The following is a 57,039-nucleotide window of genomic DNA, read 5'->3' as shown; positions in this document are numbered from 1 at the left end:
CGCCCGCTGTTCCGTCCGGGAACACAGTGAACTACGGGTGGGGGGTATGGGGCAACGCGGCACTGAACACCGTTGTCATGTGCCCTGACCTGCAGAAACGATTCCCAGGTCAGGGCGTCGGCGATCCCTCCCGGTCCCGCCCGCGGATCACCCGCCGTGGTGCCGCAGCCACCCCTGCCACGCCGACTCGACCATCTCGCGCACCCCGCGCCGGGCCGTCCAGCCCAGCTCCGCGGTGGCCCGCGCGGCCGAGGCGACCGCGCGGGGCGCGTCCCCCGGGCGGCGGGCCTCGACCAGCGGTGGACGGCGGTCGCCGCTCACCTCGCCGATGACCGTGATCAGTTCACGTACGGAGACGCCCTCGCCGCGACCGATGTTGACCGTCAGGTCGCCGTGCGGGGCGTCCTCGGTCAGCCGCCGGGCCGCCGCCAGATGGGCCTCGGCGAGATCGGCGACATGGATGTAGTCCCGGACGCAGGTGCCGTCCGGAGTCGGATAGTCGTCACCGAAGATCCGCGGGGCCTCGTCACGGGTGAGCCGGTCGAAGACCATGGGGACGATGTTGAAGACACCGGTGTCCGCCAGCTCCGGCGCGGCCGCCCCCGCCACGTTGAAGTAGCGCAGGCACACGGTCGAGATCCCGTACGCCTGCCCCGCCGCCCGCACCAGCCACTCCCCGGCGAGCTTGGTCTCGCCGTACGGGTTCACCGGCGCGCACGGGGTGTCCTCCGTGATCAGGTCCACGTCGGGGTTGCCGTACACGGCGGCCGACGAGGAGAACACGAAGCGCCGCACGCCGGCCTCGGCGACCGCCTCCAGAAGGGTGGTGAGCCCGCCCACGTTCTCCCGGTAGTAGTGCGTCGGCCGGGCCACGGACTCGGCGACCTGCTTGCGCGCCGCGAGGTGCACCACCCCCGTCACCCCGTGCTCGGCGCACACCCGCTTCAGCAACTCGCCGTCCAGCGACGAGCCCTGCAGGAGCGGCAGGCCCGCGGGAAGCCGTGCGGGCACCCCGGACGAGAGGTCGTCAAGGACCACGACGCGTTCGCCGGCGTCGGTCATGGCCCGCGCCACATGTGCCCCGATGTACCCGGCACCGCCGGTGATCAGCCAAGTCATGGTCGCCCACCCTACGTCGAGCTCTTCGGGCCTTGCGCAATGTCCTGAATGTCTGGTCTGGGGGCGCAAGTTTGTGGGCGGGGCCCGTGATCACCGATGATGATCGCGGCACAGGCCGGTGGAGACGTGGTTGATCTGCCCGTGAACGGGCGGTGAACGCGGGCTTCCGGGTATCCGATAGCCTCTGCCGACACACCGCCCGGCAGGCAGCGTCACACCACGCCGAGGGGCGCCCCCACCACGTACACGTCCGGCGCCCCCGCGTCGGTACTCAGGGAGTGAGTTCGGTTGCCGACCGCCATCCTCACCGGTCAGCCGGTCCCCGGATCGTCGATCGAGGGTGATCTGCGGTCGCTCGGCTTCGACGTCCGGATCGCCGCCGACACCGCCGAGGCCGAGGACCTCCTCGCCCAGGTGCCGGGCGACCAGCGGGTCGCGGTGGTCGACGCCCGCTTCATGGGCCACGTCCACGCGCTGCGCCTCGGCCTCACCGACCCCCGCTTCCCGCTCGCCGCGGTGCCGGGCGCGGTGACCGCCCAGCCGGCCGGGCGCCAGGCCCTCACCCGCGCCGTGGCCCGCGAGAACTCCGCGGGCGGCGGCACGGCCCTCGCGGTCGACAACCTCGCCGACCGTGTCGTCACCGGCCTCGCCACCGAGGGCACCGAGGTGCACCGCCCCGAACTCGGCAGCCTGGTCGCCGAGGTACCGGCCGACCCGCAGGCCCGCAACGAGGCACGGCAGGCCGTCGCCGCCGTCGACGACGAGGCCGTACGCCTGAAGTCGGCCGTGAAGGCCCGGGACGGCTTCTTCACCACCTACTGCATCAGCCCGTACTCCCGCTACCTCGCCCGCTGGTGCGCCCGCCGGGGCCTGACGCCGAACCAGGTCACCACCGCCTCCCTGATCACCGCGCTGATCGCGGCGGGCTGCGCGGCCACCGGGACCCGGGGCGGCTTCGTCGCCGCCGGCCTCCTGCTGATCTTCTCCTTCGTCCTGGACTGCACCGACGGACAGCTCGCCCGCTACTCCCTGCAGTACTCGACGCTCGGCGCCTGGCTGGACGCCACCTTCGACCGGGCCAAGGAGTACGCCTACTACGCGGGCCTCGCCCTCGGAGCCGCTCGCGGCGGCGGCAGTGATGACGTATGGGCCCTCGCGCTCGGCGCTATGGTCCTGCAGACCTGCCGGCACGTCGTGGACTTCTCCTTCAACGAGGCCAACCACGACGCCACCGCCAACACCAGCCCCACCGCCGCCCTCTCCGACAAGTTGGACAGCGTCGGCTGGACGGTGTGGATACGGCGGATGATCGTGCTGCCGATCGGCGAGCGCTGGGCGATGATCGCCGTCCTCACGGCGGTCACGACCCCGCGGATCACCTTCTACGTCCTGCTCGTCGGCTGCGCGTTCGCGGCGACCTACACCACGGCCGGCCGCGTGCTGCGGTCGCTGACGCGGAAGGCGCAGCGGACCGACCGGGCGGCGCAGGCGCTGGCTGACCTCGCGGACAGCGGACCGCTGGCCGAGCTGTTCGGGCGCTTCCTGCCGAGCAGGTTCCCTGCGCCGGCGCCTTTCGTCGCCGCCGTCGCTGCCGTCCTCCTCGTGCTGGCGGCCTGGATCGACGGGCCGGGCTGGTCGGTCGTCCTGTGCGCGGGCGTGTACGTCCTGCTGTCCGCCGACGCGGTCTCGCACCCCCTCAAGGGCGCCCTCGACTGGCTGATCCCCCCGTTCTTCCGCGCCGCCGAATACGGCACCGTCCTGATCCTGGCGGCGCGAGCGGACGTGAACGGCGCCCTTCCTGCGGCTTTCGGGCTGGTGGCGGCCGTCGCCTACCATCACTACGACACGGTGTACCGCATCCGCGGCAACGCCGGAGCGCCCCCGGCCTGGCTGGTGCGCGCCATCGGGGGGCACGAGGGCCGGACGCTGCTGGTCTGCGTTCTGGCCGCGCTGCTCACCGCCTCGCAGTTCAAGGTCGCGCTCACGGCTCTCGCCGTGGCGGTCGCCCTGGTGGTGCTCGTCGAGAGCATCCGCTTCTGGGCGTCCGCGGGCGCGCCCGCCGTACACGATGAAGGAGAACCCGCATGATCGGCCTCGTGCTGGCGGCCGGCGCCGGACGGCGTCTGCGCCCCTACACCGACAGCCTTCCCAAGGCTCTGGTGCCGGTGGGGCCCGCGGGTATAGAGGGCGAACCGACGGTTCTCGATCTCACCCTCGGCAACTTCGCCGAGATCGGACTGACCGAGGTCGGGATCATCGTCGGCTACCGCAAGGAAGCGGTCTACGACCGCAAGGCGGCCCTTGAGGCGAAGTACGGCCTCAAGCTCACCCTCATCGACAACGACAAGGCCGAGGAGTGGAACAACGCCTACTCCCTGTGGTGCGGACGTGACGCCCTCAAGGACGGCGTGATCCTCGCCAACGGCGACACCGTCCACCCGGTCTCCGTCGAGAGGACGCTGCTCGCCGCCCGCGGCGACGGCAAGAAGATCATCCTCGCCCTCGACACCGTGAAGTCCCTCGCGGACGAGGAGATGAAGGTCGTCGTCGACCCCGCCAGGGGAATGACGAAGATCACCAAGCTGATGGACCCCGCCGAGGCCACCGGTGAGTACATCGGCGTCACCCTCATCGAGGGCGACGCCGCCCCGGAGCTGGCCGACGCGCTGAAGACGGTCTGGGAGACCGACCCCCAGCAGTTCTACGAGCACGGCTACCAGGAGCTCGTGAACCGCGGGTTCCGTATCGACGTGGCGCCGATCGGCGACGTCAAGTGGGTGGAGATCGACAACCACGACGATCTCGCCCGCGGACGGGAGATCGCGTGCCAGTACTGACCCGACTCATTCCCTCCCCGCTCGTCGTCGACATCCGCCCGGGTGCCCTCGACGACCTGGGCTGCGTCCTGGCCGACGAGCGCATCTCGCACTCCGGCAGGCTCGCCGTCGCCGTCAGCGCCGGTTCCGGCGCCAAGCTGCGCGAGCGCATCTCCCCCTCCCTGCCCGGCGCCACCTGGTACGAGGTGGGCGGCGGCACCCTCGACGACGCGGTCCGGCTGGCCAGTGACATAAAGGCCGGCCACTACGACGCCGTCGTGGGTCTCGGCGGCGGGAAGATCATCGACTGCGCCAAGTTCGCCGCGGCACGCGTCGGCCTCCCCCTGGTCGCCGTACCGACGAACCTCGCGCACGACGGCCTGTGCTCCCCGGTCGCCACCCTCGACAACGACGCGGGCCGTGGCTCCTACGGCGTCCCGAACCCGATCGCCGTCGTCATCGACCTCGACGTCATCCGCGCGGCCCCGGTGCGCTTCGTCCGCGCGGGCATCGGCGACGCGATCTCCAACATCTCGGCCATCGCCGACTGGGAGCTCGCCAACCGCGTCAAGGGCGAGAAGATCGACGGCCTCGCCGCCGCCATCGCCCGGCAGGCGGGCGAAGCGGTGCTCCGGCACCCGGGAGGCATCGGCGACCTCGACTTCCTCCAGGTGCTCGCCGAGGCACTCGTCCTCAGCGGTATCGCCATGTCGGTGTCGGGCGACTCCCGTCCGTCCTCCGGCGCCTGCCACGAGATCAACCACGCCTTCGACCTGCTCTTCCCCAAGCGGGCTGCCGCCCACGGAGAGCAGTGCGGACTCGGCGCGGCCTTCGCGATGTACCTGCGCGGAGCCCACGAGGAGTCGGCCTACATGGCCGAGGTACTGCGCAGGCACGGGCTGCCGGTGCTCCCGGAGGAGATCGGCTTCACGGTGGCCGAGTTCGTCCGGGCCGTGGAGTTCGCCCCGGAGACCAGGCCCGGCCGCTACACCATCCTCGAACACCTCGACCTCAAGACCGAACAGATCAAGGACATCTACGCCGACTATGTCAAGGCCATCGGTAGCTGAACTCCGTCCGGTCGTCCATCCCGCAGGGGTGAAGGACCGGCGCAGCGGTGAGCACTGGATGGGGCGCCTCTACATGCGTGAGGTGTCCCTGCGGGTCGACCGCTATCTGGTCAACACCAGGGTCACACCCAACCAGCTCACGTACCTGATGACCGTCTTCGGTGTCCTCGCGGCCCCGGCACTCCTGGTGCCGGGGATCCCGGGGGCCGTCCTCGGCGTGCTGTGCGTCCAGCTGTACCTGCTGCTGGACTGCGTCGACGGCGAGATCGCCCGCTGGCGGCAGCAGTTCTCCCTCGGCGGGGTCTACCTCGACCGGGTCGGCGCCTATCTGACCGACGCCGCCGTCCTCGTCGGCTTCGGACTGCGCGCCGCCGACCTGTGGGGCACCGGACGCATCGACTGGCTGTGGGCCTTCCTCGGCACCCTGGCCGCCCTCGGCGCGATCCTGATCAAGGCCGAGACCGACCTGGTGGGCGTCGCCCGTCACCAGACCGGCAAGGCCCCGGTCCAGGAGGCCGCCTCCGAGATGCGCTCCTCCGGCATGGCGCTGGCCCGCCGGGCGGCAGCCGCCTTCAAGTTCCACCGGCTGGTCCTCGGCATCGAGGCGTCCCTGCTGATCCTGGTGCTGGCGATCGTGGACCAGGCCCGCGGCGACCTGTTCTTCTCGCGGCTCGGTGTCGCCGTCCTGGCCGGCATCGCACTGCTCCAGACCCTGCTGCACCTGGTGTCCATCCTCGCCTCCAGCAGGCTGAAGTGAGCGGCATGAAGGCCGGCGCGGTCATCATCACCATGGGCAACCGCCCCGACGAACTGCGCGCCCTGCTCGACTCGGTCGCCAAGCAGGACGGCGACCGCGTCGAGGTGGTCGTCGTCGGCAACGGCTCGCCCGTCCCGGACGTCCCCGAAGGCGTCCGCACCATCGAACTGCCGGAGAACCTCGGCATCCCCGGCGGCCGCAACGTCGGCATCGAGGCCTTCGGCCCCGGCGGCCGGGACGTCGACCTCCTCCTCTTCCTCGACGACGACGGGCTCCTCGCCGGCCACGACACCGCCGAGCTGTGCCGGGCGGCCTTCGAGGCCGACCCCGAACTCGGCATCATCAGCTTCCGCATCGCCGACCCCGAGACCGGGATCACCCAGCGCCGCCACGTGCCCCGGCTGCGCGCCGCCGACCCGATGCGCTCCTCCCGGGTCACCACCTTCCTCGGCGGCGCCAACGCCGTCCGCACGAAGGTCCTCGCTGAAGTCGGCGGCCTCCCGGACGAGTTCTTCTACGCACACGAGGAAACCGACCTGGCATGGCGGGCCCTCGACGCGGGCTGGATGATCGACTACCGGTCCGACATGGTGCTGTACCACCCCACGACCGCGCCCTCGCGGCACGCGGTCTACCACCGCATGGTCGCCCGCAACCGGGTCTGGCTCGCCCGCCGCAACCTGCCCCGGCCCCTGATCCCGGTCTATCTCGGCGTCTGGCTGCTGCTCACCCTGCTGCGCCGCCCCTCACGTCCCGCGCTGAAGGCGTGGTTCGGCGGATTCCGGGAAGGCTGGACCACGTCCTGCGGCCCGCGCCGGCCCATGAAGTGGCGTACCGTGTGGCGGCTGACTCGACTGGGCCGGCCCCCCGTCATCTGACAAGCTCGTTCCTGAGAGCCCCGGGGCCCCACCCGGGCTCCGGGCTCATGCCCCGCCCGCACAGGCTGCGCACCCGAAGACGAAGGTTTCCCTTGGTGAGTGAGACAACGCACGACGGCACGGTCGCGGTGAGCGCGCCCGCACCGCCCGACAAGGGTCTGACGGCGGCACGGCTCGCCGATAAGTACGGGCTGACCGTGAGCGGTGCCCGGCCCTCCCTCGTCGAGTACGTCCGCCAGCTCTGGGACCGGCGTCACTTCATCCTCGCCTTCTCGCGGGCGAAGCTGACCGCCCAGTACAGCCAGGCCAAACTCGGCCAGCTGTGGCAGGTCGTCACGCCACTGCTGAACGCGGCCGTGTACTTCTTCATCTTCGGCGTCATCCTGGAGGCCGACCGCGGCATGTCCCGCGAGGTGTACATCCCGTTCCTGGTCACGGGCGTCTTCGTGTTCACCTTCACGCAGAGCTCGGTGATGGCGGGGGTCCGCGCGATCTCCGGCAACCTCGGCCTGGTCCGCGCCCTGCACTTCCCGCGCGCCTCGCTGCCGATCTCCTTCGCGCTCCAGCAGCTCCAGCAACTGCTGGCCTCGATGATCGTGCTGTTCGCGGTGACGGCGGCCTTCGGCAGCTACCCCGACCTGTCCTGGGCGCTGATCGTCCCGATCCTGCTCCTGCAGTTCCTCTTCAACACCGGTCTCGCCCTGATCATGGCCCGGGCCGGCTCGAAGACCCCGGACCTGGCCCAGCTCATGCCGTTCGTGATGCGGACGTGGATGTACGCGTCCGGCGTGATGTTCTCCATCCCGATCATGCTGGAGGACAAGCCGGCCTGGATGGCGAACGTCCTGCAGTGGAACCCGGCCGCCCTCTACATGGACCTGATGCGCTTCGCGCTCATCGACGGCTACGGCTACGAGAACCTGCCCGAGCACGTCTGGGCGGCGGCGGGCGGCTGGGCCGCGCTCGTCGCCCTCGGCGGGTTCGTGTACTTCTGGAAGGCGGAGGAGAGGTACGGCCGTGGCTGAGGACATCAACGACCAGCGGATCCCCACCGTCATCGCGGACGAGCTGCACATCGTCTACCGCGTCAACGGCGCCAAGACCGGCAAGGGCAGCGCCACCTCCGCCCTCAGCCGCATCCTCCGGCGGGGCGACGAGCGCGGCGTACGCAAGGTGCACGCCGTGCGGGGCGTCTCCTTCACCGCCTACCGCGGCGAGGCCGTCGGCCTGATCGGCTCCAACGGCTCCGGCAAGTCGACCCTGCTGCGTGCCATCGCCGGCCTCCTTCCCGCCGAGAAGGGCAAGGTCTTCACCGACGGCCAGCCCTCGCTGCTCGGCGTCAACGCGGCCCTGATGAACGACCTCACCGGCGAGCGGAACGTCATACTGGGCGGGCTCGCCATGGGAATGACCCGGGAGCAGATCAAGGAGCGCTACCAGGAGATCGTCGACTTCTCCGGTATCAACGAGAAGGGCGACTTCATCACCCTCCCGATGCGCACCTACTCCTCCGGCATGGCGGCCCGGCTGCGGTTCTCCATCGCGGCTGCCAAGGACCACGACGTCCTGATGATCGACGAGGCGCTGGCCACCGGCGACCGCAAGTTCCAGAAGCGCTCCGAGGAGCGCATCAGGGAGCTGCGCAAGGAGGCCGGCACGGTGTTCCTCGTCAGTCACAACAACAAGTCGATCCGTGACACCTGCAACCGTGTCCTGTGGCTGGAACGCGGCGAGCTGCGGATGGACGGACCGACCGACGAGGTGCTCAAGGAGTACGAGAAGTTCACGGGCAAGTAGCCCACCCGGATCCGGGCGAAAGAGACCGGCCCGCTTCCCAGAGCCCCGCCGGAACTGCTCCGGCGGGGCTCCGCGTCTGCAAAGGAAACGTCAACTTCGGCCCACATTAGGAATCTTGGGGCCAATCGGTGTGTTGTTGTGATGCGCAGGACACCCCGACGATCCGTGGCGCGTTGTACAACGTAAGCTGTAGCGGTCCCGAATCGCGGCAAGTGGGGCGATAATGCGCGACATCCTCTACCGGGGCGGCTGCGTGGGCGGCCGGGCGGCGTGTCCGAAATAGTGCGTATTGGGTCCGCGGTGTAGAACGGGAGATGTGACGGCAATGGCTACGGAAACTCCCCAGCTCCACGCAGGACGTGCCGTCCCCGCCCCAGGTGGTCGGCGGTGACGGGAACCGGTACGACGCGCCCCGACGAGACGGAGCGCGGCACGCTCGACAAGGCCGCGGCGGAGAACTTCCCCGTGGCTCCGTTCTTCCTGCCCCGCGACTGGCGCGAGGACCTCATGGCCGTCTACGGCTTCGCCCGTCTCGTCGACGACATCGGTGACGGCGACCTGGCCCCCGGCGGCGCCGACGCCCGTCTGCTCGGAGTGCCGGCCGCGCGGGCCGAGGACCGCCTGGTGATGCTGGACGCCTTCGAGGCCGACCTCCACCGGGTCTTCGACTCCACCCCGCGCCACCCCCTGCTGCGCCGCCTCCAGCCGACCGTCCGGCGCCGTGCGCTGACCCCCGCGCCCTTCCTCGGGCTGGTCGCCGCCAACCGCCAGGACCAGCTGGTCACGCGCTACGAGACGTACGACGACCTGCTCGCCTACTGCGAGCTGTCCGCCAACCCCGTCGGCCGCCTCGTCCTCGCGGTCACCGGCACCTCGACCCCCGAGCGGATCCGTCACTCCGACGCGATCTGTACGGCCCTGCAGATCGTCGAGCACCTCCAGGACGTCGCCGAGGATCTCGGCCGCGACCGCATCTACCTGCCCGCCGCGGACATGAAGCGCTTTCATGTCCAGGAGGCGGATCTCGCCATGGAATCCGGGGGCGCATCGGTGCGTGCGCTGGTTGCGTACGAAGCGCAACGCGCCCGCGATCTGCTGAATGAAGGCGCCCCTCTGGTGGGTAGCGTCCACGGCAGGTTGAGGCTGCTGCTCGCGGGGTTCGTGGCGGGGGGAAGGGCGGCGATCGGCGCGATCGCCGCCGCCCAGTACGACGTACTTCCCGGCCCGCCCAAGCCCGGCAAGGTCCGGTTGCTGCGTGAGGTGGGCGTGACTCTGCGAGGAAAGGGGTGATCCGGACCGTGGAGTCGGAACCGGACGTGTCCGCACCGGTACTCGCCGCCTACAGCTACTGCGAAGCCGTCACCGGGCAGCAGGCCCGTAACTTCGCGTACGGCATCAGGCTGCTGCCGACGCCCAAGCGCCGCGCGATGTCGGCGCTCTACGCCTTCTCCCGGCGCGTCGACGACATCGGCGACGGTGCGCTGGCCGACGACATCAAGGGCGCGAGGCTCGACGACACCCGGGCGATGCTGTCCCGGGTGCGCGACGGCTCGGTCGACGAGGACGACATCGACCCGGTCGCCGTCGCCCTCAGCCATGCCGCCGAGGCCTTCCCGATCCCGCTCGACGGCCTCGACGAGCTGATCGACGGCGTCCTGATGGACGTGCGCGGTGAGACCTACGAGACCTGGGACGACCTCAAGGTCTACTGCCGCTGTGTGGCGGGCGCCATCGGGCGGTTGTCGCTCGGCGTGTTCGGTCCCGAAGCGGGGGCGCGCGGCGCCGAGCGCGCGCCGGAGTACGCCGACACGCTCGGGCTGGCGCTCCAGCTCACCAACATCCTCCGGGACGTCCGTGAGGACGCCGAGGGCGGGCGCACCTATCTGCCCGCCGACGACCTCGCCAAGTTCGGCTGCTCGGCCGGCTTCAAGGGACCCAAACCACCCGAGGGGGCCGATTTCGCGGGCCTCGTGCACTTCGAAGTGCGTCGGGCCCGCGCCCTTTTCGCCGAGGGCTACCGGCTGCTCCCCATGCTCGACCGGCGCAGCGGCGCCTGTGTCGCCGCCATGGCCGGCATCTACCGCCGCCTCCTGGACCGCATCGAGCGCGACCCCGAGGCCGTGCTGCGCGGCCGGGTCTCGCTGCCCGGGCGGGAGAAGGCGTACGTCGCCGTGCGCGGCCTGTCCGGCCTCGATGCCCGGCACGTGACGCGGCGGACCGTCAGGAGGCGCACCTGATGGACAATTCGGTCCAAGGTGATGTCACCGGAGAAAATTGGCACGCAACCCTCCGCTCGGGGACGGCGTCCCTGACTGCAACGGCCTGCCGCGCCCGGTTCACCGCGCACGGCGGGCGCTCGGGGGAGGGTTCACGATGACGGACGGCACACAGTCCGAGGGGTCACTGACGGACGCGTCGGGACGGCCGGCGCGGGACGCCGTGGTGATCGGCGCGGGGCTCGCCGGCATCACCGCCGCGCTCGCGCTCGCCGACGCCGGGGTCCGTGTGACGCTGCTCGAAGGCCGGCCACGCCTGGGCGGGCTCGCCTTCTCCTTCCAGCGCGACGGACTGACCATCGACAACGGACAGCATGTCTATCTGCGCTGCTGCACCGCCTACCGCTGGTTCCTCGACCGCATCGAGGGAGCGGCGCTGGCGCCCCTGCAGGATCGTCTCGACGTGCCCGTTCTCGACGTCGACCGGCCCGAGGGACGGCGGCTGGGCAGACTGCGGCGCGACGCGCTGCCGGTACCCCTGCATCTGGGGCGCAGCCTCGCCACGTACCCGCATCTCTCGCTCGCCGAACGGGCCAGAGTGGGACAGGCCGCGCTGGCGCTCAAGGGGCTCGACCTCGCCGATCCGCGGCTGGACGCGCAGGACTTCGGCAGCTGGCTGACCGCGCACGGGCAGTCGGCGCGTGCCGTCGAGGCACTGTGGGACCTGGTCGGGGTCGCCACCCTCAACGCGGTCGCGGGCGACTCCTCGCTCGCTCTCGCCGCGATGGTGTTCAAGACCGGTCTGCTGTCCGAACCGGGCGCGGCCGACATCGGATGGGCGCGCGTCCCGCTGGGTGAACTGCATGACCGGCTGGCTCGCAAGGCGCTCGACTCCGCGGGCGTGCGTACCGAAGTCCGTACACGCGTCACCTCCCTCTCTACTGACGAGAACGGGCGTTGGAGCGTTCAGGTTCCCGGCGAGACGCTCGGCGCGGACGCGGTGGTCCTGGCCGTACCGCAGCGCGAGGCCCACGATCTGCTGCCCGCGGGCGCCCTCGACGCCCCGGAGCGACTGCTGGAGATCGGCACCGCGCCGATCCTCAACGTGCATGTCGTCTACGACCGGCAGGTGCTCTCCCGGCCGTTCTTCGCGGCCCTCGGCACCCCGGTGCAGTGGGTGTTCGACCGGACCGAGGCCTCCGGGCTGAAGAGCGGCCAGTACCTGGCGCTGTCACAGTCGGCGGCCCGGGACGAGATCGACGAACCCGTCGCCGCGCTGCGCGAGCGCTATCTGCCCGAGCTGGAACGGCTGCTGCCCCGCGCGCGCGGCGCCGAGGTGAAGGACTTCTTCGTGACCAGGGAGCGCACGGCTACGTTCGCTCCCGCCCCCGGCGTCGGACGGCTGCGGCCCGGCGCCCGCACCAAGGCCCCCGGCCTCTGTCTGGCCGGAGCGTGGACCGCCACCGGGTGGCCCGCGACCATGGAGAGTGCGGTCCGCAGCGGTGTGAGCGCGGCGGACGCCGTGCTCGACGCCCTGGGCCGGCCCCGTCCCCGCCACCTCTTCGAGTTCGAGGAGGCGGCCTGATGCTCGATCAGCAGGGCACGGCAGGTCCCCGCACCTTCGGTACCGCAACAAGAGGAGAGACTGTGCCCACTGTGCCCCCGGCCGAGACGGCTGCCGACGCGGTGGACGTGACCGCGCTCCTGGAGCGCGGCCGGACCCTTGCCACACCGGTACTGCGGGCGGCCGTCGACCGCCTGGCATCTCCTATGGACACGGTTTCCGCCTACCACTTCGGCTGGATCGACGCTCAGGGCAACCCCGCGGACGGAGACGGCGGCAAGGCCGTCCGCCCCGCCCTCGCGGTGCTCTCCGCCGAGGTGACCGGCGCCGAGCCCGAGACCGGCATCCCCGGCGCCGTCGCCGTGGAACTGGTCCACAACTTCTCGCTGCTGCACGACGACCTGATGGACGGCGACGAACAGCGCCGGCACCGCGACACCGTCTGGAAGGTGCACGGCCCCGCGCAGGCCATCCTGGTCGGCGACGCCCTGTTCGCCCTGGCCAACGAGGTGCTGCTGGAACTCGGCACCGTCGAGGCGGGCCGGGCCACCCGCCGTCTGACCACCGCCACCCGCGCCCTGATCGACGGCCAGGCCCAGGACATCTCCTACGAGCACCGCGACCGCGTCAGCGTCGAGGAGTGCCTGGAGATGGAGGGCAACAAGACCGGCGCCCTGCTCGCCTGCGCCAGCTCCATCGGCGCCGTGCTCGGCGGAGCGGACGACCGCACCGCCGACACCCTGGAGACGTACGGCTACCACCTCGGCCTCGCCTTCCAGGCCGTCGACGACCTGCTCGGCATCTGGGGCGACCCGGTCTCCACCGGCAAGCAGACCTGGAGCGACCTGCGCCAGCGCAAGAAGTCCCTCCCGGTCGTGGCCGCGCTCGCGGCCGGCGGCTCCGCCTCCGAGCGGCTCGGCGAGCTGCTCGCCGCCGACGCCAAGAGCACCGACTTCGAGAACTTCTCGGAGGCCGAGTTCGCCGTCCGCGCCGCCCTCATCGAGAAGGCGGGCGGCCGGGAGTGGACCGCCGAGGAAGCACGTCGTCAGCACACCATCGCCATCGAGGCCCTCGACGCCGTGGACATGCCCGACCGGGTTCGGGCGCAGTTCACGGCACTCGCCGACTTCGTCGTCGTACGAAAGAGATGATCACTATCGGTCGAATAGCCCTCGCGTAGTCGCCGGCCGGTGGCGCGGGAACGACGAGCACCGGCCGACGGCGGACCCACAGCAGACGCACCGATTGCACACTGCACGAAGGGGAAGCCATGACAGCGACGACCGACGGAAGCACCGGGGCCCTGCCGCCCCGCGCTGCCTCGGCCAGCGAAACCGACATCCACACTCCCGTCGCGGCCGGGGTGCTCGACAACGCCGTACGGGCCCTGCGACGCGCCACCGACTTCCTGTTGGCGCGGCAGGACGCCCAGGGCTGGTGGAAGGGCGACCTGGAGACCAACGTCACCATGGACGCCGAGGATCTGCTGCTCCGTCAGTTCCTGGGCATCCGCGACGAGTCCACCACCCGCGCCGCGGCCCTGTTCATCCGCGGCGAGCAGCGCGAGGACGGCACCTGGGCCTCGTTCTACGGCGGCCCCGGCGAACTCTCCACCACCATCGAGGCGTACGTCGCGCTCCGGCTGGCCGGAGACCTGCCGGACGCACCGCACATGGCGAGAGCCTCGGCCTGGGTGCGGGCGCAGGGCGGGATCGCCGCCGCCCGGGTCTTCACCCGGATCTGGCTGGCCCTGTTCGGCTGGTGGAAGTGGGAGGACCTGCCCGAACTCCCGCCCGAACTGATCTTCTTCCCCAAGTGGTTCCCGCTCAACATCTACGACTTCGGGTGCTGGGCGCGGCAGACCATCGTGCCGCTCACCGTCGTCTCGGCGAAGCGTCCGGTGCGTCCGGCGCCGTTCGCGCTCGACGAACTGCACATCGACGCGAACGACCCCAACCCGGCCAAGCCGCTGGCCCCGGCCACGAGTTGGGACGGTCTCTTCCAACGGCTCGACATGGTCGTGCGCGGCTACCGCTCGGTCGCCGTGCGCAGGCTGCGCACGGCCGCGCTGAACACCGCGGGCCGCTGGATCGTCGAGCGGCAGGAGAACGACGGCTGCTGGGGCGGTATCCAGCCGCCGGCGGTGTACTCGGTGATCGCGCTGTACCTGCTCGGCTACGACCTCCAGCACCCCGTGATGCGCGCGGGCCTGGAGTCGCTGGATCGTTACGCCATCTGGCGCGAGGACGGGTCCCGGATGATCGAGGCCTGCCAGTCGCCGGTGTGGGACACCTGCCTCGCGACGATCGCGCTCGTGGACGCCGGTGTGCCCGCCGACCATCCGCAGCTCGTCAAGGCGGCCGACTGGATGCTCGGCGAGGAGATCGTCCGGCCCGGCGACTGGGCGGTCAAGCGGCCCCAACTCCCCCCGGGAGGATGGGCGTTCGAGTTCCACAACGACAACTACCCCGACATCGACGACACCGCCGAGGTGGTCCTCGCGCTGCGCCGGGTCAAGCACCACGACCCGGAGCGGATGGACCGGGCGATCGGACGCGGGGTCCGCTGGAACCTCGGGATGCAGTCGAAGAACGGCGGGTGGGGCGCCTTCGACGTCGACAACACCAGCCGCTTCCCCAACCGGATGCCGTTCTGCGACTTCGGCGAGGTCATCGACCCGCCGTCCGCCGACGTCACCGCGCACGTCGTCGAGATGCTGGCCGTCGAGGGCCTCTCGCACGACCCGCGGACCCGGCGCGGCATCCAGTGGCTGCTCGCCGAACAGGAGCCGAACGGCTCGTGGTTCGGCCGCTGGGGTGTCAACTACGTCTACGGCACCGGCTCCGTCGTACCCGCCCTGACCGCCGCCGGGATCCCCGCCTCGCACCCGGCGATCCGCCGCGCGGTGACCTGGCTGGAGTCCGTGCAGAACGACGACGGCGGCTGGGGCGAGGACCTGCGGTCGTACCACGACGGCGAGAAGTGGAGCGGACGCGGCGCCTCCACCGCCTCGCAGACGGCGTGGGCGCTGATGGCCCTGCTGGCCGCGGGGGAGCAGGACTCCAAGGCGGTCGAGCGCGGCATCGAGTGGCTCGCGAGCACCCAGCACGAGGACGGCTCCTGGGACGAGCCCTACTTCACCGGCACCGGCTTCCCCTGGGACTTCTCGATCAACTACCACCTCTACCGGCAGGTGTTCCCGCTCACCGCCCTCGGCCGGTACGTCCACGGAGAGCCGTTCTCCGGGGTCAAGGGGGGCTGATCGATGGACAGTGAGGTCGCGGCGGTACCGCTGCTCGTCGCCTGCGCGCTCGGCATCGAGCACCTCGCGCTGCGCAGTGGCGACCGCGGCGGCGCCGGCGGGCCGGTCACCCTGCTGCGCACGGGCATGGGGCCGGAGGCGGCCGAGCGCCGCGTCACCCGGGCGCTCGCCGACCCGGAGCTCGACGAGGCCGCCGTACTGGCCACCGGGTTCTGCGCGGGGCTCGCCCCCGGCATGCACCCCGGTGACCTGGTGGTCGCCGAGGAGACCCGGGACCCGCGCGGCACGGTGCCGTGCGTCGGGACCGACCTGCTGGTCAAGGAACTCGCCCGCGCGCTGCCCGGGCGCACCGTCCACACCGGACCCCTCACCGGGTCCGATCACGTCGTACGCGGTCACGAACGGTCGGATCTGCTCGCCACCGGCGCGATCGCGGTCGACATGGAGTCCGCGGCCACGCTCCTGAGCGCCGTCCGCACGGGCGAGCGCCCCGTTGCGGCCGTCCGGGTGGTCGTGGACGCTCCAGAACATGAACTCGTCCGGATCGGCACGGTGCGCGGTGGAATATCAGCCTTCCGCGTACTTCGCTCTGTCCTTCCCGCTTTTTACGAATGGCACCGTTCCTTGCTGCTCCCCCGGAGGTGAGCCAGATGGCCATGCCGCTTCGTCAGTCCATCAAAGTCGCTACATACCTGGCCGAACAGAAGCTCCGCAAGCGCGACAAGTTCCCGCTCATCGTGGAGCTGGAGCCCCTCTACGCCTGCAATCTGGCGTGCGAGGGCTGCGGGAAGATCCAGCACCCCGCAGGGGTGCTCAAGCAGCGCATGCCGGTGGCCCAGGCGGTGGGGGCGGTGCTCGAATCCGGCGCGCCGATGGTCTCCATCGCCGGCGGTGAGCCGCTGATGCACCCCAAGATCGACGAGATCGTACGGCAGTTGGTGGCCAGGAAGAAGTACGTCTTCCTGTGCACCAACGCCATGCTGATGCGCAAGAAGATGGACAAGTTCACGCCGTCGCCGTACTTCGCCTTCGCGGTGCACATCGACGGGCTGCGGGAGCGGCACGACGAGTCGGTGGCGAAGGAGGGCGTGTTCGACGAGGCGGTGGCGGCCATCAAGGAGGCCAAGCGGCGCGGCTTCCGGGTCACCACCAACTCGACCTTCTTCAACACCGACACCCCGCAGACGATCATCGAGGTCCTCAACTTCCTCAATGACGACCTGAAGGTGGACGAGATGATGATCTCGCCCGCCTACGCCTACGAGAAGGCTCCCGACCAGGAGCACTTCCTCGGTGTCGAGCAGACCCGCGAACTGTTCAAGAAGGCCTTCGGAGGCGGCAACCGGCGGCGCTGGCGCCTCAACCACTCGCCCCTGTTCCTCGACTTCCTGGAGGGCAAGGTCGACTTCCCGTGCACGGCGTGGGCGATCCCCAACTACTCGCTCTTCGGCTGGCAGAAGCCCTGCTACCTGATGAGCGACGGGTACGTCACGACGTATCGGGAGCTCATCGAGGACACCGACTGGGACGCGTACGGCCGCGGCAAGGACCCGCGTTGCGCCAACTGCATGGCGCACTGCGGCTACGAGCCCACCGCCGTCCTCGCCACCATGGGATCCCTCAAGGAGTCGCTGCGCGCCATGCGTGAGACGGTCTCCGGGAACCGGGAGTGACGGCATGACCGCCGTCTCCCTCGGTCTCCCCGAGGTCCCGGTCCGGCCGATCGCCGAGCGGCGCCTGTCGCGGCGGATCGAGGTCGGGCCGGTGGCGGTCGGGGGCGGGGCCCCGGTGTCGGTGCAGTCGATGACGACGACCCGTACGTCGGACATCGGCGCCACACTCCAGCAGATCGCCGAACTCACCGCGTCCGGCTGTCAGATCGTCCGCGTCGCCTGCCCCACGCAGGACGACGCGGACGCCCTCGCCACCATCGCCCGCAAGTCGCAGATCCCGGTGATCGCGGACATCCACTTCCAGCCCAAGTACGTGTTCGCCGCGATCGAGGCCGGCTGTGCGGCCGTACGCGTCAATCCCGGCAACATCAAGCAGTTCGACGACAAGGTGAAAGAGATCGCGCGGGCCGCGAACGACCACGGCACACCGATCCGGATCGGGGTCAACGCCGGGTCGCTGGACCGGCGGCTGCTGCGGAAGTACGGCAGGGCGACCCCCGAGGCGCTCGTCGAGTCGGCGCTGTGGGAGGCGTCCCTCTTCGAGGAGCACGGGTTCCGGGACATCAAGATCTCGGTGAAGCACAACGACCCGGTGGTCATGGTCCACGCCTACACGCTGCTCGCCGAGCAGAGCGACTACCCGCTGCACCTGGGTGTCACCGAGGCCGGTCCCGCCTTCCAGGGGACCATCAAGTCGGCCGTGGCCTTCGGGGCGCTCCTCAGCCGGGGCATCGGCGACACCATCCGGGTGTCGCTCAGCGCCCCGCCCGCCGAGGAGGTCAAGGTCGGCATCCAGATCCTGGAGTCGCTGAACCTGAGGCAGCGGCGGCTGGAGATCGTGTCCTGTCCGTCCTGCGGGCGGGCCCAGGTCGACGTCTACAAGCTGGCCGACGAGGTCACGGCGGGTCTGGAGGGCATGGAGGTGCCGCTGCGGGTCGCCGTGATGGGCTGTGTCGTCAACGGCCCGGGAGAGGCGCGGGAGGCCGACCTCGGTGTCGCCTCCGGAAACGGCAAGGGGCAGATCTTCGTGAAGGGCGAGGTCATCAAGACCGTCCCCGAGTCGAAGATCGTCGAGACCCTGATCGAAGAGGCGATGAAGATCGCCGGACAGATGGAGCAGGACGGCGTCGCGTCGGGGGAGCCGGCCGTCACCGTGAGCTGAACAGCACGGACCGATAGGGGGCCCGACGTGACGATTCTGGAGAACATCCGAGGACCACGCGACCTGAAGGCGCTGTCCGGGGCGGAACTCGGTGAACTGTCCGAAGAGATACGGGAGTTCCTGGTGCACGCGGTCGCCAGGACCGGAGGACACCTCGGGCCCAATCTGGGGGTGGTGGAACTCACCGTCGCCCTCCACCGGGTCTTCGAGTCACCGGTCGACCGCATCCTGTGGGACACCGGCCACCAGAGCTACGTCCACAAACTTCTGACCGGCCGTCAGGACTTCTCCAAGCTGCGCAGCAAGGGCGGCCTCTCCGGCTATCCCTCGCGCGAGGAGTCCGAGCACGACGTCATCGAGAACAGTCACGCCTCCACCGCGCTCGGCTGGGCCGACGGGCTCGCCAAGGCCCGCCAGGTGCAGGGCGAGAAGGGTCATGTCGTCGCGGTGATCGGCGACGGGGCGCTGACCGGCGGCATGGCCTGGGAGGCGCTGAACAACATCGCGGCCGCCAAGGACCGGCCGCTGATCATCGTCGTCAACGACAACGAGCGCTCGTACTCGCCCACCATCGGGGGGCTCGCCAACCACCTGGCCACCCTGCGCACCACCGACGGCTACGAGAAGGCGCTGGCCTGGGGGAAGGACGTACTGCTGCGGACCCCACTGGTCGGCAACACCCTCTACGAGTCCCTGCACGGGGCGAAGAAGGGCTTCAAGGACGCGTTCGCGCCGCAGGGCATGTTCGAGGATCTGGGGCTCAAGTACGTCGGCCCGATCGACGGGCACGACATCGGGGCCGTCGAGTCCGCGCTCCGGCGCGCGAAACGCTTCCACGGGCCGGTGCTGATCCACTGCCTCACCGAGAAGGGGCGCGGCTACGAACCCGCCCTCGCCCACGAGGAGGACCGCTTCCACACGGTCGGCGTGATGGACCCGCTCACCTGCGAGCCGCTCGCCCCCGCGGGCGGGCCTTCCTGGACCTCGGTGTTCGGCGAGGAGATCGTGCGGATCGGCGAGGAGCGCGAGGACGTGGTGGCGATCACCGCGGCCATGCTGCACCCGGTGGGGCTGGGCGGGTTCGCGGCCCGTTTCCCGGACCGGGTGTGGGACGTCGGCATCGCCGAGCAGCACGCGGCCGTGTCCGCGGCCGGTCTCGCGACCGGCGGTCTGCATCCGGTCGTCGCTGTCTACGCGACGTTCCTCAACCGCGCCTTCGACCAGCTCCTGATGGACGTCGCCCTGCACCGCTGCGGCGTCACCTTCGTGCTGGACCGGGCCGGCGTCACCGGTGTCGACGGGGCCTCCCACAACGGCATGTGGGACATGTCGATCCTTCAGGTCGTCCCCGGCCTGAGGATCGCCGCGCCGCGCGACGCCGACCAACTGCGGGCGCAGCTCAGGGAGGCGGTCGCGGTGGACGACGCGCCGACGCTGGTGCGCTTTCCGAAGGAGTCGGTGGGTCCCGAGATCCCGGCGATCGACCGGGTGGGAGGCCTGGACGTCCTGCACCGCTCACCGGGGGAGGAGCCGCAGGTCCTGCTGGTCGCCGTCGGGGTGATGGCCCCCGTCTGCCTCCAGGCCGCCGAACTGCTGGAAGCCCGGGGCATCACCTGCACGGTCGTCGACCCGCGCTGGGTCAAGCCCGTCGACCCGGCGCTCCCGGCGCTCGCCGCGCAGCACCGGCTGGTCGCCGTCGTCGAGGACAACAGCCGGGCCTCGGGTGTCGGCGGCGCGGTGGCGCTCGCCCTCGGTGACGCCGAAGTCGACGTCCCCGTACGGCGGTTCGGCATCCCGGAGCAGTTCCTCGCGCACGCCAAACGCGGCGAGGTGCTCGCCGACATCGGTCTCACGCCCGTCGAGGTCGCCGGCCGGATCGGCGCGAGCCTGGCCGTCATGGAAGCGGGCCCGGCCGTCCGGGAAGAGCCGTCCAAGGAGAAACAGGCATGACCACCGCCAAACCCGCCTCGTCCGCCGCTCAGGCCGGGGAGTTCGACCTCGGCGCGCTGCTGGCGGAGCGCGGGGCCGAGCGCTACGAGCTGCACGCCAGACACCTGAACCACCAGCTCCCGCGCATGCTGCACACCATCGGCTTCGACAAGGTCTACGAGCGCGCCGAGGGCCCCCACTTCTGGGACGCGGACGGCAACGAGTACCTCGACATGCTGGCCGGGTTCGGCGTGATGGGCCTGGGGCGCCACCACCCCGTCGTCCGCAAGGCGCTGCACGACGTCCTCGACGCCGGCCTCGCCGACCTCACCCGCTTCGACTGCCAGCCGCTGCCCGGACTGCTGGCCGAGAAGCTGCTCGCACACAGCCCGCACCTGGACCGGGTGTTCTTCGGCAACAGCGGCACGGAGGCCGTGGAGACCGCGCTGAAGTTCGCCCGCTACGCCACCGGGAGGCCGCGGATCCTCTACTGCGACCACGCCTTCCACGGCCTGACCACCGGATCGCTGTCGGTCAACGGCGAGGACGGCTTCCGGGACGGCTTCGCCCCGCTGCTCCCCGACACGGCGATCCCACTCGGCGATCTCGACGCCCTGGAAAGGGAGTTGAAGAAGGGTGACGTGGCCGCCCTGGTCGTCGAGCCGATCCAAGGCAAGGGTGTGCACGAGGCCCCGCCCGGATATCTGCGGGCCGCCCAGGAGTTGCTGCACCGGCACAAGGCGCTGCTGATCCTGGACGAGGTGCAGACGGGTCTCGGCCGCACCGGCGACTTCTACGCCTATCAGCACGAGGACGGGGTCGAACCCGACCTGGTGTGCGTGGCCAAGGCGCTCTCCGGCGGCTACGTACCCATCGGCGCCACCCTCGGCAAGGACTGGATCTTCAAGAAGGTCTACTCGTCCATGGACCGGGTGCTGGTCCACTCGGCGAGCTTCGGCTCCAACGCGCAGGCCATGGCGGCCGGGCTCGCCGTGCTGTCCGTCATGGAGAACGAGCAGGTCGTGGCCAACGCCCGGGCGACCGGGGAGCAGTTGAGGTCCCGGCTCACGGCACTGATCGACAGGTACGAGCTGCTCGCCGACGTCCGCGGCCGGGGCCTGATGATCGGCATCGAGTTCGGCAGGCCCAAGTCGCTGAAGCTGCGCAGCCGTTGGACGATGCTGCAGGCCGCCCGCAAGGGGTTGTTCGCCCAGATGGTGGTCGTCCCGCTGCTGCAACGCCACCGGATCCTCACCCAGGTCTCCGGCGACCACCTGGAAGTGATCAAGCTGATCCCGCCGCTGGTCATCGGCGAACGCGAGGTGGACCGGTTCGTCGACGCGTTCACCGACGTGATGGACGACGCGCACAGCGGCGGCGGGCTGATGTGGGACTTCGGCAAGACACTGGTCAAGCAGGCGGTCGCCAACCGGTGACGTCCACGGGCGGCCCATGGGTGACCTCTGGGCGGCCCATCGGTCTGGGTCTTTGTCTCTGAGGCAAGAAATTTGCCCCAGAGGCAAGGGTGCGGCTGAATGGAGAGCATGAGCTCTCCCGAGTCGGAGCCGCCGACCGAGTCGCCGGCCAGTCCGCCCACCGAGGTGGTTCCTCCGGTGGCGCCGCAGCTCCGCGCCCTGCGCCGCCGCGCCGCCCTCACCCTGGAGGCCGCGGCCCGCGCCGCCGGACTGTCGCCCGCCCATCTCTCCCGTCTGGAGACCGGGCAGCGCCAGCCCTCGCTGCCGATGCTGCTCGGCCTCGCCCGCATCTACGGTACGACGGTCTCGGACCTGCTCGGCGAGACCGTCGCCGACCGGGACGCCGTCGTGCGCGCCGCCGACATGGAGCCCACCGCCGCGGGCGGCTGGGCCTACTGGCAGGCCGGCGCGTCCGGCCGCGGTATGCAGGCCCTGCGCGTCCATGTGCCCCACGGCTCCCAGGGCGACATCGTGCGCGTGCACCCCGGCGAGGAGTGGCTGTACGTCCTCACGGGCCGACTGCGCCTGCGCCTCGGGGACAGCACGCATCTGCTCGCGGCGGGCGACAGCGCGCACTTCGACTCGCTGACCCCGCACCGCATCGTCGCCCAGGACCACGGCGGCGTCGACCTGCTGTTCGTCCACACCCTGCTGCAGAGCCCCACGGCCGCCCTGTGCCTGGGCCCCACCCCTGGAGAGACACCATGAGCAACATGGAGGAGAAGTTCCCCCGCTCCCTGTGGGTGCGGCTGATCATCTACCTGGCGGTGGGGCACCTCTTCGCGGCCTTCATCTACCTGCTGTTCGCACTGGGGGCCGACAGCAGGTGACCGGTCAGTCGAGCAGGCGCTCCCGCAGCCGCTCCCGGACCTCCGGGGTGAGCCCGAGGCCCTGCTCCAGGTAGGCATCGACGCTGCCCCACTGCTCCTCGATGGTGTCGAAGGCCGCCGTCAGGTACTCGGCGCGGGCGTCGAACAGCGGGCTGAGCAGTTCCATCACCTCGGGGGAGTAGGCCGAGGCGGAGGTGGAGCTGCGGCGCACCTTGTAGCGGCGGTGCTTGGCGTTCGACTCCAGGTAGTCGGCCACGATCGCCTCCCGCTCCACCCCGAGGGCCAGCAGCGTCACGGCTATCGACAGGCCGGCGCGGTCCTTGCCGGCCGCGCAGTGCATCAGGGCCGGGACGCTGTCCTCGGCGAGCGAGTGCAGCACCCGGGAGTGCTCGGCGGTGCGGTCCTTGATGATCGAGCGGTACGACGCGCTCATCCGGTTCGCGCCCTTGCCGTCGGACAGCAGCTCCCGCAGCTGGTCGAGGTCGCCGTCGCGGACCATCTTCCAGAACTCGGCCCCGTCGGCCGGGTCGGACAGGGGCAGGTTCAGGTTGCGCACACCCGGCAGCTCGACGTCCGGCCCTTCCAGCTTCTGGTCCGAGGCGTTGCGGAAGTCGAAGACCGTGTGCAGGCCCAGCGAGGCGAGGAACGCGGAGTCCTCCTCGGTCGCGTGCGCGAGGTGACCGCTGCGGAACAGCACTCCGTGCCGTACCCGCCGTCCGTCCACCGTGGGCAGCCCGCCCACGTCCCGGAAGTTGCGCACTCCGGCCAGATCGGGCTCGGTCGACGGAACCTGCTGCGTCACGAGGGCTCCTCCCCTTCGGTCCCGTCGGCGCGGCTCGGCGGCGGGCACGCCCACGACGATACGACATGCGTTCCTGGGGCAATGAGTTGTCCACAGACGTTGCACCAGGGCTGCGCTGACCTCGATGATGTTCGTGATTGAGTGCACCTGTTCATGTCTGTTCGCATCTGTGAGGTACCCCATGCTGGAGATCGCCGAGAACGGCCGTACGTGGCTGCTGTCCGGGCCGGGCAGCAGCTACGCCGTCCATCTCACCGACGACGACGAGCTCCTGCATCTGCACTGGGGGCCCCGCATCGCCCTCGCCGACGCCGAGGCGCTCGCCGTCCGTCCGCTGCCCGACTACTGGGCCTTCGAATCCCCTCTCGACGGCCGCGAGGAGTACCCCGTCGAGGGCGGCCCCCGCTTCGTACGGCCCGCCCTGTCGGTGCGCACGGAGGAGGGACGCGGCACCGAGTGGACCTTCGAGACGCACGAGAGGGGCGCGGACGACGAGCTGCGCCTGCGGTTCCGGGACGGCTCGCTGACGATCACGCTGCACTACCGGATGCGCGCCGCCACGGACGTCGTGGAGCGCTGGGTGACCCTGGACAACGACGGGCCCGTCGTGGAGCTGCTGCGCGCCGACTCCGCCGTCTGGACCTTGCCCGACCGCGAGGGCTGGCGGCTGTCCCAGCTGCACGGCCGCTGGGCCGCCGAGTCCCGGCTCACCAGCTCCTCCCTCACCTACGGTGAGAAGGTCATCGGCAGCCGGCGCGGCCACACCGGACACCAGCACCTGCCCTGGGTCGCCCTGGACACCGACGCGACCGAGGAGCGCGGCGAGGTCTACGGCTGCGCCCTCGGCTGGTCCGGCTCCTGGCGCATCGCCGTCGCCCAACTCCCGGACACGCGCGTACAGATCACCGGTGGGGCCGGCCACGACGAGTCCGGGCTGCTCCGGCTGGCGGCGGGGGAGTCCTTCACGACGCCCGTCTTCGCCGGCCTGTGGAGCGACGCCGGCTTCGGCGGGGCCAGCCGCGCCTGGCACGCCTACCAGCGCGCGTACGTCATCCCGGACGCGGACCAGGACCGGCCGGTGCTGTTCAACTCCTGGGAGGCCACGGAGTTCGACATCTCCGAGGAGCAGCAGGGCGTGCTGGCGCGGCGGGCCGCGGCGATCGGCGTCGAACTGTTCGTCGTCGACGACGGCTGGTTCGGGACCCGCACCAGTGACCGCGCCGGCCTCGGCGACTGGAAGCCCAACCCGGACCGCTTCCCCGGCGGGCTCAAGCCGCTCGCCGACTCCGTGCAGGCGCTCGGCATGCGGTTCGGCATCTGGGTGGAGCCCGAGATGGTCAACCCGGACAGCGACTTGTACCGCGCCCATCCGGACTGGGTGCAGTACCAGCCGGGACGAAAGCGGACGGAACTCCGCAATCAGCTCGTACTGAATCTCGCGCGCGAGGATGTCCAGGAGTACCTCTGGGAGCAGCTCCACGAACTGCTCTCCAGTGCCCCGATCGACTATGTGAAGTGGGACTTCAACCGCTGCTTCACCGACGCGGGCTGGCCCGGCGAGCCCTACCCCCAGCGCCTCTGGGTCGATCATGTGCACGCCCTGTACCGCCTGTTGGACCGGCTGCGGGCCGCCCACCCGGGCGTCGCCTTCGAGTCCTGCTCGGGTGGCGGCGGGCGGATCGACCTCGGGGTGATGAGCCGTACGGACCAGGTGTGGACCTCCGACAACACCGACCCGCTCGACCGGCTCGCCATCCAGCACGGCTTCACCCAGATCCACCCCGCCCGGGCCATGGCCGCCTGGGTCACCGACAGCCCCAATACCCAGCTCAACGGCCGGGTCAGCTCGCTGCGGTTCCGTTTTGTGAGCGCCATGGCCGGGGTGCTCGGGGTGGGCGGGGATCTCGCCGAGTGGACCGAGGAGGAGCTCGCCGAGGCGCGCGAGTGGGTGGATCTCTACAAGGAGATCCGGCCTCTCGTGCAGCGTGGCGACCTCTACCGGCTGCGGCCTCCGACGGGCGGGTCGAGCGCCGTGCAGTACGTGCTCGGCGACGAGACCGTCGTCCTCGCCTGGCTCCAGGCGCAGCACTACGGCGAGCCCGTGCCGGCGCTGCGGCTGCGGGGGCTCGACCCGGCGGCGTCGTATGAATGCCGCGAAACGGGCGAAGTTCACCGAGGTGCCGTTCTGCTGCATCACGGACTGCGGACGGGGCTGCGCGGTGACCTCGATGCGACGGTTCTCCGGCTGCGTCGTATCTAGGGCTTCTGCCCGAATTCCACACCTTCGCTCCAACTCCTTCTGGAATAAAGGAACCTGTGAATGTGCCACGTGAGGAGCGTCATATTCGTGACCGTGTGTCGCTCGTCATGTGCACGTAATCGGTGCCGTTTTCAAGGGAGTTTGACCGTGGCGGTCACCCTGTAATGCACACAGGGTGACCGGGAATTCTCTCAGGCGGCCGACAGGTGGCCATGCACAGGGAACCACTTACTTGTCCCTTTGCGTCTCGGTCGCTTACGTTCGCCCCGATCCGGACGGACGCCCAATCCTGCCGCCGCCCGGAGACCGCTCACACTCACCCGTCCTTGGCAGGAGCGGGGGACCCACAGGTACAACCGCCTGTTCCGGTCTCCGGAACGGCTAGGGGTTAAGCCGTACTTCGGTACGGCCGGGCATCTCCAGTCCGCACCCGACAGCTCACCTCGCAGGCGCCGGAGAGGAATTCGTCATGCCCGCGAAGGGTAAGCACCGCCGCCCGAAGTCCCAGCGCTTCACCCGTTCCATAGCCGTCGCCGGAACCGGTGGCGCCGCACTCGCCCTGCCGCTTCTCGGTGCCACCGGCGCGCATGCCGCCACCCCGCAGTCCGTCTCGGAAAAGGCCGTCGACTCGTCCGTTCCGACCACCGTGAAGAAGGTGGCCGAAAAGGCGACGGCCGAAAAGAAGGAGACCGCGCGGACCTCCGGCGCGAAGACCTACTCCGTGCGAGCCGGTGACTATCTCTCGAAGATCGCGGACGAGGAGAACGTCACCGGTGGCTGGCAGAAGCTCTACTCCGACAACCGGCAGGCCGTCGGCGACGACCCGTCGCTGATCCACCCCGGGCTGAAGCTCACGCTCGGCAAGAAGGCCACCACGGGCACCTCCCCGTCCTCCTCCGGCTCCTCGTCGAAGTCGTCTTCTTCATCTTCTTCGTCGGGTTCATCTGATGCGTCCGCCTCGTCGAAGACCGAGTCGGCCACGCAGAGCGCCGACAACGGCAGCTCCAGCGGCTTCACCCTCCCGGTGAGCGGAGCCTCCGTCGGAACCGCCTACCGCGTGTCCGGCAGCATGTGGTCCAGCGGCTACCACACCGGTGTCGACTTCGTCGTCCCGACCGGCACCGCCCTCAAGGCCGTCGGCGCGGGCACGGTCGTCTCCGCGGGCTGGGGCGGCGCATACGGCAACCAGGTCGTCGTCAGGCTCGCCGACGGCTACTACGCCCAGTACGCGCACCTCTCCTCGCTCTCCGTCTCCAGCGGTCAGACCGTGACCGAGGGGCAGCAGCTCGGCCTCTCCGGTGCGACCGGCAACGTGACCGGCCCGCACCTGCACTTCGAGATCCGCACCACGCCGGACTACGGCTCGGACGTGGACCCGGTGGCCTACCTCCGCGCGAAGGGCGTCGCCGTCGGCTGACACCCTCCCCGCGCCCCAGGCGCCCCGCAAGCCACCGAAGGCCGGACCCCGATCCCCGGGTCCGGCCTTCGGTGTGTGCCCCTCCGGCACCTTCGCCCTCGCTCGCTCATGATCACTTCATTGCGGTCGTGTGGCAGGGGTGCTCCGAGGGTCGACAGCGGGGGGAGGGTGGGGACACAGTGAACTCCGCAGTGGCGCAAGCGCTTTCTATGCCCTTTGGAGGTCACCGTGCCCCGCGCCGTCCTGAAGGCCGCCGCCGTCGCGATCGTCGGCGTGCTCGTCGGTGGGCCGCCTCCCGCCTTCGCGTCCGCCGATCCGTACACCGTTCGCCCCGACGACCGGCGCCTCGCGTACGAGGGTCACTGGAGCCGGAGCGCCGAGGCGGCCGTCACGGTCAACTCGGGCTCACGACTGCGCTTCCGTTTCACCGGCTCGGGTGTCCACGCCCGGTTCGACGTCTCGTCGATCACCGTGCCCGCGCAGATCCGGGTGTCGGTCGACGGAGGGCCCGAGCGGGTGTACGCCGTGGACCGCGGAGACCTGGAGATCACGGCGGACGGCGGCGGCTCCCGCACCGGCGGCACCCACACGGTCCGGATCTCCGTCAAGGACGTCTCCTCCCGGGCCAACCGCTGGACACCCCCGCTGGAGACCGGCGTGGTGCTGACCGGGCTGCGGCTCGACGACGGCCGCCTGCTGCCTCAACCCGCCCGGGCGGTAGGCCGGTTCGCCTTCTACGGCGACTCCGTCACCCAGGGCGTCATGGCCCTGTGCGACGTCAACACCTCCGACTGCGCCGACGGTACGGCCGCCTATCCCACGCTCGTCGCCGACGCCCTGCGCGCCTCGCTCACCCAGGTCGGGTTCGGGCGACAGGGCGTGATCCGGACCGGCAACGGGGGAGTGCCGGCCGCTTCCGAGGCGTACGGCTGGAACCACGCCGGGTCCACGGCGGACACGGACCGCCGCGCCGACGTCGTCGTGGTGAACCAGGGCACCAATGACGCCGTCTTCGGCTCGGCCGACTTCCGCCCCGCCTACCGGGCCTACCTCGAACGCCTGCGGGCCGGCGCACCGCACGCCCGCATCCTCGCCCTGCGCCCCTTCGACGGCACCCACGCCTCCGACATCGCGGCCGTGGTCGGTGAACTCGCCGACCCGCGCACCGAGTTCGTCGACACGACCGGGTGGCTCGGCGCGGACCGGGGGGACTTCAACGATGCCGTCCACCCCAGTGCCCAGGGTCACCGCAAGGTGGCCGACCGGCTGATCGCCCTCTTGGATACCGGCTTCGCCATCCAGCAGGCGGAGTCGGGCGTCGTGCCGAGTTCCCCTGGCACTCCTACGACGCCGGCACCGGCGAGCGCCCCGTGACCGGACAGCACCCCGCCGCCTGGGAGAACGACACCGGCATCGGCGTCGGGCGCGGCAGCACCGGCGACATCGACCCGGACCGCCCCGGCTACGAGTACCTGACCTCCACCGTCGACGTCACCGCCCCCGGCGCGGGTGTCCGCAACGCCCGGGACGGCAAGGTCTCCACCACCCCACCGAGCGTCAACTTCCGTATCGGGTGGGACGGTGACCGGGCGTCAGAACTCCTCGACTTCACCCGTGTCGTGAAGTGGGACCCGGGCACCGAGACCAGCGCACGGATCCTCACCCCGTCCGGCGTGGTCCCGGGCGCCCGTGGCGCGACCCCGTTCTACGGCGACCTGCTCGGCGACCGGCGCGAGGAGATCCCCGCCGAGACCGCCGACCACACCGCCCCGCGCCTCCACACCACCACCGAGCCGACGACGACCCGCTTCCACACCCTCGCCCAGAACCCCGCGTACCGCCTCGGCCGGACCGTGCGCGGCTGTCTCCAGTCCACGTACACCGACTACCACCTCGGCACCGGGACCCGCCGGGTGCCCGGGCCCTCGATCACCCTCCCGGAAGGAGCCGTCTCCCGTGACGACCACGCGTAGAGCCTTCGGAGCCCTCGCCGCCGGCACCGCCCTGGCCGCCCTCGCGCCCGCCGCCGCGAGTGCCACACCCCGCCACCACCGCCCCCTCGCGCACGACGACTTCCGTCACGGTCTGGGCCGGTGGGCGGTGGAGCTGGAGAAGGGCGGCACCGTCACCGCCTCGCGCGGAATCCTGGAGGTCGACGTGCCCGCCGGCGCGACGGTCTGGTTCAGGGAGCGGCTGGAAGGACCGTACGTCCTGGAGTACACCGCCACGCCGGTGTCCGCGGGCGGGGTCAACGACCGGGTCTCGGACCTCAACAACTTCTGGAACGCCGTGGACGTCCGTTCCCCCGGCGACCTCTTCGCCACCCGTCGGGGCGGGGCCCTGGCCGAGTACGACCACCTCAGGACGTACTACGCGGGCTACGGTGCCAACACCAACACGACGACCCGGCTGCGCCGCTACGTCGGCGAGGCGGGCGTCCGGCCGTTGATCTACGACTACACCGAGCCGCTGCTCGTGCCGAACGAGCCGAACCGGGTCCGGATCGTCTCCGCCGGCTCGCGCGTCCAGTGGTGGAACAACGGACGTCTCGTCTTCGACTACCGCGACCCGGAGCCGTACACCGGCGGCCACTTCGGCTTCCGGACCACCTGGAGCCATTTCCGGTTCAGCGGGTTCCGGGTGTGGCGGCTGCCGCAATTGCCGCCTCAACAGCGCTGATGAAGACGCTATTCCTGGTTTGACCAATCCTTGAAGAGTGGCTTATCTCACCGCTCGTCAACCCCTTCCTACGGTCGCGTAGCTCACATCCGAAGGGGAATCATGGGCCGATGTGGCAGACGATTCGAAGAGTGGCAACAGATCAGTGATCGGGTCGTACGTGGCGGTGGGGGACAGCTTCACCGAGGGCGTCGGCGACCCCGGCCCCGACGGGGCGTTCGTCGGCTGGGCCGACCGGTTCGCGGTACTGCTCGCGGACCGGCGGCCCGAGGGGGACTTCCGGTACGCGAACCTCGCCGTGCGCGGGAAGCTCCTCGACCAGGTCGTGGAGCACCAGCTGCGCCAAGCCGTCGAACTGGCTCCGGACCTGGTCTCCTTCTGTGCCGGGGGCAACGACATCCTGCGGCCCGGCACCGACCCCGACGAGGTCGCCGAGCGATTCGAGCGAGGAGTGGCGCAGCTCACCGCCGTGGCCGGCACGGTGATGGTGACGACCGGGTTCGACACCCGCGACATCCCCGTGCTCAAGCACCTGCGCGGCAAGATCGCGACCTACAACGGACATGTGCGGGCCATCGCCGACCGGTACGGCTGTCCCGTGCTCGACCTGTGGTCCCTGAAGACCATCCAGGACCGGCGCGCCTGGGACGGCGACCGGCTCCACCTGTCCGCGGACGGGCACACGCGCGTGGCGCTGCGCGCGGGGCAGGTCCTCGGGCTGGAGATCCCGGCCGACCCGGACCAGCCCTGGCCGCCGCTCCCGCCGCGCGGCACGCTCGAGGCGCGACGGGACAACCTGCACTGGGCGCGCGAGTACCTGGTGCCGTGGATCGGCCGCCGGCTGCGCGGGGAGTCGTCGGGCGACCACGTGATCGCCAAGGGCACGCTGTCGCCGAACGACATCAGGACGCGGATCGCCCGCGTGGCGTGAAGGCCGGTGGGACGGGTCGGTGTGAGGGTGCCCGGTGCGCGCCGGCCCGAGCGCGGTGCGCACCGGGCACCTGGCTCGTGTCCCGGGGGTGGCCGCTCGCCGAGGGTGTGGCCGGGCTCGACCGGTGAGGGGATCGCGCGACCGGCGGCACGGGCCGCATCCACGTCGGTGGTCGTCGACGACGGTGACGGTGCCCCGGGGCGGGGAGGGCGGCGTGGCTGGGGCGTCGGGGGTCGGGTCGTCCTACGTCGTCGACGTCTCGCGCGCCAGCCCCAGTTCCCGGGCGACCGCCTCGTCCACCCACTCCTGCGCCCGGGACCGCGAGACCGCGCCCGAGTACGACGTGAGCTGTACGGCGAGCCCGTCCAGCAGGGCCGTGAGGCGCAGGGCCGTGCCGCCCGGGTCGGGGCAGCTGAACTCGCCCGCCGCCACGCCCTCGGCGATCACCTCGGCGAGGGCCGCCTTCCACTGCCGGTCGAGATCACGGGTGACCTCCTGCAGCGCGGGCTCGCGGAGCGCGGCCGCCCAGCCCTCGATCCACAGCCGCCAGCCCTTGGCCGGCCCGGTCGGGGCGTACCAGCGCACGGCCGCCCGCAGCCGGCGCAGCGCCGTGGTGCGACGGCCGACCAGTCTGCCCAGGTGGGCGAGGTCGCCCTCGGCCGCGTACGTGAACGCGGCGGCGACCAGTTTCTCCTTCGTGGAGAAGTGATAGAGCACGAGAGCGTTGCTCACGCCGAGCGCCGAGGCCACGTCGGAGATCCTGACCGCCGCCACGCCCCGCGCCTCGATCTGCTCGATGGCGGCCCGCAGCAACTCCTCACGCCGCTCGGCCACGCTCAACCGCACTCTCGCCACGCGGTCACCCTAATCCGTGGTCCTGTGCGACGCCGGACGGAGGCCGTTTCCCGGCCGCGAGGCTCCGCACCCTCGTGGAAACGGCCTCGGGTGGCCGTCCCTGCCGCTGGGAGGGGCTTCTCGCGCAGAGGGCCCGGTGCTTGGACTACCGGTACCAGCCGAACCGCTCGGCGATGACCGGCAGTCGGTCCGCGACGATGGCGTGCGCGGCGGTCCGCGGAGTCGTGCCCTCCCGGTCCGCCCGGGCCAGCATCTGCTCGACCAGGTCCCGCATCGAGCGACGGATGTGGGCGAACGCCACGTCCGCGTCGGCCTCGATGTCTCCGAACAGGGTCCACCACCACCAGGCGTTCGTCGCGGAGTTGACGACCACGTCCGGCAGGACCGTCACCCCGCGCGCGGACAGTAGTTCCTCCGCCTCGGGGAGGACCGGCATATTGGCCGCCTCGACGATCCAGCGGGCCGTGATCCGCTCCTGGTCGGCGGTGTCGATCGCGTACGACACGGCCGCGGGCACCAGCACCTCCGCGTCGGCGGACAGCCAGGCGTCGCCTGCCAGTTCACGGTCGGAGGGGCGCAGCACGGACCGGTCCACCGTGCCGTAGGCGTCCCGCGCGGCGAGCAGCGCCTCGACGTCGAGCCCCTCCGGGTTGCTGATCGTGCCCTTGATGTCGGCGACGGCCACCACGGTGAGCCCCGCGCGCGTGAGGAAGCGCGCGGTGGCCCCGCCCATGGTGCCCAGGCCCTGCACGGCGACCCGCGTACCCGCGGACGCCACACCGGCCCGGTCCAGGGCCGCGAGCGCCGACTCCGCCACCCCGCAGCCGCCCGCCAGCGCGTCGAGCCCGATGCCGTCCACCTCGACCGCGAAGGCGTCCGCGAGCCGCCGCCGGGCCACGGCCTCGTCGTCGAGCAGCGGATACACCGCCTGGACGGAGGAGACGAGCCCCGCCTCCGAGACCGCCCGGTCCACCAGGTCCTGGGTGAGACCGAGGTCCTCGCCGGTGGCCCACAGAGTCTCGACATAGGGCCGCATGGCGCGCAGATAACGCACCAGGAGGTCGTACGCCCCCGGCTCGCGGGGATCGCAGTCGATGCCGCCCTTGGCGCCGCCGAGGGGGACGTAGCGGCCCTCGGGGTTGTAGTGGAGGGCCTCCTTCATGGTCATCCCGCGGGCGAGCCCGGTGACCTCGTCCAGGGTGCAGCCCGCGCGCATGCGCAGTCCGCCGCTGGAGACACCGCGCACCAGCCGGTCGACGACGAGGAAACCCTGGCGACCGGTGAGGTGGTCGGTCCAGGTGAGCGACAGCAGGGGGGCGGTCATGCGGGTTCCTCCAACTGAACGGTGAGTCAGTATCGGGATGATGGCCGTGTCCTGTCAATGTGTCGAACCGATCATGGGTGGCCACCCGGTTGTCGCAGGGGTCGACCATAATGGGAAGCCTGACCGACTCCACCTGGAGGTACCGTGACCGGAATCCGTTCCCTGCGCTCCGGGCTCCGCGCGCTGCGGCCCGAGGCCTTCGGCGCGGACGCGAGCGGCGAGCGCCTTGCGCGCATCCGCACATCGCCGCACTTCGAGAACGGGGTCTTCCGGAATCCGGAGGGTGCCCCCCGGCCCGACGGCGCCATGCTCGAGTTCGCGAAGTCCTCCTTCCGCAAGGAGGAGCGCGCCCACCGCGCCCCGGCCGGCACCGTGCCGTTGCACGCCACGACGCTCGCCGACATCGCCCGGCCGCCCGCCACCGGGCTGCGGCTGACCTGGATGGGGCACTCCAGCGTGCTCGCGGAGATCGACGGGCAGCGGGTGCTCTTCGACCCGGTCTGGGGTGAGCGCTGCTCCCCGTTCGCCTTCGCCGGACCCAAGCGGCTGCACCCGGTGCCGGTGCCGCTGGCCGCGCTCGGCCCGGTCGACGTCGTCGTGATCTCGCACGACCACTACGACCACCTGGACATGCCCACGATCAAGGCGCTGGCCGGCACGGACACCCTGTTCGCCGTGCCCCTGGGCGTCGGCGCCCATCTGGAGCGCTGGGGAGTGTCGCCGGACCGGCTGCGCGAGCTGGACTGGCACGAGGCGACGAAGGTCGGCGGCCTCACCCTGACGGCCACGCCGGCCCGCCACTTCTGTGGCCGCGGCCTGCGCAACACACAGCACACGCTGTGGGCGTCTTGGGTCGTCGCCGGGAGCGAGCACCGGATCTACCACAGCGGTGACACCGGCTACTTCGAGGGCTTCAAGGACATCGGCGCCGAACACGGCCCCTTCGACGCCACGATGATCCAGATCGGCGCCTACAGCGAGTTCTGGCCGGACATCCACATGACCCCCGAGGAGGGCGTGCGCGCCCACCTCGACCTCCAGGGCGGGCAACCGCACGGCGTGCTGCTGCCGATCCACTGGGCCACCTTCAACCTCGCCATACACCCGTGGGCCGAACCCGGCGAGGGCACGATCACGGCCGCCCGCGCCGTGCGGGCGCCGATCGCCCTGCCCCGCCCCGGCGAGCCCTTCGAGCCCACGGCCGAGACCGTGCCCACCGAGCCGTGGTGGCGGGGTGTGGCCATCACCCCGGCGGGCGGATGGCCGGCCGCCGAGGCCGACGCACCGGCCGAGGCGGTGACCGGCGCGCCCGCCGTGGCGGTGGCCGAGGCCGCGCCGAAGACCTCGGCGGACGCCGGGACGACGGGTGGCGCGCAGGAGGGCAAGAGCGAGGGTTCGGGGTCGGGCGAGCCGGAGACCGTTCCGGCGGGCTGACAGACGGGACGGGACGGCACGCTCGCGGACGGTTGGGAGCACGGACGTCCGGGAGCGTGCCGTTCCGGAACGGGCACTCCTTGGCGGCTGCTCGTCCGCGGGTCGGCCTCCTACCCATGAGCTCCCAGGGGCAGCACGGAGGTCGCCACCAGGGTGACCGGGGTCGCCCCAGCGCCTGCCGCCGCATCGGGTCGTCGTACCCCTCCGGCGCCCCGAACGACATCACGGGCCGCGCCGGACCGGTGGGGCGTTCATGGTTGCGGATGACGCTCCGGCGGACGCGTCGCACCTGCCGGTGGAGACCGAGAGCGAGCCGTACGTCAGGCCGGCGGCCCTGAGGCACCTGTACCGGACCATGGCCGACATGAACGCGCCCGGCCTCGCGGACACGCTGCAGACGGTCGCCGACGGAGTGGTCGAGAGCCTCGGATACGGACTGGGCAGTGTGCGCCTCGTGCGCCGGGACGGCGACCTGATCGTCGCGGTGGTGGCCGAGGGCTGGGAAAGCGTGGCCGAGCGCTCCGGACGGATCGTCTCCCGCGAGGCCTGGGAACACCGACTGGCGGTGGGCGAGGGCTGGGGCGACCTGCGGTTCGCGCCGCGTGCCGAAAGACCTCGTCGTCCGCCGCGTATCCGGAACCGGGAGCGTCCTGCGCCGGGGCGCCGCTGTTCGACGGGGAGATGCCGACGGCTGGGTCGAACTCCTTCTCGTACTGGAGCACGTGTCCTCCGGGGCCGGTCAACAGGGGGCTGGGGCGGGCGACTTCGCCGGACGCGAGTCGATCGACATTCTGTACCGGTCCGGTCGCGGGGTGGAACGGACGCCGGCAATTCCGGCGGGCACATTCCTCGTGAAAGCCCTTTCGCCGACTGTCCTGTTCACCACGGAGAGTGAATCTCCGGGGGGTGATCGGCGTGGTTCAAGGGCGGTCGGCAGGCGTCCGGCGGGTGCTCGACGGGCTGTCGGGTGGTGTCGCGAGCGGTGGGCGGCCGTGAGCGGTCAGCGGGTCGGGGCGGTGGATTCCCGCGCTGTCGAATCGTTCGTGACCGGTTCTGACCAGCGCTGATCGATCCTGGGCTTGATGGGGACGAGTATCCGGCGAACTTCTCGGTCTGTCGTACGAGGCCTCATACCAGAGCGGGACCCTGTCCGGGGGACTTTGTCAACTGCCCACCGCACATGATGCGTTGCCGACTACTGTCAGTGTCCGTCGGGCGACGCAGGGCCGAAAAGTTCGGTTCTCTCGATCGACACCCGCATGCGCGTGCCCGCGTACGCATCCGACATGTGCAGCAGCGAGCCCCCAGGGCATTCAGGCCCGACGGACCAGTACGACGAGGACACCGATGTCTCACCTCCGCGCACCGGCCGCGCGCGCAGACCGCCGTGAGGGCGGGCGGCACGGCCGACCGGCCGCCCGAGCCGCTCTCGCGCTGCCCGAGACCCACATACGGCTCCAACTGCTGCGGCTCGCCGTGCTGCCGCCCGTCGCCGTCGCCCTCAGCGCCTGCGCCGCCGTCCTGTTCACCGTCCGCTCCACCGGCGCCCGGCCCGGCCTGGCCCTGTGGTGCGTCCTCACCGGAGCCTTCTCGGTCACCTGCGCGGGCATCCTGATCTCCGCCGTGGCCGCCGACCGCGCCGCCAGGTCGCTGAGCGACCGCATCGGCGCCCTGCGCCGCAGCACCGCCCGGGGCGAGGCCGACCTGCGGGCCCTGGTCGACGCGCTGCGCCGCGGCGAGGGCCCGCCCCAGCGCAAGCCGCGCGGCGGCCCGCCCGACGACGCCGACGACTTCGAACTGCTCGCCGCCGACCTCTCCCGCGCCCACGACGGGGCCGTCACCGCCGTCGTCCAGGCCGCACAGCTCTCCAGTCAGGCGGGCAGCGAACAGAAACTGGAGGTCTTCCTCAACCTCGCCCGGCGCCTCCAGTCGCTGGTGCACCGCGAGATCTCGATCCTCGACGAACTCGAGAACGAGATCGAGGACCCCGACCTCCTCAAGGGCCTCTTCCACGTCGACCACCTCGCCACCCGGATCCGCCGCCACGCCGAGAACCTCGCCGTGCTCGGCGGCGCCGTCTCCCGCCGGCAGTGGAGCAACCCGGTCTCCATGACCGAGGTCCTGCGCTCCGCCATCGCCGAGGTCGAGCAGTACTCACGGGTCAAGCTCGTGCCGCCGATCGACGGCACCCTGCGCGGCCATGCCGTCGCCGACGTGATCCACCTGCTCGCCGAACTGGTCGAGAACGCCACGGTGTTCTCCGCCCCGCACACCCAGGTGCTGCTGCGCGCCAACCTCGTCACCTCGGGGCTCGCCGTCGAGGTCGAGGACCGCGGGCTCGGCATGCCCGTCGAGGAGCAGAGCCGGATGAACGCCCTGCTCGCCGACCCCGACCAGGTCAACGTGGCCAGCCTGCTCGCCGACGGGCGCATCGGGCTGTTCGTGGTCTCCCAGCTCGCCAAACGGCACGGCATCCACGTCCGGCTCCAGACCAACATCTACGGCGGTGTGCAGGCCGTACTCGTGGTGCCGCAGGCGCTGCTCGGTACGGCGCCGGGCGCCTCCGGAGCCGTACCGCAGCCCCCGGACGCCCCGGTCGGCGGGGCCGGCCAGCCCGTTCCGCCGCGGCAGCACGCCCGCCCCGGGCCGCCCGAGAGCGGGCACCGGGGCACGCCGAACGCACCGGCCGCGCCGACGGTCCCACCGCGCCCCCAGCACCGTGAGGCGCCGCGCCCCCGACAGCGGGACACCGGCCCCGGTGCACCGCCCGCGCGGCCACCGGTGCGGGGCGGTGGCGGACCGGCGCCGCTGCCCGTGCGCGGGGCCCGGGAGGAGCGGCCCACCCCGGCGGAGGCGGTGCCCGGCGTCCGGTCCGACCACCGGCACCTCGTCGCCGAACACGTCGCCGCACCGCCCACCCCCCGCAACGGTGCGGTGCGCGGCACCATGGGCAAGCCCCAACTGCCCCGGCGCCGGGCCCAGGAGCACATCGTGCCCCAGCTGCGGGACGGGCCGGCGCCCCGCCAGGAGCCCGAGTGCCTGGCCGGACACGACCCGGGCCTGATGGCCGCCTTCCAGCGGGGCGTCGGGCTGGCCGAGGCCCAACAGCACCTGGAGTCGGCGTCCGGCGAGCCGACCGGCTCCATGACGTCGGCCCTGGAGACATCGGCCCTGGAGGGCCCGGCTGTCGAGGGCCCGTCCATGGAGGGTCAGGCCACGAGGGAGCCGGGCCACCGGGAGTCGGCCCACAGGGACGCCGTCCACATGGAGCCGCCCCCTATGACGGAGCAGGCCGACACGGGGCCGATCCACATGGTGCGCACGCACATGTCGCCCACTCATATGACGCCGACCGGCACGGAGTCGGGCCTGGAGCCGTCCTATCGGGAGTCCGCCCCCATGGACCCCGCGGCCACGCCCGCACCGCCGCCCGGGACCGAGTCCCCCACGTTCCACACGCCCCTGGACCTCGGCCACACAGACGTCTCCGACATGCCCACGCCGCTCTCCATGGACGTACGCCCCATGGATCCGTCCCACATAGCCGAGGCACGCCCCCCGCACGGGACCGGATCGCACGACGTACGCGCGGTGCGGGACGGCCTGTCCGCGCCCGGCCCCGGCCTCGACCACACCCACCGGCACGACGGGAGCGCACCCGCCGGATGACCAGCACCGCGTTCACCCCACCCCCCAGCGCTCCCGCAGACCTTCGTACCTCAAGGAGTCGATCCACCATGGCGAGCGAAGCGCCGACCGGCCATGTATCCGATCTCGACTGGCTGATGAGCGGTCTCGTGCAGCGTGTGCCGCACACCACCAGTGCGGTCCTCCTCTCCTGCGACGGGCTGGTGAAGTCGGTTCACGGCCTCGACACCGACAGCGCCGACCACATGGCGGCCCTGGCCTCCGGCCTCTACTCCCTCGGCCGCAGCGCAGGCGTGCGTTTCGGCGACGGCGGGGACGTGCGCCAGGTCGTCGTCGAACTCGACGCGACCCTGCTGTTCGTGACCACTGCCGGATCCGGTACCTGTCTCGCCGTACTGGCCGGCCGTGAAGCCGACGCGGCGGTACTCGGCTACGAGATGGCCATGCTGGTCAAGAGCGTCCGCCCCTACCTGGTGACCGCGCCCCGGCAGCACGCCAGCGAACCGTCGGCGATGAGGCCTTGAGCGTGACGGCGGCCGGCGACGGGCCCTGGCTCGACGACGCGGCCGGACGGCTGGTGCGCCCCTTCACCGTCAGCAACGGCCGTACCCGCCCCACCATCGCCCTCGACCTGCTGTCGCACGTGATGGCCACCGGAGCCACCCCCCTCGGCTATCTCGGCCCCGAACACGCACAGGTGCTCGACATGTGCCGCGCGCCCGTCTCGGTCGCCGAGGTCGCCGCCCATCTGAGGCTGCCGGCGGTGGTCACCAAGGTGCTGCTGTCGGACCTCGTCGACTGCGGTGCACTCACCACCAAGCCCCCCGAGTTCACCCACAACCCGACTGACCGGGCCCTTCTGGAGGCAGTGCTCGATGGACTACGACGACAGCTCTGATCCCTTCCCCACCGCACTGAAGATCCTGGTGGCGGGAGGATTCGGAGTAGGCAAGACGACCTTCGTGGGCGCGGTCAGCGAGATCGCCCCCCTGAGCACGGAGGAGTTGCTCACCACGGTCAGCGCCGCGACCGACAGCCTCGACGGCATCGAGAACAAGGTCGAGACGACGGTGGCGATGGACTTCGGCCGCATCACCCTCGACCCGGAACACGTCCTGTACCTGTTCGGCACCCCCGGACAGGAGCGGTTCTGGTTCATGTGGGACGAACTGTCCGAGGGGGCGCTCGGCGCGGTCATCCTCGCCGACACCCGCCGCCTGGAGGAGTGCTTCGCGGCCGTCGACTTCTTCGAACAGCGCGGCCTCGGATTCATCGTCGCGATCAACGAGTTCGACGGCTCCTACCGCTACGACCCCGAGGAGGTCCGCGCCGCCATCGACCTCGATCCGCAGATCCCGATCGTCCGCTGCGACGCCCGGATCTCCAGTTCGGGGGTCCAGACCCTGCTCACCCTCGTCCGGCACCTCATCGCCCACAGCCCGGCGGTCGCGCCGAGCCACGGTGCCCACATGTGACCCCGCGCGCCGACCCACGGCGCCCACATGTGCCCCACGAACACCCCGCAATGGAGCCGCATATGACGTACGCCCACAGCGACGGAGCCCGCCCATGAGCTACGACCTGCCCCGCCCGGCCGGTCGACTGCTGCTCACGCCCGAGGACAAGGAGGCGCCCGCCCGTGCCCGGCGGCTGCGCGGACTGGGGCTGGGAGAGCATCCTGAGCCGGCGCTCGACGCCTTCGTGGACCGTCTCGCGGAGCGTGCCGGAGCGCCGTACGCCATGGTCAACTTCATCGGAGAGGAACGGCAGTTCTTCGCGGGCCTGCGGGTCCCGCAGGTCTGCCCGCTGACGGACACCGACGAGCCCAAGCCGGAGATCGGCCGCTTCATGGAGCGCGACCACGGCTTCTGCCCCCATGTCGTGGCGCGGCGCAAGGCACTGGTCCTGGAGGACGTGCGCGACTACCCGCGGTTCGCGGGCAACCCGGTCGTCGACGAGTTCGGCATCCGTTCCTATCTCGGCGCCCCGCTCATCGACACCACGGGGATGGTGCTGGGCACCGTGTGCGTCGCCGACATCGAGCCGCGGGCCTGGGGGAAGGCCGGTCTGGAGACCATCAAGTCGACGGCGGTGGACCTGGTGGCACGGCTGGAGCGGAGGGAGAGCGAGGGGGCGGGGCCGTGAGAGCGGCGGTGGGGGCGGTGAGGGTGTGCCGTGGACCAGATCCGGGCCATGGACAGATCCGGGTCGTGGCGCGCACGTGACAACGGCTCCCCTCGACCGGCCGTGCCTCAGAAGCCTCGCCAGACGTTGTCGAAGGCCGCGTCCTCGACGGTCCGCCGCTGCCGTACGGACTCCAGTTCCGTCACCGCGTCGCCGACCGTGGTCAGTACGGTCACGACCGTTTCGTCGGTGAGTCCGGGATAGCCGCCGGCGGGCTCCTCGCGGATGCCGAGGGCGGCCGTCAGGGCGGCGAGGACGGGCTCGTCCGACGCCCGGCGCTCCTCGGCACGGCTCCGGTCCGGCGAGTCGACCAGCGCTGTCCGGCCGGTCCGGGCGGGAAACCGGCGAGCACCCTCCCGGGTGACCAGCCCTTCCGTCTCCAGCGCGGCGAGATATGCCGACCGCAGGTCGCGCCCCCGCCGCCACAGCCAGTCCTCGGCCGACTCGTACGGCTGCTGCCGGACGAGCGACGACGCGGCCTCGTCCAGGAGCCGGTCGCCCGTTGCCGGTGGAGGGCCGGGCACGAGGCGGTCGCCGTCCAGGGTGAGCGCGCCCGCCGCCACGAGGTCGATGAGTTCGGCGCCCGCGAGGGCGAGCGACAGATCGCCCTGTTCCACGGGACGGCCGTCCTCCACGTCCATGGCGACGATCATCAGGTCCCGTGCAGTGGTCATGGATGGCTCCCTTGGAGTCGGCCGACTTGGGACCATGATGTCAGGCCGGGTCCGTCCTGGCCGCCCGGTCACAGGACCGGTCAGCCACAGGTCCGCTCGGTCACAGAGTCCGCTCGGTCACAGAGGCCGGTCGGTCAGGCCTTCGTCGGTCAGTTCTGATCGGACAGGCCCGATCGGTCCGGCCCGGTGCGTCCCGCCCTAGGGTGCGTCCCGGCGGCGGGCAGCTGTTCCCGTTCCGTGGGCGCGTGTCGCACGAGCGCCGGGCGGCGGCGCGGGAAGCCGGACCGCAGGACGGCGGCGGACGCCGCGGCGGCGAGGACGACCAGGGCGGCCATGAGCAGGGCCCCGTGGTAGCCGTGACGGAGCAGCGGGGCGACGGCCGGCGGGCCGAGGATCTGGCCGACGGAGTACCCGGCGGTCAGCAGGGCGACCGAGCGAGGGAACCGCAGCTCTGCCCCGGCGGCCAGCGCGAGCGTACTGATCCCGAGGAACGTGGCGCCGAACAGCACCGCCGAGACGAGGGCGACCGCCACACCGTCGACCAGGGCGGGCAGGGCGATGCCGACCGCCTGGACCACGAGTGCGGCGACCAGCAGGTCGGGGAGGGGGCGACGGCGCCCCAGCCGGGCCCACAGGGCGCAGGACGGCACGGCGGCCAGCCCGACCAGCACCCAGGCGCCGCTGCCGATCCACCCGGGGGAACCCTGCCCGATCGCGGCGACCAGGAAGGTCCCGGCCACGATGTAGCCGGTGCCCTCCAGGCTGTAGCTCACGAACAGCACGCCGAACCAGCGGCGGGAGCGGGCCCGAGGACCGTCCTGTGCCGCCGTACCGGACGCCGTGGGGGCCGGGGGCGGAGGTTCCGGTTGTAGCTGCCATGCGAGTGCGGCGAGGAGTGCGGCGAGTGCGGCGGCGGCCCACCAGGCGGCCCGCCAGTCGGCGACCGTACGCAGCGCCAGGACCAGCAGGCCGGACAGGGCGATACCGGCGCCCACCCCGCCGAAGGCCCATCCGGGCAGGTGGGCGGAGTGCCCCCGCACTCGGCCGAGCACGGAACTCACCGCGACGACGAAGATCAGTGCGCTCGCCACCCCGGCCAGGAACCGCAGAACGAGCCACACCGCGGGGGCGTCCGTGACGGCCATGGCCATCAGCGTGCCGGTCAGCCCGACCAGCGAGCCGCGCAGGACGACCCGGGATCGGACCAGCCGAGGCACCAGGATGCCCAGCAGGGCCCCGCAGAGATATCCCCCGTAGTTCGCGGTCGCCAGATGCGCTCCGGCGTCCGTGGACAGGCCCGCTTGCGCGTGCATCAGGGGCAGGATCGGCGTGTACACGAAACGGCCGATCCCCATGCCGGCCGCGAGCGCCGCGGCGGCCCGGACGACATGGCGCCGGGGCGAGGACGCGGGGGAGGGGTGAGCGGTCACGCGGCGGTGGCGGTGGCGGGGGCGGTGGCGTCGAGATGGGTCGGCCGGTACGACCGGCCCAGGTCGATGGCGACCGGGAACTCTCGCATGGTCCGTCTCCGTTCGGGTCCGTGCCCGGTGAGTCCTGGTCCGACGCGGCAAGGAGGCGTCGCTGAGGCCGCGTACCGGCATCACGCGCCGGACGGGACCGCCGCGCCGGACGCCCGGACGTACAGCCGCGCCGGACGGCCAGGCCCGCCCGCCCGCCGCCGCCGCCGTCGCCGTCGACGTGGCGACCGTGTCACCGGGATCTCCGTACGCCTCATCGTGGATCCGTCCCCGCCCGCGCGCCACGACCGGCCGGCTCCCTGCTGATAGGCGCAGCCTCCCAGGCCGCGTAGCATGGCCGCCGTGGAGCTGCGCCAGTTGCGGTACTTCGTCGCGGTCGCCGAGGAGTTGAACTTCGGCCGGGCCGCCGCGCGGCTCCTGATCGCCGGTCCCTCGCTCTCCCAGCAGATCAAAGTGCTCGAACGTGACCTGGGTGTGCGGCTGTTCGACCGCGACCGTCGCTCGGTCTCCCTCACGACGGCCGGTGCCGCCCTGCTTCCGCACACCCGCGCCCTGCTGGAGCGGGCCGACGACCTCCGGCGCCGGGCGGGCAGACTCTCGGGATCGGAGCCGGTCCGGCTCGGCCACGTCAACTGGCTTCCCCCTGACCTGAGTACGCGCACCGCCCCGGTCGCCCGGGTGCACGTCGACGCGTGGGTCGCGCCCTCGCACACCCAGGCCGCCCGGGTCGCCGACGGCAGCCTGGACCTCGCCGTCTGTTGGGTGCGCGACGAGGACCTCGAACGCCAGGGACTGCAGGCCGTGCTCCTCGGGGCCGACCGGCTGTACGCCGTCTCGGCCGGCACCGACACCGGTGACGTGGCCGCCCGGGAGACCACCGTCCTCCTCGACGACGACACCACCTCCTGGTCGTCCTGGAACGGCTACGCCGAAGCGCTGGCCCACGACACGGGCGCCCGTGCGGAACACATCTCCGACGGCGGCATCACCGGTCCCGCCTTCTTCGACCACGTCCGCCGTTGTCGGCGCCCGGTCGTCAACTGCCCCAAGGGGCAGACCACTCCGCTCCCGCCGGACCTGGTCCGCCGCCCCATCGTCACACCGCGGGTCCACTGGACCTGGTCCCTGATCCGCCGTGAGGGGGAGGCACGCCCCGCGGTCCTCGCCGTCATCGACGCCCTCCGCGCAGGCGTGGGCGCCGGCGACGAACTCGGCATCCACGCACCGGACGCCTGGCTGCCCGACGGAGACCCGTACCGGTACTGAGACCCGTACCGGCGCCGCGACCCGTACCGGCACGGAGACGCGTGCCGACGCCGCGCCCCGTACCGGGAAGGCGGGTGTGAAGCAGAGCTGTGGCGCCGCTTAAGAAATCCTCGATGGACCCCGGGGCCGCCGTACGGCAGATTGCCAGGGGATTCCACCCCTCTCCCCGGAACGGGTCTGCTCGGCATGCCCGGACCCGGGGACCCACGCACAGGAGCCGTAGCGTGAAGGCGCTGGTCAAGGAGAAGGCGGAGCCGGGGCTGTGGCTCGCGGACGTGCCCGAGCCCGTGGTCGGACCCGGCGATGTGCTGATCAAGGTGCTGCGCACCGGGATCTGCGGCACCGACCTGCACATCCGGGCCTGGGACGGCTGGGCGCGGCAGGCGATCCGCACCCCGCTGGTGATCGGGCACGAGTTCGTCGGCGAGGTCGTCGAGACGGGCCGGGACGTCACCGACATCGCGGCGGGCGACCGGGTCAGTGGTGAGGGCCACCTGGTGTGCGGCAAGTGCCGCAACTGCCAAGCCGGGCGGCGGCATCTGTGCCGTGCCACGGTCGGGCTCGGGGTCGGCCGCGACGGGGCGTTCGCCGAGTACGTCGCCCTGCCCGCCGCCAATGTGTGGGTGCACCGCGTTCCCGTCGACCTCGATGTCGCCGCGATCTTCGACCCGTTCGGCAACGCCGTGCACACCGCGCTGTCCTTCCCCCTGGTCGGCGAGGACGTCCTGATCACCGGTGCGGGACCGATCGGCCTGATGGCCGCCGCGGTGGCCCGGCACGCCGGTGCGCGCCACGTCGTGGTGACCGATGTGAGCGAGGAGCGCCTCGCGCTGGCCCGCAAGATCGGGGTGAGCCTGGCACTGAATGTGTCGGAGGCCCGGATCGCCGACGGGCAGCGGGAGTTGGGGCTCCGTGAGGGCTTCGACATCGGCCTGGAGATGTCCGGCCGGCCCGAGGCGATGCGCGACATGATCGCCAACATGACGCACGGCGGCCGGATCGCGATGCTCGGCCTGCCGGCCGAGGAGTTCCCGGTCGACTGGTCCCGCGTCGTCACCTCGATGATCACCATCAAGGGCATCTACGGCCGTGAGATGTTCGAGACCTGGTACGCGATGTCGGTGCTCCTGGAGGGCGGCCTCGACCTCGCCCCCGTGATCACCGGGCGGTACGGCCACCGCGACTTCGAGGCGGCGTTCGCGGACGCGGCGAGCGGCCGCGGCGGCAAGGTCATTCTCGACTGGACCGCGTAACTCCCTTTCGGCGAAGGAACCTTAGGAGCTTTCCCCATGTTCGACTCCGTGCGCGACGACCTCCGCACCACCCTCGACGAGATCCGCGCCGCCGGCCTGCACAAGCCGGAGCGCGTGATCGGCGGTCCGCAGTCCGCGACGGTGAGCGTCACCGCGGGCGGATGCCCCGGCGAGGTGCTCAACTTCTGTGCCAACAACTACCTCGGCCTCGCCGACCACCCCGAGGTGGTCGCCGCCGCCCACGAGGCCCTGGACCGCTGGGGCTACGGAATGGCGTCCGTGCGCTTCATCTGCGGCACGCAGGAGGTGCACAAGGAGCTGGAGGCGCGGCTGTCCGCGTTCCTCGGGCAGGAGGACACCATCCTGTACTCCTCCTGCTTCGACGCCAACGGCGGTGTCTTCGAGACGCTGCTCGGCGAGCAGGACGCGGTGATCTCCGACGCCCTGAACCACGCGTCGATCATCGACGGCATCCGCCTCTCCAAGGCCCGCCGCTTCCGCTACGCCAACCGTGATCTCGCGGACCTGGAAAGGCAGTTGAAGGAGGCGCAGTCCGCCCGGCGCCGGCTGATCGTCACCGACGGCGTCTTCTCCATGGACGGCTATGTGGTACCGCTCGCCGAGATCTGCGAGCTCGCCGACCGCTACGACGCCATGGTCATGGTCGACGACTCCCACGCCGTCGGCTTCGTCGGACCCGGCGGCCGTGGCACCCCCGAGCTGCACGGCGTCATGGACCGTGTCGACATCGTCACCGGCACCCTCGGCAAGGCGCTCGGCGGCGCCTCCGGCGGCTATGTCGCCGCCCGCGCCGAGATCGTCGCGCTCCTGCGCCAGCGCTCCCGCCCCTACCTCTTCTCCAACACCCTCGCCCCGGTGATCGCCGCCGCCTCGCTGAAGGTGCTCGACCTGCTGGAGTCGGCGGACGACCTGCGGATCCGGCTGGCCGAGAACACGGCCCTGTTCCGTCGCCGGATGACCGCGGAGGGCTTCGACGTCCTGCCCGGCGACCACGCCATCGCGCCGGTGATGATCGGCGACGCGGCCCGGGCGGCCCGGCTGGCCGAGCTGCTCCTGGAACGCGGCGTGTACGTGATCGGCTTCTCCTACCCGGTGGTGCCGCAGGGGAAGGCCCGGATCCGCGTCCAGCTCTCCGCCGCGCACTCGACCGGGGACGTGAACCGGGCGGTCGACGCCTTCGTGGCGGCCCGCGCCGAACTCGGGGACTGAGCGGCCCGGACAAATTGCGATAATCGATCTCATGATCGAAGCGCGGCGGCTCCACATCCTCCGTGCGGTGGCCGACCACCGCACGGTCACCGCGGCAGCCGCCGCGCTGTACCTCACCCCCTCGGCGGTCTCCCAGCAGCTGACCGCCCTGGAGCAGGAGACCGGCCACCGCCTGGTCGAGCGCGGCGCCAAGGGGGTACGGCTGACCCCGGCCGGCGAGATCCTGCTCAGCCACACCAACGTGGTCCTCGCCCAGCTGGAGCGGGCCGAGGCCGAGCTCGCCGCGTACGACTCGGGGGCCGCCGGCACCGTCAGCGTGGCGTCCTTCGCGACCGGTATCGCCCAGGTCGTGGCGCCCGCGCTGGCCCGCCTCGCCGAGTCGGCGCCCGGCATCCGTGTCCGCGTCCAGGACGCGGAGGGGGACGCCAGTCTGCCGATGGTCCTCGACCGGCAGGTCGATGTCGCCGTGGCCGTCGAGTACCGCGGGGCGCCTCCCGCGGACGACCCGCGGCTGACCCATGTGCCGCTCTACGCCGAGCCGTTCGACGCGGTAGTCCCGGTCGGTCACCGTCTCGCCGACGCCGCCGAGGTGCCCCTCGCCGACCTGGCCAAGGACCCGTGGATCGGCCCCTACCCCGGCAACCCCTGCCATGAGGTGGTCGTCCTCGCCTGTGAGAGCGCCGGCTTCCGGCCCCGACTCGAACACTCCTCGGACGACTTCCGCGCGGTGGTGGCTCTCGCCTCGGCCGACGCGGGCGTCGCCCTGGTCCCGCGCTCGGCGCTGCGCGGCATGGATCTCACCGGTGTGGTGGTCCGTCCGGTCGACGGGGTGGCGCCGACCCGTCGGGTGTTCGCGGCCGTGCGCCGGGGCGCGGAGGGGCATCCGCTGATCCGGCCGGTGCTGGAGGCGTTGGGGCGCGCGGGGCGGTCGTAGCTCACCGAGGGCGGGCAGCGGTTCACGGCGCCGACGGTGGCTCAGGGAGCCGGCCCACAGCGCGTCCCGTATCGGGGATAGGATCCCGGATGTGAAACGCGAAGTGAGTGAGCGGACGTCCGCCCCGGACCCCGGCGGCGCCCGGCTCGACGCCCGCCTCGGTGTCCGGCTCGCCGAGCTGAGGGCCGAACGCGGCTGGTCGCTGGGGGAGTTGGCGGAGCGCAGTGGGGTGAGCAAGTCGACGCTGTCCCGCGCCGAGCGGGCGGAGACCAGCCCCACCGCAGCACTGCTCAACCGGCTGTGCGGTGTCTACGGGCGGACCATGTCCCAGCTGCTCAGCGAGGTCGAGACGGAACCGGCGCTGCTGGTCAGGGCCGCCGACCAGGCGGTGTGGGAGGACCGGACCGCCGGATTCGTACGACGGTCCGTGTCGCCGCCGCACGCCGGTCTGCGCGGCGAACTCGTGGAGGGACGGCTCGCCCCCGGCGCCGACATCGCCTACGACCGGCCGCCGGTGCCCGGCCTGGAGCAGCACCTCTGGGTCCTCGACGGAGCACTCGACGTGACGGCCCAGGACGTCGGGTACCACCTCGACGCCGGGGACTGCCTGCGGCTGCGGGTGTGGGGGCCGACCCGGTTCCGGTGCACCGGAACCGAGCGGGCCCGGTACGTGCTGGCGGTGGTGCTGCCGTGATCGTGCGCCGACTGGACGGAACCCAAGTGCCGGACCGTGTCGAGGGGTTGGCGGCCCTGCTGGTCGACACCGTGGCCGCCGGGGCCTCGATCGGCTTCCTCGCTCCCCTCGACCGTGCCGCGGCCGTCGCCTGGTGGCAGGAGCGGGCCGCCGGTGTGACCGCCGGGCGACTCGGCCTCTGGATCGCACAGGACGACGGCCGGACGCTCGGCACCGTCGGCCTGGCCTTCCCCGACAAGCCCAACAGCCGCCATCGCGCCGAACTGGTCAAGCTGATGGTGCACCCGGACGCCCGAGGACGGGGCCTCGGCCGCAGGCTGCTGGCGACCGCCGAGGAGGCAGCCGCCGAGGCCGGCGTCACCCTCCTGCACCTCGACACCGAGACCGACAGCCCCGCCGAGCGCCTCTACACGGCCGCCGGGTGGACGCGGGCCGGCGTGATCCCCGACTACGCGGCGGACCCGGCCGGGGTACTGCGGCCGACGACGCTCTACTACAAGCGCGCGGGGACCGTCGCGGAGTGCGAAGCCGGGGCTCTCACCAGGTGATTGTCAGTGGGACCCACTACGGTGCCTGTCATGCCGGACGCCGAAGACGTACACCGAATCGCCTTGTCCCTCCCGGACACGACGGAGAAGATCGCCTGGAACATGCCCACGTTCCGGGTCGCGGGAAAGATGTTCGCCACCCTGCCCGAGGACGAGACGTCCCTCGCCGTGCGCTGCCCCAAGGAGGAGCGCGACGAGCTGGTGCTGGCCGAACCGGACAAGTTCTGGATCGCCGACCACGAGGCGGGGTTCGCCTGGGTGCGGGCCCGCATCGCCGCCCTGGAGGACGAGGACGAACTGCGTGCCGTCCTCGCCGACTCCTGGCGTCAGGCGGCACCGCCCCGACTGCTCGACGCCCACCCGGAGTTGGGGCTGCCGCCCGGGGAGTGACACCCCTCGGCCGTCGTCAGTGCCGTGTGCCGTGCTCCCCGGCGGGTGCGAGGACCGGGTGGGCCGGTCGGCGGAAAGAGGCGCCGGTCGCGTGTCCACGGGCCGCCAGGAACCCGCCGATCCGCTCCCGCAGCGACCGGGCGTCCAGCCCGTGTGCGGCGACATGCTCCTCTACCCGGCCGTAGCGCCGCAGCTCACGGCGGCCCACACCGAGCCCCAGCACCCGGTGGGGTACGTCGGCGAGGGCGTCGTTCGCCGCCGCGGTCGACGTGCCGGCCAGGTAGGGCTCGACGAGCACGACGTCGGTCCCGGCCGCCTCCGTGGCCCGGCGCAGGGCGGGCGCGTCGAAGGGCCGTACGGTCGTCGCGTACAGCACGGTCACGTCCAGGTCCGCCACGCCGTCCAGTACCGCGTCCAGCACGGGCCCGACGGCGAGCACCACGCCCGAGCGCCCTTCGCGGACGGTGCGGAAGCGCTCGCCGTCGACCGGGAGCGGCTCCCGGTTGGCCTGCGCGGACAGCCGTACGTACACCTTGTCGTCACCCGCGGCGACCGCGTGCCGCAGCAGGGTCTCGGCCTCGTCCGGATGTCCCGGCACGTGCACGGTCCACCCGTCGAGGGTGTCGAGCAGGGCCACGTCCCCGGGAGCCATGTGGGTGTACCCGCCGGCGGGCCAGTCGAAGGAGGCGGCGGCGCTCACCAGCACCGCCCCCGCGTCCTGGTGGCCGAGGTCCAGCTTGACCTGCTCGAACGGCCGCTCCACGAGGAAGCTCGCGAAGGTGTGCACGACGGGCCGCAGCCCGGTCAGGGCCATCCCGGCCGCGGCACCGACGAGGAGCTGCTCGCGGATGCCGACGTTGACCACCCGGTCGGGGTGGCGCCGCGCCGCCCCGGCGAAGCCGTCGGCGCCGATCTCGGCGAGGACGACCGCGACCCGCGGATCCTCGTCGAGCAGCCGCGAGACGACAGGGGCGAAACGGTCACGCATGGTGTCCATGGAGTTCTGGCCTTTCCGGAGGGGTGGGGGCGGGGAGGGCGGTCAGGCGGACTTCGGCTCCACCCGGGCCACGACCACGTGGGGCCTGCCCGGGTGCGGGGCGGTGAACGCGGCGTACAGCGCGTCGTGGTCACGGCCGTCGACCGTGACGGTCGACCAGCCGGCGGCCTCGAAGCGGGCGGCGATGCCGCCGGGCCGGGCGTGACGGGCGGAGGAGTTGTCGATCACCACGGTGTGCAGCCGCTCCAGCCCGGCCGGCCCGGCGAAGGCGATGGCCTCGTGATTGCTGCCCTCGTCCAGCTCGGCGTCCCCGACCAGCACCCACACCCGGGGCGCGGTGAGGCCCTGCGCGCGCAGCCCCAGTGCCGTGCCCACGGCGATCGGCAGCCCGTGCCCCAGCGACCCGCTGCCGATCTCGGCGCCCGGCACGAGTACACGGTCGGGGTGGTGGCCGAGCGGCGAGTCGTACGAGCCGAAGCCCGGCAGCCACTCCACGGGAACGAAACCCTTGGCGGCCAGCACCGCGTAGTACGCCATCGGCCCGTGCCCCTTGGACAGCAGGAAGCGGTCCCGCCCGGGATCGTCCGGCCGCCCGGGCCCGATCCGCAGCACCCGGTCGTAGAGGACCCACAGCGCGTCCAGCGTGGACGTCGCCGCCGGCCCGTGCTTCTCGTCGCCCGTCATCAGCCCCATGAGCGGGGGCAGATCGTCGTATCCGTACGTCCCGCCGCGTTCCTCGGTGATCGTCATGTCGACGATCGTGCAACCTCAAGCGCGATCGAGGTCAAGGGCGGCCCCGGAGAAACGGGTGCGCGACCACGGACCCGAGTGCGGTATTGTTTCCCTGCACGCTCGGCCAGGGGAAACCCCAGGTCAGACGGGCATCGGGACGTGGCGCAGCTTGGTAGCGCACTTGACTGGGGGTCAAGGGGTCGCAGGTTCAAATCCTGTCGTCCCGACCAGCGTTTTGCAGGTCGGAAGCCGTTCTCTCATCTATGGGAGGGCGGCTTTTTCGTGTTCCTTGAGGGTGCGCCGGACAGCACACACCACAGCGGTGGGCGTCGTACTGACGACGCCCACCGCTGTGGTACTCGGACTCAGCCGGGACTCAGCTGCACTTACGTCCGGTGTTGATGCACTGGACCGCCTTGTTCATCACCTTCGGGTCGAAGACGTTGATGAAGTCACCGTGGTCGGTGACCGGCTTGTGCTGCTGCTCGGGGAAGCTGTCCAGCGAGAAGAACGGACGGCTCTTGCCGTTGTTCTTCACGCTGGGAGCGGCCACGTCGTACACCAGACGCTGCACCAGCTGCGGAATGGCCTTGAAACCGGCCGGGCAGTTGCCGGCCGCGTCCGCGAAGGCCACATGCGTACGGTGGTTGGCGCTGTCGATGTTCCGGCCGTCCCAGCAGCTCTGGAACTTGAAGGTGCGCACCACGGCACTGCCCGACGGGCAGAGCGGATACTTGTCCTTCAACTGCACCTTGTTCTCGAAGCCGGTGCAGCTCCAGGAGGCGTTGGCGTTGGCCGTGCCGTTGACGAACGCCTTCGCGTCACCGGTGATGATGCGCAGGAACTTGGGCATCGCCACCACCTTGCCGCGGGGGCTGCCCACGAAGTCCAGGGTGGCCTTCTTGGCCGTCAGGATCCGGCCCGTGTTGCCCTCGGCGCCACCGCCCTGCTTGTCGGCGTCGAACTCCTTCGTGCCGTCCTGCACACGCAGCACCGGCCAGTAGTAGGACGACTTGTCGCCCTTGTTCTGGCAGCTGGTCCCGGCCTTGGCGAAGTCCTGGTCGCTGGAGAAGGCGTCGTTGTCCTGGTTGCCGACGTAGTCGTGCACGTGGTGTGCGCCGTTGGTGACACCGGGCGCGACGATGACGTTGTCGCTGTTGTACAGCTTGTTGGCGTTCACCCCGCACTTGCTGACGAAGACACCCTTGGAAGCCTTCGCCGACTTGGCCGGCGTACGGACGTTGGCCTTCACCTTGGTGATGTCCACGAAGTCGGCGGCGACGGGGCCGTTGGCGGCCACTCCGGCATTCGTGTTGTTGCCACCCTGGCCGGCGGTGGGCTGACCGGTGGCGGGCTGACCGGTGGCGGGCGGGTTGCCGGTCGCGCGCAGGGTGCAGGCGGCCAGAGAGTCGAGGCCCTGCGGCTTGGCCGCCACCCGGCCGATGGCGGTGGCGATCCGGTCGATCGTCGCCTTCCGCTTGTCCTTCAGCGGCCCCACGATCGCGTTCTGGGCGAAGTTGGGGTCCTGTGCGATCGCCCTCTGGGAGGTGGAAAGGCGCTGGTATGCCTCGGAGATCTGCTTGTCGAGGAGTGCCAGTTCCTTGTCGACCTGGGCCTTCGCCTGGGCGGGCACGGACGTCAACTGCTGGCCTACGTCAGGGCAGTCGATGGTGGAGCCCGCCGCCGCGAACACCTGGTTCTGGGCGGAGCCCTTCGGCGCGCCGGATTCGTCGGCCGAGGCGTAGATGTTGACCGCCACCAGTCCGCCGGCCCCGATGGCCAGTGCGGCCGCCGCGCCTACCGCCCGGCGGGCAGTCGTCGATCTTTTTCGCGTGTTGCGTCTCATCGGGCCTCTCAAGGACATCTCCGGAGCCGGTAGGACTTCCGGCATGGGTGAAGCGCGTCCTTAGATACGAATGTGCGCGCGGAATGCTCAGTGAATCCTCAGGTTCGTAGGTTCCTCCAGCTCGCAAACGGTGTATGAGGGGGCAATCCGGTCCGGTTCCGTGCCTCTCGTCCGTGCGTGGGCCGGGATCGGCGCGGCGAATGGCCATCCGGAAGCCCTTCGGCCGTCACCGGGGCCCGGCACAATCCCGCACATGACGATCACCACGCCGGTGCGGCCCGCCCTCAACCGCCCGGCCGCCCTGGCGCGGGGCCTCGTGACCGGTGCCGTGAGTGGTGTGTCGCTGGCCGCCTTCGCCGTCGGCTGTGTCGTCGAGAGCGTGCCGCTGTGCGTCATGGGCCTGGCGCTGCCAGTGGCCCACGGACTGCTCCTCTTCCTCGCGGGGGCGCCAAGGCGCGCGCGGGAGGCGGCTGTTGTGCCCCGGACGGCTCTCGCGATGATCGAGAGCCTGCGGGCCGTCGGCGGCGAAACGGGCGACATACCGGTGCGGTTCGATCTCACGGTCGCACCGGACGACGGGCCCGCGTACCGTGTCGCGATCACGCGGTCCGTCAATCTCGCCGATCTCTCCACCTACCGGCCGCGCGGCATCCTCGTGGTCCAGTACCCGCCGGACCGCCCGTGGAAGGTCCGTGTCGTCGAACGGCCCACCCCACCATGGGAGAACCGGGCCGCCGAGGCCCGCCTCGACTCGGCACCCGGGCCGGCCATGGAGAGCGATCCCCCCGAAGGCGGTGCGTTCGCCCTCGCCGCCCTCCTCGGCCTGCTGGCCGGTGCGGCCGTCGTGATCCTGCTGTTCCGGGCGGACCTGTTCGCCGGGGGGAGCGGGGAGAGCCGGGGGAGTGCCGGGCGGTCGTCCTCCTCGTCCTCCTCGTCGTCCACCACGGTCTCCTCCGAGACCGGCACGGTGACCGTCGGCCCGGGCCGGTCGCTGCTGGACCAGGGCGAGTTGAGCCGTGCCGTCGACTCGCTCATCCAGGGCAGGGACACCCAGGGCAGGAGCGCGCACCAGGCCCTCACCGTCGTCGTGCGGGAGCGGCTGATGTCGGTGGTGTTCGCCCCCGGCGGTGACCCGGCCCCGCACTTCGACCCGCGTTCCCTGCCCTACGCGCGCTTCCCCGCCCTCGTCGAGGAGGCGGAGAACCGGCTCGGCGTCCGCTCCCCGCAGACCTGGCGCCTCACCGCAGGCCGCCGTGCCGGGTCCCTCGTCATCAGGGTCGACGTGACCGGCCCCGACGGCACGGGCTCCCTGGAGGCGGACGGACAGGGAAAGGTGGTGCGGCGCGTCCCCGCTCGCTGACAGGGGTCATCCGCCGCCGTCGAGATCGTCGCGCCGACGCAGGATCCGCAGCTCGTCACCGCGGATCTCCATCTCGTACAGCTTCCCCCGGGCGTTCTCGAAGGGGCGGTGCAGGATCATCATCAGTTGTCCGTCGAAGGTGTCGAACAGCATGCCGTGACCGCTGTCCTCGTGGACGAGGGGCCGCCGCTGCTGCCAAGGCCCTTCGATGTCACCGGACTTGGAGACGGCGTACGTCTGCACATAGCCGCCGCCGAGGGTGCCGTCCGCCTCGGGCACGTTCTTCTCGTACGTCGACCACAGCATGAGCAGCGAGCCCTCGGCCGTGCGGTGCAGCTGCGGGCCGTCGGTGACGTAGGGCGGGATCTGGTGCGGCAGGCCCGCGGGAATCCGCTCGCCGATCCAGAACGCGTCCGACCCCTTGAAGAGGAAGACCGGGTCGCCGACCGGCCGGGACAGGTCGTCGGCCAGCCGGATGGCCTCCATGGTGCCGTCGATGGTCTGCAGCCACTCGTGCGCGTACACCATCCAGGGCTGCCCGGACGGGTCGACGTAGAGGGTTCCGTCGAGGGTCATCAACTGCTCGGGCGGAGTGGGGCGGGAGGCGTCGACGACGGTGAACGGGCCCAGCAGGGAGTCCGATACGGCGGTGATCGTGCCGCGCCGGTGGTTCGGGACGTGGAACGGCGTACCCAGAGGGCCGGACGGCGGCACCGGAAGCGGCTCGTTCTCGTCGTGCAGCGTGGTGAACAGGTAGTACCTGCCGGCCCAGGCGTGCACCTCCGGTGCCCATCCGCCGTCCGCCGCCCAGAGGTTCCGCTGTGCGGCGGCCAGGAAGACCACGACGGGGCGGGTCCAGTCGCGCAGGTCGTGGCTGCGGTAGACCATCGTGCCGACGCCGTCCGTGCCGGACACGGACGGGTCGTTGGACGTGTACAGGTGGTAGGTGCGGGTCCGGTCGTCGGCGACGACGAACGGATCGTGCAGCGGCATGTCGGGAAGCCGCATCGGCTCGTTCTCGGGCACGTCGTTCTCGGTCACGCCCGAAAGGCTACGCAGGGCGCGGACCCGGCACGTCGAGCGGGTGTGCCGCCTTCTTCGGGCCGGTGCCCGGGGCCGAGCCGGCCGGGAGGAGCCGGACACCCGGCGGTCGTCGACGTCCGGCCGCGCGAGCGGCGCGACGCGCGTGCCGTGGTGCCGCGGGCCGTCGAGCACAGGGGACGCCTGCCGGACCGTGACAGCCGGCGTGTCGGGACCGTCCCGCTGCGGCACCGGCGGGGACCGGGCCGGCGCTCAGGTCTCCTCGGGAGCCGTCACGCCCTCGACGACCCGGCGCAGGAAGCCGGCCGCGGTGCCGCCGTCACAGACACGGTGGTCGAAGGTCAGCGACAGGGTGACCACCTTGCGTACCTCGACGCGGCCGTCCACCGCCCAGGGCCGGTCGGTGACGCGGCCCACGCCGACCATCGCGGCCTGCGGATGGTTGAGGATCGGGGTGGCGCCGTCGACGTCGAAGACGCCGTAGTTGTTCAGGGTGAACGTGCCGCCGGTGCGGTGCCGCGCCGGAAGCGTGTCGTGCCGCGCGAGGCCGGTCAGCCGGCGCAGTTCGGCGGCGAGGCCGTCGGCGGAGAGGCGGTCGGCGTCCCGGACGACCGGCACGACCAGGCCGTGCGCGGTCTGCGCGGCGAAGCCGAGGTGCACGCCGGGCAGCCGGACGACCTCCCCGCGGTCGGTGTCGACGCGGGCGTTGAGCTCCGGGAACGTGGCGAGCGCGGCCAGACAGGCGCGGGCGAGCAGCGCGAGCAGGCCCGTCCCGAGGCGGTCGCGGGCCGTGAGCAGCCCGGTGGCGTCGGCGTCGGCCCAGATGGTCACGGCCGGGGTGTCGCGATGACCGCGCAGGAACTTCTCGGCGGTGGGGCCGAGGGGGGTCCGCAGGCCGGTCGTCGCGGTCGGGGGTTCCGGGACGGCGGGTGCCAGGCCGCCGGGTTCCGCGTTGGCACGTTCCGCGTCGGTGGATTCCGGCGTACGGGACCATCGGTGCGCCGTGCCGGTGCCGTATCCGGTGAGTACGGCCCCGGAATCGTCCGCGCTGTCGGCCCCGCCCTCCCGCCCGCTCTCCGGCTTGTTCCCCGGCTCCGCCACGGTCAGCAGTGGCGCCCCCACCCGGACGACGTCCCCGTCGCCGCAGTGCAGGGCCGTCACCGTCCCGGTGAACGGACTCGGCAGTGTCACCACGGACTTGGCCGTCTCCACCTCCGCGACGACCTGGTCGTGCGTGACGGTGTCGCCCACGGCGACCTTCCACTCCAGCAGTTCGGCGTCCGCGAGCCCTTCGCCCAGATCCGGCAGACAGAAGGTCGAAGCGGGCGCGACGACCGCGACCGCTTCCGCACGGTCGGGCGCGGGACGCCGGAGCCCGGTCGGCACCAGGCGCCGTAGCCCCTCCAACACCCGTTCGACGCCCGGCAGATGGGCGCCCTCCAGCAGCGGCGGCGGATACGGGATGTCGAAGCCGGTGACCCGCAGCACCGGTGCGCGCAGCGCGTCGAAGCACCGCTCCTGCACCCGGGCCGCTATCTCGGCGCCGACCCCGGCGAAGCCCTGCGCCTCGTGCACGACGAGACAGCGGCCGGTCCGCCGCACCGACGCGGTGAGCGTACGGTCGTCCAGCGGGACGAGGGTGCGCAGGTCGAGCACCTCGACGTCCAGGCCGTCGGCCGCCGCCGCGTCGGCCGCCTCCAGGGCCACCGCCACCGACGGACCGTACGCCACCACGGTCGCGTCCCCGCCGCCGCGGCGGATCGCGGCGGTCCCGAACGGCTCGGTGCGGACGGGGAGTTCGAGGTCCTCCTTCGTCCAGTACCGGCGCTTGGGCTCCAGGAAGACCACCGGGTCCGGGTCCTCGATCGCCTCGCGCAGCAGCGAGTAGGCGTCGGCGGCCGTCGCCGGGGTCACCACCTTCAGGCCCGCGGTGTGCGCGTAGTACGCCTCGCTGGAGTCGCTGTGGTGCTCGACGCCGCCGATGCCGCCGCCGTAGGGGATGCGGACGACCAGCGGCAGCGCGAGGGCGCCTCGGGTGCGGTTGCGCGTCTTGGCCATGTGGGAGGCGATCTGCTCGAACGCCGGGTAGGCGAAGGCGTCGAACTGCATCTCCACCACCGGCCGCCAGCCGGCCATCGCCATACCGATCGCGAGGCCCGCGATGCCGGCCTCGGAGACCGGGGTGTCGAAGCAGCGCCGGGCGCCGAACGTGTCCGCCAGCCCGTCGGTGACCCGGAAGACGCCGCCGAGGCGGCCCACGTCCTCGCCGAAGACGACGACCCGTTCGTCCGCGCCGAGCGCGTCCCGCAGAGCGGTGTTGAGGGCCTGCGCCATCGCTGTGCCGACCGTCATGTCAGCGTCCCTTCCGCTCGGTTCGCTCGGTCCGCCGTGTGGACGCGGCCCCCTCGGCCGACAGCGCGGCTCGTTGCTCGGCCAGCTGCGGGGTCGGTGTGCTGAACACGTGGTCGAAGAGGGCCGAGGAATCCGGTTCGGGTGCCACGGCGATCCGTTCGC

At 71.6% G+C, this 57,039-nt stretch carries 52 protein-coding genes, 1 tRNA gene, 1 pseudogene and 1 riboswitch (1 of these 55 only partly in view); of the genes and pseudogenes, 42 read left to right on the top strand and 12 right to left on the bottom strand.

All coding sequences use genetic code 11. The annotated features are described in order from the left end of the window. Positions 1-147: 147 nt before the first annotated feature. Positions 148-1,119: a UDP-glucose 4-epimerase GalE gene (gene galE / locus ACZ5VD_RS07825; RefSeq protein ID WP_468681395.1), complete on the bottom strand. Its 972-nt coding sequence runs from the start codon at positions 1,117-1,119 to the stop codon at positions 148-150. A gap of 288 nt (positions 1,120-1,407) precedes the next feature. Between galE and ACZ5VD_RS07820 the strand changes: the two genes are divergently transcribed. The 20 genes from ACZ5VD_RS07820 to ACZ5VD_RS07725 all read left to right on the top strand — a co-directional run bounded on the left by ACZ5VD_RS07820 (position 1,408) and on the right by ACZ5VD_RS07725 (position 22,548). Further along, a complete protein-coding gene (locus tag ACZ5VD_RS07820) occupies positions 1,408-3,207 on the top strand; it encodes a DUF5941 domain-containing protein (protein ID WP_468681393.1) in 1,800 nt (599 codons plus the stop codon). Further along, positions 3,204-3,956 (top strand): phosphocholine cytidylyltransferase family protein, encoded by a 753-nt coding sequence (locus ACZ5VD_RS07815; protein ID WP_468550926.1) that lies wholly within the window; start codon positions 3,204-3,206, stop codon positions 3,954-3,956. Before ACZ5VD_RS07820 ends, ACZ5VD_RS07815 begins: the two co-directional genes overlap by 4 nt. After that, positions 3,944-5,005, top strand: coding sequence for an iron-containing alcohol dehydrogenase family protein (locus ACZ5VD_RS07810; protein WP_468550925.1), 1,062 nt, complete (start codon positions 3,944-3,946; stop codon positions 5,003-5,005). The genes ACZ5VD_RS07815 and ACZ5VD_RS07810 overlap by 13 nt, the downstream gene beginning before the upstream one ends. Beyond that, the gene (locus tag ACZ5VD_RS07805) at positions 4,983-5,762 is read left to right on the top strand and encodes a CDP-alcohol phosphatidyltransferase family protein (protein ID WP_468550924.1); all 780 of its coding nucleotides are present in this window, start codon (positions 4,983-4,985) and stop codon (positions 5,760-5,762) included. Before ACZ5VD_RS07810 ends, ACZ5VD_RS07805 begins: the two co-directional genes overlap by 23 nt. Positions 5,763-5,767: 5 nt before the next feature. Continuing rightward, positions 5,768-6,640, top strand: coding sequence for a glycosyltransferase family 2 protein (locus ACZ5VD_RS07800; protein WP_468681673.1), 873 nt, complete (start codon positions 5,768-5,770; stop codon positions 6,638-6,640). Between the two features lie 95 nt (positions 6,641-6,735). After that, positions 6,736-7,665, top strand: a complete 930-nt coding sequence (locus ACZ5VD_RS07795; RefSeq protein WP_468681390.1) for an ABC transporter permease — start codon at positions 6,736-6,738, stop codon at positions 7,663-7,665. Continuing rightward, positions 7,658-8,437, top strand: a complete 780-nt coding sequence (locus tag ACZ5VD_RS07790) for an ABC transporter ATP-binding protein (protein WP_468550922.1) — start codon at positions 7,658-7,660, stop codon at positions 8,435-8,437. The genes ACZ5VD_RS07795 and ACZ5VD_RS07790 overlap by 8 nt, the downstream gene beginning before the upstream one ends. Positions 8,438-8,824: 387 nt before the next feature. Then, the gene (gene hpnC, locus ACZ5VD_RS07785) at positions 8,825-9,727 is read left to right on the top strand and encodes a squalene synthase HpnC (RefSeq protein WP_468550921.1); all 903 of its coding nucleotides are present in this window, start codon (positions 8,825-8,827) and stop codon (positions 9,725-9,727) included. After that, on the top strand, positions 9,724-10,674 hold the full coding sequence (gene hpnD / locus ACZ5VD_RS07780; protein WP_468681388.1) for a presqualene diphosphate synthase HpnD: 951 nt from the start codon (positions 9,724-9,726) through the stop codon (positions 10,672-10,674). The genes hpnC and hpnD overlap by 4 nt, the downstream gene beginning before the upstream one ends. Beyond that, on the top strand, positions 10,674-10,814 hold the full coding sequence (locus tag ACZ5VD_RS07775) for a DUF6380 family protein (RefSeq protein ID WP_468681386.1): 141 nt from the start codon (positions 10,674-10,676) through the stop codon (positions 10,812-10,814). Before hpnD ends, ACZ5VD_RS07775 begins: the two co-directional genes overlap by 1 nt. Next, the gene (gene hpnE / locus ACZ5VD_RS07770; protein WP_468550918.1) at positions 10,811-12,238 is read left to right on the top strand and encodes a hydroxysqualene dehydroxylase HpnE; all 1,428 of its coding nucleotides are present in this window, start codon (positions 10,811-10,813) and stop codon (positions 12,236-12,238) included. Before ACZ5VD_RS07775 ends, hpnE begins: the two co-directional genes overlap by 4 nt. Positions 12,239-12,300: 62 nt before the next feature. Further along, the gene (locus ACZ5VD_RS07765) at positions 12,301-13,368 is read left to right on the top strand and encodes a polyprenyl synthetase family protein (protein ID WP_468550917.1); all 1,068 of its coding nucleotides are present in this window, start codon (positions 12,301-12,303) and stop codon (positions 13,366-13,368) included. 119 nt (positions 13,369-13,487) lie between these two features. Continuing rightward, positions 13,488-15,479 carry a squalene--hopene cyclase gene (gene shc, locus ACZ5VD_RS07760; RefSeq protein WP_468681384.1) on the top strand — a complete coding sequence of 664 codons (1,992 nt, stop codon included), beginning with the start codon at positions 13,488-13,490 and terminating at the stop codon, positions 15,477-15,479. A 3-nt stretch (positions 15,480-15,482) separates the two neighbouring features. Then, positions 15,483-16,124: a phosphorylase family protein gene (locus ACZ5VD_RS07755; RefSeq protein ID WP_468550915.1), complete on the top strand. Its 642-nt coding sequence runs from the start codon at positions 15,483-15,485 to the stop codon at positions 16,122-16,124. 5 nt (positions 16,125-16,129) lie between these two features. Then, the gene (hpnH, locus tag ACZ5VD_RS07750; RefSeq protein ID WP_468550914.1) at positions 16,130-17,152 is read left to right on the top strand and encodes an adenosyl-hopene transferase HpnH; all 1,023 of its coding nucleotides are present in this window, start codon (positions 16,130-16,132) and stop codon (positions 17,150-17,152) included. 4 nt (positions 17,153-17,156) lie between these two features. Beyond that, positions 17,157-18,314 carry a flavodoxin-dependent (E)-4-hydroxy-3-methylbut-2-enyl-diphosphate synthase gene (gene ispG, locus ACZ5VD_RS07745; RefSeq protein ID WP_468681381.1) on the top strand — a complete coding sequence of 386 codons (1,158 nt, stop codon included), beginning with the start codon at positions 17,157-17,159 and terminating at the stop codon, positions 18,312-18,314. Positions 18,315-18,341: 27 nt separating this feature from the next. Further along, complete coding sequence (dxs, locus tag ACZ5VD_RS07740) at positions 18,342-20,264, top strand: 1-deoxy-D-xylulose-5-phosphate synthase (RefSeq protein WP_468681379.1); 1,923 nt, start codon at positions 18,342-18,344, stop codon at positions 20,262-20,264. Then, complete coding sequence (locus ACZ5VD_RS07735) at positions 20,261-21,679, top strand: aspartate aminotransferase family protein (protein ID WP_468681378.1); 1,419 nt, start codon at positions 20,261-20,263, stop codon at positions 21,677-21,679. The genes dxs and ACZ5VD_RS07735 overlap by 4 nt, the downstream gene beginning before the upstream one ends. A gap of 108 nt (positions 21,680-21,787) precedes the next feature. Further along, the gene (locus tag ACZ5VD_RS07730) at positions 21,788-22,426 is read left to right on the top strand and encodes a helix-turn-helix domain-containing protein (RefSeq protein ID WP_468550910.1); all 639 of its coding nucleotides are present in this window, start codon (positions 21,788-21,790) and stop codon (positions 22,424-22,426) included. Further along, positions 22,423-22,548: a DUF6126 family protein gene (locus tag ACZ5VD_RS07725; RefSeq protein ID WP_468550909.1), complete on the top strand. Its 126-nt coding sequence runs from the start codon at positions 22,423-22,425 to the stop codon at positions 22,546-22,548. Before ACZ5VD_RS07730 ends, ACZ5VD_RS07725 begins: the two co-directional genes overlap by 4 nt. Positions 22,549-22,552: 4 nt before the next feature. On the opposite strand, the gene ACZ5VD_RS07720 is transcribed toward ACZ5VD_RS07725, so the two are convergent. Beyond that, positions 22,553-23,350 carry a tyrosine-protein phosphatase gene (locus tag ACZ5VD_RS07720; protein ID WP_468681377.1) on the bottom strand — a complete coding sequence of 266 codons (798 nt, stop codon included), beginning with the start codon at positions 23,348-23,350 and terminating at the stop codon, positions 22,553-22,555. 181 nt (positions 23,351-23,531) lie between these two features. Here ACZ5VD_RS07720 and ACZ5VD_RS07715 point away from each other — a divergent pair, with 181 nt between their 5' ends. The 6 genes from ACZ5VD_RS07715 (at position 23,532) to ACZ5VD_RS07690 (ending at position 30,637) form a co-directional block, all read left to right on the top strand. Further along, on the top strand, positions 23,532-25,610 hold the full coding sequence (locus ACZ5VD_RS07715; protein WP_468681375.1) for an alpha-galactosidase: 2,079 nt from the start codon (positions 23,532-23,534) through the stop codon (positions 25,608-25,610). A 307-nt stretch (positions 25,611-25,917) separates the two neighbouring features. Further along, positions 25,918-26,077: riboswitch (cyclic di-AMP (ydaO/yuaA leader) on the top strand. A 2-nt stretch (positions 26,078-26,079) separates the two neighbouring features. Next, complete coding sequence (locus ACZ5VD_RS07710; protein ID WP_468681373.1) at positions 26,080-27,027, top strand: M23 family metallopeptidase; 948 nt, start codon at positions 26,080-26,082, stop codon at positions 27,025-27,027. Between the two features lie 228 nt (positions 27,028-27,255). Then, positions 27,256-28,401, top strand: coding sequence for a GDSL-type esterase/lipase family protein (locus tag ACZ5VD_RS07705; RefSeq protein WP_468681371.1), 1,146 nt, complete (start codon positions 27,256-27,258; stop codon positions 28,399-28,401). After that, on the top strand, positions 28,398-29,000 hold the full coding sequence (locus tag ACZ5VD_RS07700) for a rhamnogalacturonan lyase family protein (protein ID WP_468681369.1): 603 nt from the start codon (positions 28,398-28,400) through the stop codon (positions 28,998-29,000). Before ACZ5VD_RS07705 ends, ACZ5VD_RS07700 begins: the two co-directional genes overlap by 4 nt. Then, positions 28,984-29,706, top strand: coding sequence for a DUF6250 domain-containing protein (locus tag ACZ5VD_RS07695; RefSeq protein ID WP_468681367.1), 723 nt, complete (start codon positions 28,984-28,986; stop codon positions 29,704-29,706). The genes ACZ5VD_RS07700 and ACZ5VD_RS07695 overlap by 17 nt, the downstream gene beginning before the upstream one ends. Before the next feature lie 145 nt (positions 29,707-29,851). Next, positions 29,852-30,637, top strand: coding sequence for an SGNH/GDSL hydrolase family protein (locus ACZ5VD_RS07690; protein ID WP_468551140.1), 786 nt, complete (start codon positions 29,852-29,854; stop codon positions 30,635-30,637). Positions 30,638-30,880: 243 nt separating this feature from the next. Here ACZ5VD_RS07690 and ACZ5VD_RS07685 read toward each other — a convergent pair whose 3' ends face one another. Beyond that, on the bottom strand, positions 30,881-31,492 hold the full coding sequence (locus tag ACZ5VD_RS07685; protein ID WP_468550902.1) for a TetR/AcrR family transcriptional regulator: 612 nt from the start codon (positions 31,490-31,492) through the stop codon (positions 30,881-30,883). A 145-nt stretch (positions 31,493-31,637) separates the two neighbouring features. Further along, positions 31,638-32,816, bottom strand: a complete 1,179-nt coding sequence (locus tag ACZ5VD_RS07680; protein ID WP_468681365.1) for a glutamate dehydrogenase — start codon at positions 32,814-32,816, stop codon at positions 31,638-31,640. Positions 32,817-32,960: 144 nt separating this feature from the next. Here ACZ5VD_RS07680 and ACZ5VD_RS07675 point away from each other — a divergent pair, with 144 nt between their 5' ends. The 7 genes and pseudogenes from ACZ5VD_RS07675 to ACZ5VD_RS07645 all read left to right on the top strand — a co-directional run bounded on the left by ACZ5VD_RS07675 (position 32,961) and on the right by ACZ5VD_RS07645 (position 40,043). After that, positions 32,961-34,250 (top strand): MBL fold metallo-hydrolase, encoded by a 1,290-nt coding sequence (locus ACZ5VD_RS07675; RefSeq protein ID WP_468681363.1) that lies wholly within the window; start codon positions 32,961-32,963, stop codon positions 34,248-34,250. Between the two features lie 295 nt (positions 34,251-34,545). Beyond that, a pseudogene (locus tag ACZ5VD_RS07670) lies at positions 34,546-34,860 on the top strand (diguanylate cyclase CdgB); the annotation flags it as partial. Positions 34,861-35,597: 737 nt separating this feature from the next. After that, positions 35,598-37,919, top strand: coding sequence for a sensor histidine kinase (locus tag ACZ5VD_RS07665; RefSeq protein WP_468681361.1), 2,322 nt, complete (start codon positions 35,598-35,600; stop codon positions 37,917-37,919). 68 nt (positions 37,920-37,987) lie between these two features. Then, the gene (locus tag ACZ5VD_RS07660; protein ID WP_468550894.1) at positions 37,988-38,422 is read left to right on the top strand and encodes a roadblock/LC7 domain-containing protein; all 435 of its coding nucleotides are present in this window, start codon (positions 37,988-37,990) and stop codon (positions 38,420-38,422) included. A gap of 2 nt (positions 38,423-38,424) precedes the next feature. Further along, on the top strand, positions 38,425-38,796 hold the full coding sequence (locus ACZ5VD_RS07655) for a DUF742 domain-containing protein (protein WP_468551139.1): 372 nt from the start codon (positions 38,425-38,427) through the stop codon (positions 38,794-38,796). After that, positions 38,774-39,373 (top strand): GTP-binding protein, encoded by a 600-nt coding sequence (locus ACZ5VD_RS07650; RefSeq protein ID WP_468550893.1) that lies wholly within the window; start codon positions 38,774-38,776, stop codon positions 39,371-39,373. The genes ACZ5VD_RS07655 and ACZ5VD_RS07650 overlap by 23 nt, the downstream gene beginning before the upstream one ends. A gap of 94 nt (positions 39,374-39,467) precedes the next feature. Further along, the gene (locus tag ACZ5VD_RS07645) at positions 39,468-40,043 is read left to right on the top strand and encodes a GAF domain-containing protein (protein ID WP_468550892.1); all 576 of its coding nucleotides are present in this window, start codon (positions 39,468-39,470) and stop codon (positions 40,041-40,043) included. A gap of 107 nt (positions 40,044-40,150) precedes the next feature. Here the strand turns inward: ACZ5VD_RS07645 and ACZ5VD_RS07640 are convergent, their stop codons facing one another. Then, complete coding sequence (locus tag ACZ5VD_RS07640; RefSeq protein ID WP_468681359.1) at positions 40,151-40,756, bottom strand: GOLPH3/VPS74 family protein; 606 nt, start codon at positions 40,754-40,756, stop codon at positions 40,151-40,153. 149 nt (positions 40,757-40,905) lie between these two features. Continuing rightward, the gene (locus ACZ5VD_RS07635; protein ID WP_468681670.1) at positions 40,906-42,111 is read right to left on the bottom strand and encodes a YbfB/YjiJ family MFS transporter; all 1,206 of its coding nucleotides are present in this window, start codon (positions 42,109-42,111) and stop codon (positions 40,906-40,908) included. A gap of 456 nt (positions 42,112-42,567) precedes the next feature. Between ACZ5VD_RS07635 and ACZ5VD_RS07630 the strand changes: the two genes are divergently transcribed. The 7 genes from ACZ5VD_RS07630 to ACZ5VD_RS07600 all read left to right on the top strand — a co-directional run bounded on the left by ACZ5VD_RS07630 (position 42,568) and on the right by ACZ5VD_RS07600 (position 48,549). Beyond that, the gene (locus ACZ5VD_RS07630) at positions 42,568-43,500 is read left to right on the top strand and encodes a LysR family transcriptional regulator (RefSeq protein ID WP_468681358.1); all 933 of its coding nucleotides are present in this window, start codon (positions 42,568-42,570) and stop codon (positions 43,498-43,500) included. A gap of 224 nt (positions 43,501-43,724) precedes the next feature. Beyond that, complete coding sequence (gene tdh, locus ACZ5VD_RS07625) at positions 43,725-44,753, top strand: L-threonine 3-dehydrogenase (protein ID WP_468681356.1); 1,029 nt, start codon at positions 43,725-43,727, stop codon at positions 44,751-44,753. A 36-nt stretch (positions 44,754-44,789) separates the two neighbouring features. After that, a complete protein-coding gene (locus tag ACZ5VD_RS07620) occupies positions 44,790-45,983 on the top strand; it encodes a glycine C-acetyltransferase (RefSeq protein ID WP_468681354.1) in 1,194 nt (397 codons plus the stop codon). A 31-nt stretch (positions 45,984-46,014) separates the two neighbouring features. Next, positions 46,015-46,917, top strand: a complete 903-nt coding sequence (locus ACZ5VD_RS07615; RefSeq protein WP_468681352.1) for a LysR family transcriptional regulator — start codon at positions 46,015-46,017, stop codon at positions 46,915-46,917. A 91-nt stretch (positions 46,918-47,008) separates the two neighbouring features. After that, positions 47,009-47,611: a helix-turn-helix domain-containing protein gene (locus tag ACZ5VD_RS07610; protein ID WP_468550886.1), complete on the top strand. Its 603-nt coding sequence runs from the start codon at positions 47,009-47,011 to the stop codon at positions 47,609-47,611. Continuing rightward, on the top strand, positions 47,608-48,159 hold the full coding sequence (locus ACZ5VD_RS07605) for a GNAT family N-acetyltransferase (protein ID WP_468681350.1): 552 nt from the start codon (positions 47,608-47,610) through the stop codon (positions 48,157-48,159). Before ACZ5VD_RS07610 ends, ACZ5VD_RS07605 begins: the two co-directional genes overlap by 4 nt. 30 nt (positions 48,160-48,189) lie before the next feature. Next, on the top strand, positions 48,190-48,549 hold the full coding sequence (locus tag ACZ5VD_RS07600) for an MmcQ/YjbR family DNA-binding protein (protein WP_468550884.1): 360 nt from the start codon (positions 48,190-48,192) through the stop codon (positions 48,547-48,549). Positions 48,550-48,565: 16 nt separating this feature from the next. Here the strand turns inward: ACZ5VD_RS07600 and ACZ5VD_RS07595 are convergent, their stop codons facing one another. Together ACZ5VD_RS07595 and ACZ5VD_RS07590 are read right to left on the bottom strand one after the other, a co-directional pair. Beyond that, complete coding sequence (locus ACZ5VD_RS07595) at positions 48,566-49,546, bottom strand: transketolase family protein (protein ID WP_468681348.1); 981 nt, start codon at positions 49,544-49,546, stop codon at positions 48,566-48,568. Between the two features lie 42 nt (positions 49,547-49,588). Then, positions 49,589-50,296, bottom strand: coding sequence for a transketolase (locus ACZ5VD_RS07590; RefSeq protein WP_468681346.1), 708 nt, complete (start codon positions 50,294-50,296; stop codon positions 49,589-49,591). A 135-nt stretch (positions 50,297-50,431) separates the two neighbouring features. On the opposite strand from ACZ5VD_RS07590, the gene ACZ5VD_RS07585 reads away from it, so the two are divergent. Further along, positions 50,432-50,508: transfer RNA gene (locus ACZ5VD_RS07585), tRNA-Pro, on the top strand. A 146-nt stretch (positions 50,509-50,654) separates the two neighbouring features. Here the strand turns inward: ACZ5VD_RS07585 and ACZ5VD_RS07580 are convergent. Beyond that, positions 50,655-52,124, bottom strand: coding sequence for a DUF1996 domain-containing protein (locus ACZ5VD_RS07580; protein WP_468548328.1), 1,470 nt, complete (start codon positions 52,122-52,124; stop codon positions 50,655-50,657). 253 nt (positions 52,125-52,377) lie between these two features. Here ACZ5VD_RS07580 and ACZ5VD_RS07575 point away from each other — a divergent pair, with 253 nt between their 5' ends. Continuing rightward, a complete protein-coding gene (locus ACZ5VD_RS07575) occupies positions 52,378-53,484 on the top strand; it encodes a hypothetical protein (protein WP_468681344.1) in 1,107 nt (368 codons plus the stop codon). A gap of 6 nt (positions 53,485-53,490) precedes the next feature. Here the strand turns inward: ACZ5VD_RS07575 and ACZ5VD_RS07570 are convergent, their stop codons facing one another. From ACZ5VD_RS07570 to ACZ5VD_RS07560, 3 genes are all read right to left on the bottom strand, one after another. Then, the gene (locus tag ACZ5VD_RS07570; protein WP_468548757.1) at positions 53,491-54,492 is read right to left on the bottom strand and encodes a glycoside hydrolase family 43 protein; all 1,002 of its coding nucleotides are present in this window, start codon (positions 54,490-54,492) and stop codon (positions 53,491-53,493) included. A 285-nt stretch (positions 54,493-54,777) separates the two neighbouring features. Continuing rightward, a complete protein-coding gene (locus ACZ5VD_RS07565; protein ID WP_468548330.1) occupies positions 54,778-56,877 on the bottom strand; it encodes a 2-oxo acid dehydrogenase subunit E2 in 2,100 nt (699 codons plus the stop codon). Position 56,878: 1 nt separating this feature from the next. Beyond that, positions 56,879-57,039, bottom strand: partial view of a thiamine pyrophosphate-dependent enzyme gene (locus ACZ5VD_RS07560; protein WP_468548758.1) — the final stretch only. Its footprint extends 826 nt past the window's final position; only the last 161 of its 987 coding nucleotides appear in the window; the start codon falls outside the window, past its right edge; its stop codon occupies positions 56,879-56,881.

This window comes from Streptomyces sp. NPDC032822 (assembly GCF_055578825.1).
This window is presented reverse-complemented; position numbering and strand designations above follow the sequence as displayed.

Coding starts and splice junctions, on each gene's coding strand:
- galE (WP_468681395.1), bottom strand. CDS start 1,119: ATGACTTGGCTGATCACCGGCGGTGCCGGGTACATCGGGGCACATGTG.
- ACZ5VD_RS07815 (WP_468550926.1), top strand. CDS start 3,204: ATGATCGGCCTCGTGCTGGCGGCCGGCGCCGGACGGCGTCTGCGCCCC.
- ACZ5VD_RS07805 (WP_468550924.1), top strand. CDS start 4,983: ATGTCAAGGCCATCGGTAGCTGAACTCCGTCCGGTCGTCCATCCCGCA.
- ACZ5VD_RS07800 (WP_468681673.1), top strand. CDS start 5,768: ATGAAGGCCGGCGCGGTCATCATCACCATGGGCAACCGCCCCGACGAA.
- ACZ5VD_RS07775 (WP_468681386.1), top strand. CDS start 10,674: ATGGACAATTCGGTCCAAGGTGATGTCACCGGAGAAAATTGGCACGCA.
- hpnE (WP_468550918.1), top strand. CDS start 10,811: ATGACGGACGGCACACAGTCCGAGGGGTCACTGACGGACGCGTCGGGA.
- shc (WP_468681384.1), top strand. CDS start 13,488: ATGACAGCGACGACCGACGGAAGCACCGGGGCCCTGCCGCCCCGCGCT.
- ACZ5VD_RS07755 (WP_468550915.1), top strand. CDS start 15,483: ATGGACAGTGAGGTCGCGGCGGTACCGCTGCTCGTCGCCTGCGCGCTC.
- hpnH (WP_468550914.1), top strand. CDS start 16,130: ATGGCCATGCCGCTTCGTCAGTCCATCAAAGTCGCTACATACCTGGCC.
- ispG (WP_468681381.1), top strand. CDS start 17,157: ATGACCGCCGTCTCCCTCGGTCTCCCCGAGGTCCCGGTCCGGCCGATC.
- ACZ5VD_RS07735 (WP_468681378.1), top strand. CDS start 20,261: ATGACCACCGCCAAACCCGCCTCGTCCGCCGCTCAGGCCGGGGAGTTC.
- ACZ5VD_RS07730 (WP_468550910.1), top strand. CDS start 21,788: ATGAGCTCTCCCGAGTCGGAGCCGCCGACCGAGTCGCCGGCCAGTCCG.
- ACZ5VD_RS07725 (WP_468550909.1), top strand. CDS start 22,423: ATGAGCAACATGGAGGAGAAGTTCCCCCGCTCCCTGTGGGTGCGGCTG.
- ACZ5VD_RS07715 (WP_468681375.1), top strand. CDS start 23,532: ATGCTGGAGATCGCCGAGAACGGCCGTACGTGGCTGCTGTCCGGGCCG.
- ACZ5VD_RS07710 (WP_468681373.1), top strand. CDS start 26,080: ATGCCCGCGAAGGGTAAGCACCGCCGCCCGAAGTCCCAGCGCTTCACC.
- ACZ5VD_RS07680 (WP_468681365.1), bottom strand. CDS start 32,816: ATGACCGCCCCCCTGCTGTCGCTCACCTGGACCGACCACCTCACCGGT.
- ACZ5VD_RS07665 (WP_468681361.1), top strand. CDS start 35,598: ATGTCTCACCTCCGCGCACCGGCCGCGCGCGCAGACCGCCGTGAGGGC.
- ACZ5VD_RS07660 (WP_468550894.1), top strand. CDS start 37,988: ATGGCGAGCGAAGCGCCGACCGGCCATGTATCCGATCTCGACTGGCTG.
- ACZ5VD_RS07650 (WP_468550893.1), top strand. CDS start 38,774: ATGGACTACGACGACAGCTCTGATCCCTTCCCCACCGCACTGAAGATC.
- ACZ5VD_RS07645 (WP_468550892.1), top strand. CDS start 39,468: ATGAGCTACGACCTGCCCCGCCCGGCCGGTCGACTGCTGCTCACGCCC.
- ACZ5VD_RS07640 (WP_468681359.1), bottom strand. CDS start 40,756: ATGACCACTGCACGGGACCTGATGATCGTCGCCATGGACGTGGAGGAC.
- ACZ5VD_RS07635 (WP_468681670.1), bottom strand. CDS start 42,111: ATGGGGATCGGCCGTTTCGTGTACACGCCGATCCTGCCCCTGATGCAC.
- ACZ5VD_RS07630 (WP_468681358.1), top strand. CDS start 42,568: ATGGCCGCCGTGGAGCTGCGCCAGTTGCGGTACTTCGTCGCGGTCGCC.
- ACZ5VD_RS07620 (WP_468681354.1), top strand. CDS start 44,790: ATGTTCGACTCCGTGCGCGACGACCTCCGCACCACCCTCGACGAGATC.
- ACZ5VD_RS07615 (WP_468681352.1), top strand. CDS start 46,015: ATGATCGAAGCGCGGCGGCTCCACATCCTCCGTGCGGTGGCCGACCAC.
- ACZ5VD_RS07600 (WP_468550884.1), top strand. CDS start 48,190: ATGCCGGACGCCGAAGACGTACACCGAATCGCCTTGTCCCTCCCGGAC.
- ACZ5VD_RS07595 (WP_468681348.1), bottom strand. CDS start 49,546: ATGGACACCATGCGTGACCGTTTCGCCCCTGTCGTCTCGCGGCTGCTC.
- ACZ5VD_RS07590 (WP_468681346.1), bottom strand. CDS start 50,296: ATGACGATCACCGAGGAACGCGGCGGGACGTACGGATACGACGATCTG.
- ACZ5VD_RS07580 (WP_468548328.1), bottom strand. CDS start 52,124: ATGAGACGCAACACGCGAAAAAGATCGACGACTGCCCGCCGGGCGGTA.
- ACZ5VD_RS07575 (WP_468681344.1), top strand. CDS start 52,378: ATGACGATCACCACGCCGGTGCGGCCCGCCCTCAACCGCCCGGCCGCC.
- ACZ5VD_RS07570 (WP_468548757.1), bottom strand. CDS start 54,492: ATGCGGCTTCCCGACATGCCGCTGCACGATCCGTTCGTCGTCGCCGAC.
- ACZ5VD_RS07565 (WP_468548330.1), bottom strand. CDS start 56,877: ATGACGGTCGGCACAGCGATGGCGCAGGCCCTCAACACCGCTCTGCGG.